The organism is Staphylococcus kloosii, assembly GCF_032139365.1.
In the GTDB taxonomy this organism is placed as follows: Bacteria; Bacillota; Bacilli; order Staphylococcales; family Staphylococcaceae; genus Staphylococcus; species Staphylococcus kloosii_A.
The window spans coordinates 1-41,592 of sequence record NZ_JAVTDB010000027.1; the positions used below are offsets into that span (position 1 = coordinate 1).

General features: G+C 33.5%; 38 protein-coding genes. 36 read left to right on the forward strand and 2 right to left on the reverse strand.

From position 1 onward, the window contains the following. Positions 1 to 52: 52 nt before the first annotated feature. Both RPL90_RS02920 and RPL90_RS02925 read left to right on the forward strand, forming a co-directional pair. Positions 53 to 307, forward strand: a complete 255-nt coding sequence (locus RPL90_RS02920; protein ID WP_313544215.1) for a DUF805 domain-containing protein — start codon at positions 53 to 55, stop codon at positions 305 to 307. A gap of 28 nt (positions 308 to 335) precedes the next feature. Then, positions 336 to 1,019: a YjjG family noncanonical pyrimidine nucleotidase gene (locus tag RPL90_RS02925; RefSeq protein WP_313544232.1), complete on the forward strand. Its 684-nt coding sequence runs from the start codon at positions 336 to 338 to the stop codon at positions 1,017 to 1,019. A 36-nt stretch (positions 1,020 to 1,055) separates the two neighbouring features. Here the strand turns inward: RPL90_RS02925 and RPL90_RS02930 are convergent, their stop codons facing one another. Next, positions 1,056 to 1,496, reverse strand: a complete 441-nt coding sequence (locus tag RPL90_RS02930) for an N-acetyltransferase (protein ID WP_313544247.1) — start codon at positions 1,494 to 1,496, stop codon at positions 1,056 to 1,058. Between the two features lie 251 nt (positions 1,497 to 1,747). On the opposite strand from RPL90_RS02930, the gene bshC reads away from it, so the two are divergent. The 30 genes from bshC to RPL90_RS03080 all read left to right on the forward strand — a co-directional run bounded on the left by bshC (position 1,748) and on the right by RPL90_RS03080 (position 34,427). After that, positions 1,748 to 3,361, forward strand: coding sequence for a bacillithiol biosynthesis cysteine-adding enzyme BshC (gene bshC, locus RPL90_RS02935; RefSeq protein ID WP_313544265.1), 1,614 nt, complete (start codon positions 1,748 to 1,750; stop codon positions 3,359 to 3,361). 148 nt (positions 3,362 to 3,509) lie between these two features. Further along, positions 3,510 to 3,941: a division/cell wall cluster transcriptional repressor MraZ gene (gene mraZ / locus RPL90_RS02940; protein WP_048794145.1), complete on the forward strand. Its 432-nt coding sequence runs from the start codon at positions 3,510 to 3,512 to the stop codon at positions 3,939 to 3,941. Between the two features lie 14 nt (positions 3,942 to 3,955). Further along, complete coding sequence (gene rsmH, locus RPL90_RS02945) at positions 3,956 to 4,891, forward strand: 16S rRNA (cytosine(1402)-N(4))-methyltransferase RsmH (RefSeq protein ID WP_313544331.1); 936 nt, start codon at positions 3,956 to 3,958, stop codon at positions 4,889 to 4,891. A 14-nt stretch (positions 4,892 to 4,905) separates the two neighbouring features. Beyond that, positions 4,906 to 5,304, forward strand: a complete 399-nt coding sequence (ftsL, locus tag RPL90_RS02950; protein ID WP_313544372.1) for a cell division protein FtsL — start codon at positions 4,906 to 4,908, stop codon at positions 5,302 to 5,304. After that, positions 5,285 to 7,495 carry a penicillin-binding protein gene (locus RPL90_RS02955; RefSeq protein ID WP_313544384.1) on the forward strand — a complete coding sequence of 737 codons (2,211 nt, stop codon included), beginning with the start codon at positions 5,285 to 5,287 and terminating at the stop codon, positions 7,493 to 7,495. Before ftsL ends, RPL90_RS02955 begins: the two co-directional genes overlap by 20 nt. A 150-nt stretch (positions 7,496 to 7,645) precedes the next feature. After that, a complete protein-coding gene (gene mraY, locus RPL90_RS02960; RefSeq protein WP_313544398.1) occupies positions 7,646 to 8,611 on the forward strand; it encodes a phospho-N-acetylmuramoyl-pentapeptide-transferase in 966 nt (321 codons plus the stop codon). Position 8,612: 1 nt separating this feature from the next. Continuing rightward, positions 8,613 to 9,962, forward strand: coding sequence for a UDP-N-acetylmuramoyl-L-alanine--D-glutamate ligase (murD, locus tag RPL90_RS02965; RefSeq protein WP_313544412.1), 1,350 nt, complete (start codon positions 8,613 to 8,615; stop codon positions 9,960 to 9,962). Between the two features lie 14 nt (positions 9,963 to 9,976). Beyond that, positions 9,977 to 10,864, forward strand: coding sequence for a cell division protein FtsQ/DivIB (locus RPL90_RS02970; protein WP_313544427.1), 888 nt, complete (start codon positions 9,977 to 9,979; stop codon positions 10,862 to 10,864). A 104-nt stretch (positions 10,865 to 10,968) separates the two neighbouring features. Next, on the forward strand, positions 10,969 to 12,399 hold the full coding sequence (gene ftsA / locus RPL90_RS02975; protein WP_313544443.1) for a cell division protein FtsA: 1,431 nt from the start codon (positions 10,969 to 10,971) through the stop codon (positions 12,397 to 12,399). 29 nt (positions 12,400 to 12,428) lie between these two features. After that, the gene (gene ftsZ / locus RPL90_RS02980; RefSeq protein ID WP_313544460.1) at positions 12,429 to 13,595 is read left to right on the forward strand and encodes a cell division protein FtsZ; all 1,167 of its coding nucleotides are present in this window, start codon (positions 12,429 to 12,431) and stop codon (positions 13,593 to 13,595) included. Between the two features lie 165 nt (positions 13,596 to 13,760). After that, on the forward strand, positions 13,761 to 14,549 hold the full coding sequence (gene pgeF, locus RPL90_RS02985) for a peptidoglycan editing factor PgeF (protein ID WP_313544475.1): 789 nt from the start codon (positions 13,761 to 13,763) through the stop codon (positions 14,547 to 14,549). A 16-nt stretch (positions 14,550 to 14,565) separates the two neighbouring features. After that, on the forward strand, positions 14,566 to 15,240 hold the full coding sequence (locus RPL90_RS02990) for a YggS family pyridoxal phosphate-dependent enzyme (protein WP_313544491.1): 675 nt from the start codon (positions 14,566 to 14,568) through the stop codon (positions 15,238 to 15,240). A 5-nt stretch (positions 15,241 to 15,245) separates the two neighbouring features. Beyond that, positions 15,246 to 15,833, forward strand: coding sequence for a cell division protein SepF (locus RPL90_RS02995; RefSeq protein ID WP_313544504.1), 588 nt, complete (start codon positions 15,246 to 15,248; stop codon positions 15,831 to 15,833). Between the two features lie 13 nt (positions 15,834 to 15,846). Further along, positions 15,847 to 16,137 (forward strand): YggT family protein, encoded by a 291-nt coding sequence (locus tag RPL90_RS03000; RefSeq protein ID WP_313544518.1) that lies wholly within the window; start codon positions 15,847 to 15,849, stop codon positions 16,135 to 16,137. Between the two features lie 84 nt (positions 16,138 to 16,221). Next, the gene (locus RPL90_RS03005; RefSeq protein ID WP_313544943.1) at positions 16,222 to 16,992 is read left to right on the forward strand and encodes a YlmH family RNA-binding protein; all 771 of its coding nucleotides are present in this window, start codon (positions 16,222 to 16,224) and stop codon (positions 16,990 to 16,992) included. A gap of 99 nt (positions 16,993 to 17,091) precedes the next feature. Next, positions 17,092 to 17,715, forward strand: a complete 624-nt coding sequence (locus RPL90_RS03010) for a DivIVA domain-containing protein (RefSeq protein ID WP_313544531.1) — start codon at positions 17,092 to 17,094, stop codon at positions 17,713 to 17,715. A 229-nt stretch (positions 17,716 to 17,944) separates the two neighbouring features. Beyond that, on the forward strand, positions 17,945 to 20,695 hold the full coding sequence (gene ileS / locus RPL90_RS03015; RefSeq protein ID WP_313544551.1) for an isoleucine--tRNA ligase: 2,751 nt from the start codon (positions 17,945 to 17,947) through the stop codon (positions 20,693 to 20,695). Positions 20,696 to 20,898: 203 nt separating this feature from the next. Further along, the gene (lspA, locus tag RPL90_RS03020; RefSeq protein WP_313544586.1) at positions 20,899 to 21,375 is read left to right on the forward strand and encodes a signal peptidase II; all 477 of its coding nucleotides are present in this window, start codon (positions 20,899 to 20,901) and stop codon (positions 21,373 to 21,375) included. A 13-nt stretch (positions 21,376 to 21,388) separates the two neighbouring features. Next, complete coding sequence (locus RPL90_RS03025; RefSeq protein WP_313544603.1) at positions 21,389 to 22,306, forward strand: RluA family pseudouridine synthase; 918 nt, start codon at positions 21,389 to 21,391, stop codon at positions 22,304 to 22,306. A gap of 345 nt (positions 22,307 to 22,651) precedes the next feature. Next, entirely contained in the window at positions 22,652 to 23,179 is a 528-nt protein-coding gene (gene pyrR / locus RPL90_RS03030) for a bifunctional pyr operon transcriptional regulator/uracil phosphoribosyltransferase PyrR (RefSeq protein ID WP_313544621.1), read from the forward strand. Between the two features lie 192 nt (positions 23,180 to 23,371). Further along, entirely contained in the window at positions 23,372 to 24,670 is a 1,299-nt protein-coding gene (locus RPL90_RS03035; RefSeq protein WP_313544662.1) for a uracil-xanthine permease family protein, read from the forward strand. Between the two features lie 29 nt (positions 24,671 to 24,699). After that, the gene (locus RPL90_RS03040) at positions 24,700 to 25,596 is read left to right on the forward strand and encodes an aspartate carbamoyltransferase catalytic subunit (protein ID WP_313544676.1); all 897 of its coding nucleotides are present in this window, start codon (positions 24,700 to 24,702) and stop codon (positions 25,594 to 25,596) included. Between the two features lies 1 nt (position 25,597). Next, complete coding sequence (locus RPL90_RS03045; RefSeq protein WP_313544692.1) at positions 25,598 to 26,872, forward strand: dihydroorotase; 1,275 nt, start codon at positions 25,598 to 25,600, stop codon at positions 26,870 to 26,872. Then, complete coding sequence (locus tag RPL90_RS03050; RefSeq protein WP_313544708.1) at positions 26,872 to 27,972, forward strand: carbamoyl phosphate synthase small subunit; 1,101 nt, start codon at positions 26,872 to 26,874, stop codon at positions 27,970 to 27,972. Before RPL90_RS03045 ends, RPL90_RS03050 begins: the two co-directional genes overlap by 1 nt. Further along, positions 27,965 to 31,138: a carbamoyl-phosphate synthase large subunit gene (carB, locus tag RPL90_RS03055; RefSeq protein ID WP_313544748.1), complete on the forward strand. Its 3,174-nt coding sequence runs from the start codon at positions 27,965 to 27,967 to the stop codon at positions 31,136 to 31,138. The genes RPL90_RS03050 and carB overlap by 8 nt, the downstream gene beginning before the upstream one ends. A gap of 66 nt (positions 31,139 to 31,204) precedes the next feature. Continuing rightward, on the forward strand, positions 31,205 to 31,897 hold the full coding sequence (pyrF, locus tag RPL90_RS03060) for an orotidine-5'-phosphate decarboxylase (protein WP_313544759.1): 693 nt from the start codon (positions 31,205 to 31,207) through the stop codon (positions 31,895 to 31,897). A gap of 1 nt (position 31,898) precedes the next feature. Beyond that, complete coding sequence (pyrE, locus tag RPL90_RS03065) at positions 31,899 to 32,510, forward strand: orotate phosphoribosyltransferase (protein ID WP_313544772.1); 612 nt, start codon at positions 31,899 to 31,901, stop codon at positions 32,508 to 32,510. A gap of 25 nt (positions 32,511 to 32,535) precedes the next feature. Further along, complete coding sequence (locus RPL90_RS03070) at positions 32,536 to 32,718, forward strand: hypothetical protein (RefSeq protein WP_313544788.1); 183 nt, start codon at positions 32,536 to 32,538, stop codon at positions 32,716 to 32,718. 373 nt (positions 32,719 to 33,091) lie between these two features. Next, positions 33,092 to 33,937 carry a YitT family protein gene (locus tag RPL90_RS03075; protein WP_313544801.1) on the forward strand — a complete coding sequence of 282 codons (846 nt, stop codon included), beginning with the start codon at positions 33,092 to 33,094 and terminating at the stop codon, positions 33,935 to 33,937. A gap of 79 nt (positions 33,938 to 34,016) precedes the next feature. Further along, positions 34,017 to 34,427: a VOC family protein gene (locus tag RPL90_RS03080; RefSeq protein ID WP_313544958.1), complete on the forward strand. Its 411-nt coding sequence runs from the start codon at positions 34,017 to 34,019 to the stop codon at positions 34,425 to 34,427. Between the two features lie 65 nt (positions 34,428 to 34,492). On the opposite strand, the gene RPL90_RS03085 is transcribed toward RPL90_RS03080, so the two are convergent. Beyond that, positions 34,493 to 36,193 carry an Rqc2 family fibronectin-binding protein gene (locus RPL90_RS03085; protein ID WP_313544816.1) on the reverse strand — a complete coding sequence of 567 codons (1,701 nt, stop codon included), beginning with the start codon at positions 36,191 to 36,193 and terminating at the stop codon, positions 34,493 to 34,495. A 157-nt stretch (positions 36,194 to 36,350) separates the two neighbouring features. Between RPL90_RS03085 and gmk the strand changes: the two genes are divergently transcribed. The 4 genes from gmk (at position 36,351) to priA (ending at position 40,990) form a co-directional block, all read left to right on the forward strand. Then, positions 36,351 to 36,974 (forward strand): guanylate kinase, encoded by a 624-nt coding sequence (gmk, locus tag RPL90_RS03090; RefSeq protein WP_195716003.1) that lies wholly within the window; start codon positions 36,351 to 36,353, stop codon positions 36,972 to 36,974. Then, complete coding sequence (gene rpoZ, locus RPL90_RS03095; protein WP_048794115.1) at positions 36,974 to 37,177, forward strand: DNA-directed RNA polymerase subunit omega; 204 nt, start codon at positions 36,974 to 36,976, stop codon at positions 37,175 to 37,177. The genes gmk and rpoZ overlap by 1 nt, the downstream gene beginning before the upstream one ends. A 188-nt stretch (positions 37,178 to 37,365) precedes the next feature. Then, positions 37,366 to 38,580, forward strand: coding sequence for a bifunctional phosphopantothenoylcysteine decarboxylase/phosphopantothenate--cysteine ligase CoaBC (gene coaBC / locus RPL90_RS03100; protein ID WP_313544908.1), 1,215 nt, complete (start codon positions 37,366 to 37,368; stop codon positions 38,578 to 38,580). A 1-nt stretch (position 38,581) separates the two neighbouring features. Beyond that, positions 38,582 to 40,990 (forward strand): primosomal protein N', encoded by a 2,409-nt coding sequence (gene priA, locus RPL90_RS03105; protein ID WP_313544928.1) that lies wholly within the window; start codon positions 38,582 to 38,584, stop codon positions 40,988 to 40,990. Positions 40,991 to 41,592: the final 602 nt, after the last annotated feature.

Consider the following 41,592-nt stretch of genomic DNA (forward strand, 5'->3'; position numbering starts at 1 on the left):
ATAATATTAAAATTTATTTAGAAAGACAACAAAGTCATTGGAGGACAATTGAATGTTTTATATTAATTTTTGGAAACGAGCATTTGATTTTAAAGGAACGTCTAAAGTTTTAGAATTTTTAGCTTGCATATTTTTTAATTTTATAATTGGTTTATGTATAATAATAAGTGGATTGTTAGTTCCGATTTCATGGGAAAACGCAATTGTTAATTTGTATAATATCGTATTATTATTAATGGTAATACCTACAATTTCCATGCTTGTACGTGTAATTAGAGCTTTTAATAAAAAAAATAAGAGACAGTAATATAGTTCATTTTTGTGGGGGTTATATAATGAAAGAAGGAACAATTCTGTTTGATTTTGATGATACTTTAGTTGATTTTAAAGCTGCTGAAACCTATGCTTTTTATAAATTGATAGATTGTTACAATTTTAATGCATCACCACAAGACTTCAATTTTTTTACTAAAGTTAATCAGCAACATTGGCAAGATTTTCAAAAAGGGGAATTATCTAAAGATGAAGTCTTATCACAACGTTTTGAACGCTTTTTTGAAAGTTATAATATTAATGTAGATGGACAACAAGCTGATTCCATTTTTAGAGATGCATTAGCTAATGCACCGCTAACTTATTTTGATAATATGTTAAATACATTGAAAGAGTTAAGTAGAAAATTTGATTTGTATATTGTTACTAATGGTGTATTAGAGACGCAAGAACGAAGAATAGCCAAATTTGCGTTAAAAGATTTGTTTGATGGTGTATTTGTATCAGAACAAACAGGTTATCAAAAACCTATGCCTGAATTTTTTGATTACGTATTTGATAAAATAGGCGAATGTCGACGAAGCAATACGATGATAGTTGGCGATTCATTAAGTTCAGATATACTAGGAGGTATCAATGCCAACATAAAAACGTGTTGGTTTAACCCTAGACACCAAATTAACGACACTAATATCGAAGCAAACGTCACTATTAATCATTTCGAAGAATTGTTAGTAACAATATAAAAAGGATTGTGTTAGCTTAAACTAACACAATCCTTTTTATGGTTCCCATACTAATACATCGTAGTCTTCATTGTTTTTTTGGTGTAAATCTTTAAACCCATGTTTAACGAAAAAGTCTTTTGATTGATTACGTGCGATTACTTTAATAGGAAACCCTTGTGATTTTGCAAAGTCTAATAACTCAGTCCCATAACCACGATCTTGGAAATCTTTTAAAACTTCTAATTTCCAAATAATTAAATAATCATCAAATTCTGGGAAATGTTCTTCTTCGACTTCGCCTTTTCTATAAAGCGCCATCCTTGCACCTAATCTTTCCCCTACATAGATACCATAAAATGGAGATTCAGAGCTTGCATCGATCATTTCGCCACGTAGTTCATCTACCATATATAAGTCTTTATTACCGAAGTTTCTAAAATCTTCGAATAATTCATCAGTTTTATAGTTTATATCAAGACGCTTTACGCTTGTCATAGCATCTTCCCCCTTTATATTTATATATTATTATTATACCCTAAAAACAATGATTTTTCACAGTTTTAGATGTACATACAAATACTAATATTACGTAAAAATGATTTTGAAATTTAAATAAAAAAACAATAGGTATCTTTAGCAAAGTATATTTTATGGATAGAAATTTTTTATATGTAAGCCGTAAAATTGTCAAAGTGCCGTATAAACTTTATACTAATTAGGAATATAGGACATAAGGAGAATTATAAATGGATTGTATGACGACAAAATTAAACGAAAAAGATCAATTTATAACGAGCCTTGCTAATAGTGATGAAACGTTAAATAAATTTTATCAATTTGATGCCATGGCCAATGATAATTATAAGTACAAAGTGGAACAATCCACGAATGGTAGAGAACAACAACTTGCAAATGTTATTCATCAATATATGAGTGATTTAACTTTGTCTCAGCAACAACTTACAAATATTGAACAATTAAGAGAAGGTGCGAAAGTAGTTATTGGAGGCCAACAGGCTGGTTTATTTGGAGGACCTCTATATACTTTTCATAAAATATTCTCAATTATAACTTTAAGTCAGTCTTTAGCTACAGATTACGGGACGACAGTAGTACCTGTGTTTTGGATAGCCGGTGAAGATCATGACTTTGATGAAGTTAATCATACATTTGTATATAGTAATCATGAAGCTCAATTACATAAAGTGAAATACCATACTTTAGAGCCACCCGAAGATAGCGTGTCTAATTACTATCCTAATAAGTTACAATTAAAAGATGCGTTAAATCAGTTTTTCAAACATCAACCTGAGACACAGCATACAAAAGAATTGTTAACATTAAGTCACAGTATTATTGATCGTTATGACAGTTGGACAGCAATGTTTAAGGCGTTATTACATGAAGTTTTTAAAGAATATGGCGTGTTATTTATTGATGCACAAGATAAATATTTAAGAACAATGGAGCGACCTTTCTTAAAAGAGTTAATCAATCGATTTAATGAGGTAGATGAAGCATTTAGATCGGCACAAGATAAATTAAAATCTCATGGTTTCGAACAAATGATTCACACAGATACAAATGTGCATTTATTTATCGAAGAAGATAATATGCGACAATTATTAACTTATGAAGAGGGTAAATTTAAAACAAGTAAATCCAATTCCTTCTATACTAAAGCAGAATTATTAAATATTGTAGAACAATCGCCAGAAAGGTTTTCTAATAATGTTGTCACACGTCCATTAATGGAAGAATGGTTATTTAATACTGTAGCTTTTGTAGGTGGACCAAGTGAGATAAAATATTGGGCAGAATTAAACGAAGTCTTTGAAACTTTAAATATAGAAATGCCTATTGTTATTCCTAGGTTGAGAATAAGTTATATTAATGAAAGAATTGAAAAGTTATTATCAAAATACGCGCTTCCAATCGAAGAAATAATTGCGAAAGGTACGGAAGGTGCTAAAGATAAATTTATACGAGCGCATGCATCAGACACTTTTATTAATAACATCGAAGAACTTAAGCAGCAACAAACACAAGTATTTAAGTCTTTAAAAGAAGAAGTACAAGATAATAATGACAATAAAATGCTGTTAGAAAAAAATAATAATATTCATATGCAGCAATATGATTATTTAATTAAACGGTATTTATTAAATATTGAACGAGAAAACGACATTAGCATGAAACACTTTAGGGAATTAAATCATTCACTCCACCCAATGGATGGATTACAAGAAAGAATATGGAATCCATTACAAATTATGAATGAATTTGGGATAGATGTGTTCAGTCCCTCCACCTATCCACCACTTTCCTACACTTTTGAACATGTAGTTATAAAACATTGATATATCAGTATTTAAGCCCGATTCATCATTTGATGGATCGGGTCTTTTTTTGCCTTTTTTAATAAATTTTGGTGAAAATTGTATAATTAGTGGAGGATAGTGGTAAGATGTGGTAAATTATATGTATGAGAAGGTGAGGTGAGAAAAAATGTTCATGGGAGAATACGAACATCAATTAGATACAAAAGGACGTATGATCGTTCCATCTAAATTTCGTTATGACTTAAATGAACGTTTTATTATCACTCGAGGCCTTGATAAATGTTTATTTGGCTATACTTTGGAAGAATGGCAAGTTATTGAGGAAAAGATGAAAACTTTACCAATGACAAAGAAAGATGCACGTAAATTTATGCGTATGTTCTTTTCTGGTGCTGTTGAAGTAGAACTTGATAAACAAGGGCGTATTAACATACCTCAAAATTTGAGACAATACGCAAACTTAGATAAAGAATGTACAGTAATCGGTGTATCAAATCGTATAGAGATTTGGGATAGAGAAACTTGGAACGGCTTCTACGAAGAATCTGAAGATAGTTTCGAAGAGATTGCTGAAGATTTAATAGATTTTGATTTTTAAATGGAGGAATTAACTTGTTTCATCATATAAGCGTAATGCTAAAAGAAACCATTGATTATTTAAATGTTAAAGAAGATGGTGTGTATGTAGACTGTACGCTAGGTGGAGCAGGGCATGCGCTCTATTTGTTAAATCAATTGAATGACGAAGGCCGTTTAATTGCTATCGATCAAGATACTACAGCTATAGAAAATGCAAAGATAGTTTTAAAGGATCATTTACATAAAGTAACCTTCGTGCACAACAACTTTAGAGCATTACCACAAATTTTAAATGACTTAGATATTGAAAAAGTAGATGGTATCTATTACGACTTGGGCGTTTCTAGCCCACAGTTGGACGTTCCCGAGCGTGGATTCAGTTATCATCATGATGCGAAATTAGATATGCGTATGGATCAGACGCAAGAACTTACTGCTCATGAAGTAGTAAATGAATGGTCTTTTGAAGATTTAGTCAGAATTTTCCATCGTTATGGTGAAGAAAAATTTGCTAAACAAATTGCAAGACGTATAGAACAAAATCGCAATCAAAAAGAAATCGAAACAACATTAGAATTAGTAGACAGTATCAAAGAGGGGATACCAGCGAAAGCTCGTCGAAAAGGCGGTCATCCAGCTAAAAGAGTTTTCCAAGCAATAAGAATAGCAGTAAATGATGAGTTGGCTGCATTCGAAGATTCATTAGAACAAGCTGTTGAGCTTGTCAAAGTTGGTGGTAGGATTTCTGTAATCACTTTCCATTCTTTAGAAGATCGTTTGTGTAAACAAATGTTCCAAGAATATGAAAAAGGACCAGAAGTACCAAGGGGACTACCAGTTATACCAGAAGCATACACCCCGAAATTAAAACGTGTTAACCGCAAACCAATTATTGCTTCCGATGAAGATACCGAAAACAATAATCGTGCTCGTAGTGCAAAATTGCGTGTCGCTGAAATTTTAAAATAAGGAGTGCATTGTAAGTGGCTGTAGAGAAGATATATGAACCATATAATGGTTCAGCACAACAAATACCGGAATCACAACCTTCGACCCAACCAAGTTCGAGGTCAGTTAAAAGAAAAGTAGTAGTACAATTAACTAAGTTTGAAAAAATGTTATACATAGGACTTATAACAATAATTGCTTTGATTAGTATATATATGCTATCTTTGAAAATGGATGCGTATGATACTCGAGGAAAAATTGCAGATTTAGATACAAAAATTGAAAAACAAGCAAGTGAAAATAGCTCGATAGAATCTGAAATTAAAAAGAACTCATCTTACGAACGCATTTACGACAAGGCTAAAGATCAAGGTATGAGCCTTAAGAACGATAATGTAAAGGTAGTGCGTAATAATGGCGAAGCGAAAAATTAAACTTAAAAAACCAAAAATACCTAAAATTCCAATAAAACAAAATAAAATAGGGGCAGTCCTACTCATCCTTGGATTCGGACTGCTCTTTTTTACGTTGATATTAAGATATTCATACATCATGCTCACCGGACACTCTTCCGGCGAAGATTTAATTTTAAAAGCAAATGAAAAATATTTAGTCAACACTCAAAAGCAACCTGAACGAGGTAAAATTTACGATCGTAACGGTAAAGTTTTGGCTGAAGACGTTGAAAGGTATAAAGTCGTAGCTGTCGTTGATAAGAAAGCGAGTAAGGATAGCGATAAACCAAAGCACGTTGTCGATAAAAAGAAAACTGCTAAAAAATTATCTGAAGTACTTGATTTGTCTCAATCAGATATTGAAAAACGATTGAAACAGAAAAAAGTTTTCCAAGTTGAATTTGGGCAAAAAGGTACAGATTTAACTTATAAGGATAAGCAAAAAATAGATAAAATGGATTTACCGGGTATAAAACTATACCCAGAAACTGAACGTTTTTATCCTAATGGTAACTTTGCGTCACATTTATTAGGTATAGCACAAAAAGATCCTGATACAGGAGAACTTAAAGGTGCTATGGGTGTGGAAAAGATTTTTGATAGCTATCTATCGGGTCAAAAAGGGTCGTTATCATATATTCATGATATTTGGGGCTATTTAGCACCAAATACAAAACGTGAAAAAATGCCTAAACGTGGCGATGATGTACACTTAACAATTGACTCAAATATTCAAGTTTTCGTTGAAGAAGCATTAGACAAAATGGTCGACCATTACAAACCAAAAGATGTGTTTGCTGTTGTTATGGATGCACACACAGGTGAAATCTTAGCTTCAAGTCAAAGACCTACATTTAACCCAGAGACAGGTAAAGACTTTGGTGAAAAATGGGCGAATGACTTATACCAAAACACATATGAACCAGGTTCAACTTTTAAATCATTTGGCCTGGCAGCAGCAATTCAAGAAGGGAAATTCGTCCCTAACAAGAAATATATGTCTGGACACAGAGACATTATGGGTTCTAGAATTTCAGACTGGAACAAAGTCGGTTGGGGTAAAATCCCAATGACACTTGGATTTACGTATTCATCAAATACATTAATGATGCACTTACAAGATTTAGTAGGTGTCGATAAAATGAAATCATGGTATGAAAAATTTGGTTTTGGTAAATCTACCAATGGCATGTTTGACGGTGAAGCAAGTGGTGGTATTGCTTGGGATAATGCAGCACAACAAAAAACATCTGCATTCGGCCAATCTACGACTGTAACACCTGTTCAGATGTTACAAGCTCAAACAGCATTCTTTAATAAAGGTAATATGGTTAAACCATGGTTTGTAAATAGCGTTAAAAACCCAGTAAGTAATAATAGTTTCTATAAAGGTAAAAAAGAATACGCAGGCAAACCCATTACTGAAAATACAGCGAAAAAAGTGCGTGTTGAATTGGATAAAGTTGTAAACAGTGAAGATAGCCATGCGAAAAATTATAGAATTCATGGTTATGATATCGCAGGTAAAACGGGGACGGCCCAAGTTGCCGATTCTAAAGGTGGCGGCTATGTAAAAGGTGAAAATCCATATTTCGTTAGTTTCATCGGGGATGCACCGAAAAAAGATCCGAAAGTCATTGTTTATGCTGGAATGAGTTTAGCACAAAAAAATGACCAAGAAGCTTACGAAATGGGTGTCAGTAAGGCATTTATTCCAATTATGAAAAACACACTTAAATATTTAAACGTTGACGGTAAAAATACAAAAGATTCCTCAGATGTTAAATTTAGTAAAGTGCCAGATGTTTCAGGTGAATCCGTGCAAGAAGCTGAAAATAAATTGAACGCCAAATCATTAAACCCTCAAGTTATTGGTTCTGGTGAAAAGATTTCAAAACAATCAGTGAGTGCCAACAAGAAGATTTTACCGAATAGAAAAGTTTTATTACTTTCTGATGGAGATCTAACGATGCCAAACATGAAAGGTTGGTCTAAAGAAGATGTATTAGCATTTGAAAGACTAACTGATGTTAAAATCACGACTAAAGGTAGTGGTTTCGTTTCCAAACAATCAACTTCAGAAGGACAAAAAATTAAAAAGAACGATAAGATTGAAGTTGAATTTTCAGCAGATAAAATAAGTGGAGATTCAAAATCAAGTAGTTCTTAAAAAGCAAATTAGATGAGACAAAATTGAGGGGAATATGTGTTGTTATTATAAACGAACAACAGTATTTCACCTCAAAGTCTCACTAATTATACATATGAATTTGTAGTCAGCAAAAACGTAAAAACCCATAATATAAAAAAGGAGATCAATATGGTTTATTTACTCGCAATAATTGCATTTTTAATATCTATCATTTTAGTACCTTTGCTCATACCGACATTAAAAAGAATGAAATTTGGTCAAAGCATTAGAGAAGAAGGGCCAAGAAGTCACATGAAAAAAACAGGTACACCAACTATGGGTGGTCTAACATTTTTAATTAGTGTTATAGTGACTGCTGTGTTAGCTATTATATTCATGGATAATTCTAATCCAATTATTTTATTATTATTTGTAACTATTGGTTTCGGATTGATTGGATTTATCGATGATTATATTATCGTAGTTAAAAAGGATAATGAAGGTCTAACAAGTAAACAGAAATTTTTAGCTCAAATTGTTATTGCAGTAATCTTTTTCATATTGAGCCAGGTTTTTCAATTAGCAAACTTCTCTACAGGAATACATATTCCATTCACTAATATTGAGGTACAATTATCAATTGTTTATGTCATTTTTATAATTTTCTGGCAAGTTGGTTTCTCAAACGCCGTAAACTTAACAGATGGATTAGACGGCTTAGCAACAGGATTATCTATTATTGGATTTGTAATGTACGCAATTATGGCTTTTGTTCATGGTGCAAATTCAATTGGCATCTTTTGTGTCATAATGATTTTCGCTTTATTAGGCTTTTTACCATTTAACATTAATCCTGCTAAAGTGTTTATGGGTGATACTGGTAGTTTAGCTTTAGGTGGCATCTTTGCTACGATTTCAATCATGCTAAATGAAGAATTATCACTTATCTTTATTGGATTTGTCTTTGTTGCTGAAACATTGTCAGTCATGATTCAAGTTACAAGCTATAAATTAACAGGCAAAAGAATTTTCAAAATGTCGCCTTTACATCATCACTTCGAATTGGTAGGTTGGGATGAACGTAAAGTAACAACTGTATTCTGGACAGTAGGACTTATTACAGGGTTAATCGGTTTATGGATTGGAGTGCACTAATATGCTAAATTATACAGGCTTAGAAGGAAAAAATGTCTTAGTATTAGGCTTAGCAAAGAGTGGTTATGAAGCAGCCAAATTATTGACTCGTCTTGGCGCCAATGTTGTAGTCAATGACGGTAAAGATTTATCGCATGATTCACATGCTAAAGATTTAGAAAATATTGGTGTGCAAGTTATCGGCGGAGAACACCCTTTATCATTGCTAGATAATGCACCAATCATTTTTAAAAATCCAGGTATCCCTTATACAGTGCCTATTTTACAAGAGGCACAAGCACGAGGATTGAAAATATTAACAGAAGTAGAATTAAGCTATCTCGTATCAGAAGCACCTATCATTGGTGTTACTGGGACAAATGGTAAAACAACAGTTACTTCATTAATTGGCGATATTTTTCAAAAAAGTAGACTGGTAGGAAGGATGTCAGGGAATATTGGTTACGTTGCTTCTAAAGTAGCTCAAGAAGTTACTAAAGATGATTACCTAGTTACTGAATTATCATCTTTCCAATTATTAGGAATAGAACAATATAAGCCACATATTGCTATTATTACAAACATATATTCAGCACATCTCGATTACCATGAGACGCTAGATAATTATCAAAATGCGAAGAAACAAATTTATAAAAATCAAGATGAGCATGATTATTTAATTTGTAATTATCACCAACGTCATTTAATTGAATCTGAATCTTTAAAAGCTAAAACTTTATACTTTTCTACACAACAAGAAGTCGATGGTATATATATCAAAGATGGTTACATTGTGTTTAAAGGTTTCCGTATAATCCACACCGATGATTTAGTTCTACCTGGTAAGCACAACTTAGAAAATATATTAGCGGCAGTTTTAGCAGCTTTACTTGCTGGTGTTCCTGTTAATGCAATTATTGCTAGTTTAACGACGTTCTCTGGCATAGAGCACAGATTACAGTATATTGGCACAAATAAAACAAACAAATATTACAATGACTCTAAGGCAACGAACACTTTAGCGACTCAGTTTGCACTTAATTCATTTAAGCAACCGATTATTTGGTTATGTGGAGGTTTAGACCGAGGCAATGGATTTGATGAATTGATTCCTTATATGGAAAATGTTCGTGTAATGATTACTTTTGGCGAAACGCAAGAAAAGTTTGTAAAATTGGGTGAGAGTCAAGGTAAATATGTAATTAAGGCTATAGATATAAAAGATGCAGTAAATAAAATACAAGATATAATAGAGCCGAATGACGTAGTATTGTTATCTCCCGCGTGTGCAAGTTGGGATCAATACAATACTTTTGAAGAGCGTGGTCAACAATTTATTGATAGCTTTAAAGCTCAATTACCTTCTTTTTAAGGATGTGACAAACTTTGGCCGATAAAGTAAGAACTTTTGACTCTGAGTATTTACAAGAAAAGCGAGAACGAAGACGTAAAAGGCAGAAACAAATTCAATATACAATTTTTGGTGTTTTACTATTCGTGATTATAATATTTTTACTGTATATGTTTACATCTATTAGTAAAATTAGTAATGTCAAAATAGTAGGAAATGATAACGTATCCAAAAGTAAGATTGAAAAATATATCAATGTTAAATCGGATTCGAGAATGTACACATATAGTACTAGAAAAGCTGAAAACAACTTGAAAAAACATGAGCTGATTAAAGATGCTGAAGTGAGAAAACATTTCCCTAACAAAATGACTGTTAAAGTTACTGAATATAAAATAGTAGGATTAGTAAAAAAGAAAGATGACTATGTCCCTATTTTAGAAAATGGTAAACAACTCAATAGTTACAGTGGAACATCTACTGATGATGGACCAATATTAGATGGTTTCAAAAAAGGGAAACAAGAAAAAATAATTCAAGCGCTAGCTAAAATGCCAGCGAATGTACGTAATATGATTTCTGAAATTAAATATGATCCAAGCGATAATTCACAAAATCAAATTAAACTTTATACTTCAGATAACTTGCAAATTTTAGGGAATATCAAAACGATTGCGAGTAAAATGAAGTATTACCCACAAATGTCTCAATCATTAAAACGTAATGATTCTGGTGAATTAGAAAAATCAGGTTATTTAGATTTAACAGTAGGTGCTTCATTTATTCCTTACTCTGAATCATCTAATACAAAATCAGATAGTGATAAAGACGTAGAAGAAGGTACAGCACAAGCAGATAAGGCAAAAGATGAGTTACAAAGTGCCTTAAATAAAATCAATAAGAACACAAAAGAAAGTAATTAAAAAATTTTGACAAATACATGTGTTTATAGTTCACAAGCATGGCAACGTATTGTAAACTAAACATAGCGTAAAATAGAATAGTTAATGTCAGGAGGTGCCTATCTATGGAAGAACATTATTATGTAAGTATAGATATAGGTTCATCAAGTGTTAAAACAATTGTAGGCGAGAAATTTCACAATGGTATAAATGTGATAGGTACAGGACAAACCTACACAAGTGGTATAAAAAATGGTTTAATAGACGATTTTGATATAGCTAAACAAGCAATTAAAGATACAATCAAAAAAGCTTCGATTGCTTCAGGTGTAGATATAAAAGAAGTATTTTTAAAATTACCAATTATTGGTACTGAAGTTTATGATGAAACGAATGAAATAGAATTTTATGAAGATACTGAGTTAGATGGTACACATATTGAAAGTGCATTAGAAGGCATTCGTGAAAAAAATGAGGTGCCTGAAACTGAAGTAATTAATGCATTTCCCATTAAATTTATAGTTGATGGCGACAATGAAGTATCTGACCCTAAAGAGCTGATCGCTAGACATTCATTGAAAGTTGAAGCAGGCGTTATTGCAATACAGCAATCTATTTTAATTAATATGATTAAATGTGTAGAGTCATGTGGTGTAGATGTTTTAGACGTTTACTCAGATGCATATAATTATAATTCAATATTGTCTGCAACTGAAAAAGAATTAGGTGCATGTGTTATTGATATAGGTGAAGATGTAACTCAATTAGCATTCTATGAACGTGGAGAACTAGTTGATGCTGATGCAGTAGAAATGGCTGGACGTGACATTACAGAAGATGTTGCTGAAGCATTTAATACTACTTATGAAACAGCTGAAAAAGTTAAACATCAATATGGTCATGCATTTTATGATTCAGCTTCAAGTCAAGATATTTTCAATGTGAACCAAATCGATAGTGATGAAGAAGTTCAATATACGCAAAAAGATTTAGCTGATGTTATTGAAGCACGCGTAGAAGAAATCTTCTTAAGTGTATTTGACGTGTTAGAAGAACTAGGATTAACTAAAGTAAATGGTGGTTTCGTTGTTACAGGTGGTTCTGCTAACTTATTAGGTGTTAAAGAATTATTAGAAGATATGGTTAGTGAAAAAGTAAGAATTCATACGCCATCTCAAATGGGAATTAGGAAACCAGAATTTTCTTCAGCAATTTCTACTATTTCTAGTAGCATTACTTTCGACGAATTATTAGATTATGTTACAATTAGTAATCATGGCAGTGAAGAATTTGAAGAAGAAGTAATTGAATCAGAAGAAAAAGAAAATACTTCTAAATCTAGCGGATTTGATTGGTTTAAGAAAAAGTCAAATAAGCAGGAGGGCGCTATTTCAGATGATTCTGAAGCAGCACACGTACATAAATCACCGGCATCTTCTCAATCAATAGACGAACATGAAGAACAATATGAAGATGAGTATGTAGAACACGATCATGAGCCTAAAGAACAAGAAGAAAGTAAATTTAAAAAACTGATGAAATCATTATTCGATTGATTGGCCATTTAAACTAGGAGGAAATATAAATGTTAGAATTTGAACAAGGATTTAATCATTTAGCGACACTAAAAGTCATCGGTGTAGGCGGTGGTGGTAATAACGCTGTTAACCGCATGATTGATCACGGAATGAACAATGTAGAATTCATTTCAATTAATACTGATGGACAAGCTTTAAACTTATCTAAAGCCGAATCAAAAATCCAAATTGGTGAAAAGTTAACACGTGGTTTGGGTGCAGGTGCTAACCCTGAAATAGGGAAAAAAGCAGCTGAAGAGTCTAGAGAACAAATTGAAGATGCTATCCAAGGTGCAGATATGGTATTCGTAACTGCTGGTATGGGTGGCGGTACTGGTACTGGTGCTGCGCCTGTTGTTGCTAAAATAGCAAAAGAAATGGGTGCATTAACAGTTGGTGTTGTAACTCGTCCATTTGGTTTTGAAGGACGTAAGCGTCAAACACAAGCAGCTGCTGGTGTAGAAGCTATGAAAGCTGCAGTTGATACGTTAATTGTTATCCCTAATGACCGTTTATTAGATATCGTTGATAAATCAACACCTATGATGGAAGCATTCAAAGAAGCAGACAACGTATTACGCCAAGGTGTTCAAGGTATTTCTGACTTAATCGCAGTATCTGGTGAAGTTAACCTTGACTTTGCAGACGTTAAAACAATCATGTCTAACCAAGGTTCTGCGTTAATGGGTATCGGCGTTTCTTCTGGCGAAAATCGTGCAGTAGAAGCTGCTAAAAAAGCAATTTCTTCACCATTATTAGAAACATCAATCGTTGGTGCGCAAGGCGTATTAATGAATATTACAGGTGGAGAATCACTATCACTATTTGAAGCACAAGAAGCAGCAGATATCGTTCAGGATGCAGCTGACGAAGATGTAAACATGATTTTCGGTACAGTAATTAATCCTGAATTACAAGATGAAATTGTTGTTACAGTGATTGCAACTGGATTTGAAGACAAACCTTCAGTACAAGGACGTAAATCTTCAAATACTGGATTTGGTTCTAGTGCAACAAGTTCTGCTAATGATGATTCATTTGCCTCATCTAATTCAAATTCAACACAAGCTTCTGAATCTAATAGTGAAGCGAGAAGTCATACTACTAAAGAAGATGACATTCCAAGCTTTATTAGAAATAGAGAAGAAAGACGTTCTAGAAGAACTAGACGTTAATTGAGAGTATTATACTTTATTAATAAGTATAAATATGGTCGCTAGAAGACAATGCTGACCATATTAATGTCATCAGATTTAACGATCTGATGACTTTTTTAATACTAAAAAAGACAAACTGTAATTTGGTTCTAAATACCGAAAAATTTGTTGGGGGCTTTAAACGTGGCTGAAAAATTTAAAAAATACAATCATGTATTACTTTTTGAAGATGATCAAAGCGAAGATGTAACGATTGGCATGACAACAAGAGAACAGGGTAAGAGCGCCTATCCAAACGATGCTTTTAATATGGCGAGATATATTGACGATGAACCTAGCAATATAACTTATCACCAAGAGCAACTCGCTGAAATTATTAACTATCCTAGACAGAATTGGGTTTTTCCGATTCAAACACACGAAAATAATGTAGTGGCCATTACACAACACGATAGAGGTACGAATATTGAAACATTAACTAATGAATTACATGGTGTTGATGGTATGTTTACTTATGATTCTGATGTATTATTAACGATGTGTTATGCTGATTGTGTACCAATATATTTTTATAGTAAACAAAATCATTTCATAGGATTAGCACATGCAGGATGGAGAGGCACAGTAGGCCAAATCGTTACGGAAATGTTAACAAAAGTAGATTTTAATCTCGAAGAATTAAATGTAGTCATAGGTCCTGCAACTTCAAATTCGTATGAAATAAATGACGATATTAAACAAAAATTTGAGCAATTACCCATTAACTCATCAAAATATATTGAAACACGTGACAATGATCGACATGGGATAGATTTAAAACTAGCTAATAAATTATTATTAGTAAATGCAGGTGTGCCAAGTGATAATATTTATATTACTCAATACGCCACTTCTGAAGAACTGACAGTATTTTTCTCTTATAGAGTAGAAAAAGGGAACACTGGAAGAATGTTAGCTTTTATTGGACAATAATGTAAGAGGTGATTAGGTGACGGTTCAGGAAAACTATACAGCAATCCAAAGTGAAATTTCAGCAGCAAGTAAGAAAGGCGGTTTTTCATTACAGCCTCACGTGATTGCAGTAACAAAATATGTTACAATAGGACGTGCTAATGAAGCATATGATGCAGGTATAAAACATTTCGGTGAAAACCGGTTAGAAGGCTTTTTAGCTAAAAAGAAAGCTTTACCTGACGATTGTATTTTCCATTTTATTGGTTCACTTCAAACTAGAAAAGTTAAAGAAGTGATAAATGAAGTTGATTACTTTCATGCATTAGATCGCTTAAAATTAGCAAATGAAATTAACAAGCGTGCACAACATAAAATCAAATGTTTCATTCAAGTCAATGTTTCTGGTGAAGAATCGAAACATGGTATAAAGCTTGATGAAGTCAATGCCTTTATTAATACTTTACAAGATTATGAAAATATTGAAGTCGTAGGTCTTATGACAATGGCGCCTTATACAGATGATGAGGATTATATAAAAGACTTGTTTCAAGCCTTAAAAGAAAAACAGATAGAAATACATGAACTCAATTTAAAACATGCGCCATGTTCAGAACTATCAATGGGTATGAGTAATGATTTTCAACTCGCCACAGAAGTTGGTGCAACGTTTGTGAGAATTGGGACTAAACTTGTAGGAAAAGAGGAGTGAGCCCCATGGCTTTAAAAGATTTATTTAACGGATTTTTCGTAGTAGAAGAGGAAGAAGAAGAAACAGAACCTTCCCAACAAAATACGATGGATAGACAACAAAACAGACAACAAGCGCAGTCTCAAACTAATTATAATGATCAAGCAAATTATGACAACACAGATAATCAACGTTCAATTCAATCAGTGCCTAAAAAACAATCTACACGTGGTAACCAATCTAACGAACGTAGATATCAATTAAATAGTGCACCTAAAAACAATACAAGGAATGTTGTTAATATGAATCAAGAACAAGATGCTTTTAATACGATGCAAGAAAGCTCTAAAATGTGCTTATTTGAACCACGCGTATTTTCTGATACACAAGATATTGCTGATGAACTTAAAAATCGTCGTGCGACATTAGTCAATTTACAACGTATTGATAAAGTTTCAGCAAAACGTATTATAGATTTCTTAAGTGGTACTGTATATGCAATTGGTGGAGATATCCAACGCGTAGGTTCAGATATCTTCTTATGTACACCAGATAACGTTGAAGTTGCTGGTAGTATTACGGATCAAATCGAAAATATGGAACAAGGCGAATAGAGGTTATTAATTAATGAGTCCAGAAATATTAGCAACTATATTTCACTTTATTTTACTGTTAGTACAAATTTATTACTTTGGAATGATTATATATTTCTTTATGTCATGGTTACCTAACGCGCGAGAAAACGCGTTTGGGCGATTTTTGGCTAAACTATATGAACCATTCTTAGAGCCTTTCCGTAAAATCATACCACCAATCGGAATGATTGATATTTCATCAATTGCAGCGATTATTGCATTAGTGTTATTCCAAAAAGGTTTGAATAACATTTTTGAAATTATACTTAATAGTTTATATTAAAATGTGTTGTTTTAAATTTGAATGAATAAAGCACCTAACGTATAGTAGCGCGAGGTGCTTTATGTTGTTGTAGGAGTGATTTAAATAGATATATATCAACATTTTAGAAAAGAAGAACATGAAATCATTGATATACTGTTGGATAAATGTAATCAAGCAAATGATCAGTATTCACCAGTATTAACAAATTTTCTTGATCCACGTGGACAATATATATTAAAAGTAATTATTGGTAGTTTTGATGGGTTAGAAGTTACACTTTTTGGCGGTCAATACAGTGAACGAAAACGTGCGATCATTGCCCCTAGTTATTTCGAACCACAAGAAGAAGATTTTGAAATAAGTTTAATTGAAATAAATTACCCACAAAAGTTTGTAACGATACAACATCAAAACGTGCTAGGGACAATTATGTCACTTGGCATAGAACGTGACCAACTAGGCGATATCATTGTGAATGAGCGTATTCAATTTACTTTGACAAAACAATTAGAATCTTATATTATATTACAATTAACGCGTATCAAAGGTGCGACGGTTGAACTTAATTCTATTCCATTTAATTCTATGATACAATCTAATGAGAATTGGAAGCATTTTGAAGCAAATGTAAGTGGACTAAGACTTGATGTCGTATTAAAAGACATCATTAGAAAGTCGCGATCAATAGCTAAACAATTGATTGAAAAGAAAAAAGTAAAAGTTAATCACACGATTATAGACGCTGTTGATTTCCAACTAGATAGTGACGATTTAATATCCGTTCAAGGATACGGCAGGGCAATGATCACGCACATAGGTGGCAGAACGAAAAAAGATAAAGTGCATATATCTTACAAAACACGCTTTAAATAATGTATAATACATTTATATGTAATCAAAGATGAAGTAAGATTGTTAAAATGCATATTTTCTGACTAAATAAAATAGTGTATTATAGAGGGAGGATATCCAATGCCTTTTACACCAAATGAAATTAAAAGTAAAACATTCACAACTGTAAAAAATGGATTTGAACCTACTGAAGTTGAAAGTTATTTAGATCAACTTAGTACTGAAATTGAACGTTTGAAAGAAGATAAAAAACAATTAGAACAAGTAATTGAAGATAAAGAAACGAACATCCAATCCTATAAAGATGTTCATCAATCTGTAAGTGATGCCCTTGTTCAAGCGCAACAAGCTGGTGAAGAAACTAAAGCTGCTGCAACAAAAGATGCAGAAGCTACTGTTGCCAAAGCACAAGCACAAGCTAATCAAATCGTTAACGATGCTATCGAAAAATCACGTAGATTATCATTCCAAACGGAAGATATGAAACGTCAATCTAAAATCTTTAGATCTCGTTTCCGTATGTTAGTCGAAGCACAATTAGACTTGTTAAAAAGCGAAGACTGGGATTACTTATTGAACTATGATTTAGATTCAGCACAAGTAACAGAAGAGAATATTAATCATTTACACGACAATGACTTAACTGAAGAAGAAAAAGCGATGAAAGCACAAGCAGAAGCCGAGCAACAAAATACGGCGGAAGATGCTGCTTCTTCAGAATCAGATGATGATACATCTAAATAATTTAGCAGACGCGTAAGTAACTGGAAGTATAATTCAGCGAATTAGGGGTGGTGTGAGCCTAATATATACAAGTTACTTATATCACTGTTATGTAACAATTAAAGACTTTTATGAGAGAACTCTAAGTTGAGTTAATCAGGGTGGTAACGCGGTTTAATCGTCCCTGTTAATTGAACTTAGAGTTCTTTTTTAGTTTTAAATTTTTAGCAAAGTACAAGGAGTGAAATCAATGGATTATAAAGAAACGTTATTAATGCCAAAAACAGATTTTCCAATGCGTGGAGGTCTACCAAATAAAGAACCAAAAATTCAAGAAGAATGGAATAATAACGATATTTATTCCAAAGCATTAGCACAAAATGAAGGTAATCCTTCATATATTTTACATGACGGCCCACCATATGCGAACGGCTCATTACACATGGGGCATGCATTGAATAAAATCTTAAAAGATATGATTGTACGTTACAAAACAATGCAAGGGTTTTATGCGCCGTACGTACCAGGTTGGGATACGCATGGTTTACCAATTGAACAAGCATTGACTAAAAAAGGCGTAAAACGTAAAGAAATGTCAGTTGCTGAGTTTAGAAAAAAATGTGAAGCATTCGCATTAGAACAAATTGAACTGCAAAAGAAAGACTTTAAACGTCTTGGTGTACAAGGTGACTTTAACAATCCATATATCACTTTAAAACCAGAATATGAAGCTGCTCAAATTCGTTTGTTCGGTGAGATGGCGGATAAAGGTTTAATTTACAAAGGTAAAAAACCAGTTTATTGGTCTCCTTCAAGTGAATCATCTTTAGCTGAAGCTGAAATCGAATATCATGATAAACGTTCAGCATCAATCTATGTTGCATTTGATGTTAAAGACGGTAAAGGCGTTGTCGATAATGACGCTAAATTTATTATTTGGACAACTACACCATGGACATTACCTTCTAACGTGGCTATCACTGTACATCCAGAGTTAACTTATGGCCAATATAATGTTAATGGTGAAAAATATATTATCGGTAAAGATTTAGTAAGTGATGTTGCAGAACAAATTGGTTGGAATGAAGAAGATATTACGCTTGAAAAAGAATTTAAAGGTTCAGAGTTAGAATATGTAGAAACACAACATCCATTTGTAGATAGAACATCTCTAGTTATTAACGGTACCCATGTTACTACTGACGCTGGTACTGGTTGTGTGCATACGGCTCCGGGTCATGGTGAAGACGACTATATCGTATCTCAAAAATATGATTTACCAGTAATTAGCCCTGTAGATGATAAAGGTGTGTTCACTGAAGAAGCTGGACAATTTGCCGGTCAATTTTATGATAAAGCGAATAAACCTATCACTGACTTATTAACTGAAAAAGGGGCTTTATTAAAACTAGACTTTATTACACATAGTTATCCTCACGATTGGCGTACGAAAAAACCAGTTATCTTTAGAGCTACGCCACAATGGTTTGCTTCTATTGATAAAGTAAGAACTGAGATCTTAGATGCGATTGATCAAACAAACTTTAAAGTAGACTGGGGTAAAACACGTATTTACAATATGATTCGTGACCGTGGTGAATGGGTGATTTCACGTCAACGTGTATGGGGTGTACCTTTACCAGTATTTTATGCTGAAAACGGTGATATTATCATGACTTCTGAAACTGTCAATCATGTAGCTGATTTATTTGAACAACACGGTTCAAATGTGTGGTTTGAAAGAGAAGCTAAAGCGTTATTACCAGAAGGATTCACTCACGAGGGAAGCCCAAATGGCAAGTTCACAAAAGAAACCGACATCATGGACGTATGGTTTGACTCAGGTTCATCTCATAGAGGTGTGTTAGAAGCTAGACCAGAATTATCATTCCCAGCAGATTTATATCTTGAGGGTAGTGACCAATATCGTGGTTGGTTTAATTCTTCTATTACTACAGCGGTAGCAACTAGAGCGCAATCTCCATATAAAATGTTACTTTCTCATGGATTCGTTATGGATGGCGAAGGTAAAAAAATGAGTAAATCATTAGGTAACGTAATCGTACCTGACCAGATCGTTAAACAAAAAGGTGCAGATATTGCGCGTTTATGGGTAAGTAGTGTTGACTATTTAGCCGATGTTCGTATCTCTGATGAAATCTTAAAACAAACTTCAGATGTTTATAGAAAAATTAGAAATACACTAAGATTCATGTTAGGTAACGTGAACGACTTTGATCCAGCAGTAAACGCGATACCTGAAAGTGAGTTATTAGAAGTAGATAAATATTTATTAAATAGATTAAGAGAATTTACGGCGAATACTTTAGAGCATTATGATGATTTCGATTATCTTGATATTTATCAAGAAGTTCAAAACTTCATCAATGTTGAGTTAAGTAATTTCTATTTAGATTATGGTAAAGATATTCTTTATATCGAAGCTCGTGATGCGCATAAACGCCGTAGTATGCAAACAGTTCTTTATCGTATCATTGTTGATATGACTAAATTGCTTGCACCAATCTTAGTTCACACTGCAGACGAAGTTTGGTCTCATATTCCGCACGTAACTGAGGAAAGTGTGCATTTAACGCATATGCCTAAAGTAGAAGCAGTAGATTCAGCGTTATTAGAAAAATGGAATAAACTAATGAAATTACGTGATGATGTTAACCGTGCATTAGAAGTAGCGCGTAACGAGAAAGTAATTGGTAAATCATTAGAAGCTAAAGTTATAATTGGCGACAATGATAGCTTTAAACCTTCTGAATTCTTACAACAATTTTCAGATTTAGAACAATTATTTATTACTTCTCAAGTTGAAGTTACTTCTAACGTTGAAAATGGTACTGCTTATCAATACGGTGATATTCGTATTGAACATGCAGAAGGTGAAAAATGTGAACGTTGCTGGAATTACAGCACAGAATTAGGTTCTGTAGGTGAACTCGATCATTTATGCCCTAGATGCCAAGAAGTAGTCAAAACATTAGTTTAATTATAAATAATGACCTAGACAAATTACTTTTTACAGTTTGTCTAGGTTTTTTATTGAACAATAATTTAAATAAATGGCTTCTTTTTATGTAATAAATAATTTAAAATTAAGCAAGTTCAACTTTATAACATAACTAAACTTTTTTTATAGTTATGAGTAAGCTATAATATATTATGTTGTAAAGTGATTTAGGAGGCACAATCATGAAGCGTCAGTATTATATCGGAACTACTTTATTTATCGCCATTATTATTTTAATTTTAGATCAAATAACAAAATTTGTTATTGCATCTTCTATGCGCATAGGCGATTCTTTTGAAGTCATACCAGGTTTTTTAAATATTACATCACATCGTAACAATGGTGCAGCATGGGGCATTTTAAGTGGTAAAATGAGTTTCTTTGTTATCATCACCGTAATTATTTTAATCGTGTTAATTGTTTTTTATATTAAAGAAGCTAAGCATAATTTATTTATGCAAATAGCTTTGAGTTTACTATTTGCCGGTGCACTAGGCAATTTTATAGATCGTTTGTTTCATGGGGAAGTAGTAGATTTTATTGACACATATATTGTTGGATATAATTTTCCAATTTTTAACGTTGCCGATTCAAGTTTAACGATAGGTGTCATATTGATTATAATTACACTGTTAATAGATGTTAAAAAAGGAAAATAGATAGGAGTATTTAATGACTACACATAATTTTAAAATAGATAATTCTGCTGATGTAGGTCAACGCATAGATAAAGTGTTGGCTGAACTAAATTCAGAATGGTCACGTACACAAATGCAAGATTGGATTAAAGAAAAATTAGTTAAAGTTAACGGCAAGGATGTTAAATCAAACTATAAAGTAAAAATGAATGACGCAATCGAAGTTACTGAAAAAGACATCGTCGAAGCGGATATTGTTCCAGAAAATTTAAACTTAGATATTTATTATGAAGATGATGACGTTGCGATAGTGTATAAACCTAAAGGTATGGTTGTGCATCCATCAGCGGGTCACTATACAGGTACATTGGTAAATGGATTAATGTATCAAATGAAAAATCTTTCAGGTATTAACGGTGAAGTAAGACCTGGGATTGTGCACAGAATTGATAAAGATACTTCTGGTCTATTAATGGTTGCTAAAAATGATGTGGCACATAGAAGTTTAGTCGAACAACTTATAGATAAAACAGTCACTCGTAAATATACAGCACTGGTGCATGGTAATATTCCTCATGATTACGGTACAGTTGATGCACCTATTGGTCGTAATAAAAATGATCGTCAGTCTATGGATGTTGTTGATGATGGTAAAGAAGCAGTTACACACTTTAATGTGAAAGAACATTTTAAAAACTTTACTTTAATAGAGTGTCAACTTGAAACAGGACGTACGCACCAAATTCGTGTACATATGAAATATATTGGTTTCCCATTAGCAGGAGATCCTAAATATGGTCCTAGAAAAACTTTAGATCTTGATGGACAAGCATTGCACGCTGGTATTATTGGTTTTGATCATCCAGTGACAAATGAATATATTGAAAAAGAAGCACCATTACCTGAATCATTTACGCAATTGTTAGAAGAGCTACGTCGTACAGATGCATAATGACTATTAATTGGTTTCGGCATAATATGTTTATTGACTTGCTGTAAAATGTAAGGTAAAATGGTGACAGTTTAATAAGGAATCGGTCATCTTTAATTGAAAGTCCAGAGAGACTTCAAAGATATGAACCAAGAGAGAATTTATTATATAATGTAGTATATACATTGATTAATATAGTAGTGTATTTTAATGCACAAAGTATATTTTGAGATACCAATTGAGTCAAGCTCATTCATACTCTTTTATACTTTAAATTTTTTCTGGGAATACCTCATATCTTCAATTGAAGATATGAGGTTTTTTTATATCATGATAACTAACATTTAAAGAAAGCAGGTGTGCCTTATGTCAGAACGTATTATTATGGATGAAGCAGCTATTCAAAGGACAGTTACACGTATTGCACATGAAATTTTAGAATATAATAAAGGTACAGATAATTTAGTTTTACTAGGTATAAAAACGCGTGGCGCTTTTTTAGCCAATAGAATTCAACAAAAAATTGCAATGATTGAAGCTTGTGAAGTGCCTACGGGTACGATTGATATTACACAATTTCGTGATGATTTAGAACAAGTTAACGATACGAATGGTGACAAATCTTATGAAATTGGTGTCGATATCACCAATAAAATTGTAGTTATCATCGATGACGTATTATATACCGGTAGAACAGTAAGAGCTTCATTAGATGCTATCTTACAACATGCTAGACCGAATAAAATAGGCTTAGCGACGTTAGTAGATAGAGGTCATAGAGAATTGCCAATTCGCGCTGACTTTGTTGGGAAAAACATTCCTACATCTCGTGATGAAGATGTTTCTGTCTATTTAGAAGAAATTGATCATAAAAATGCAGTAGTAATTGAATAAACCTTTTAACTCAGTACGAGAGACTGAAAAAGGAGCAATCGTAGAAAAATTTCTATGATTGTATTTATACTTATAACACGACGTTTAAGTTAGTTTAATGTGACTTTCTTTAACAGTCGAGGTATAAACTTTTTTAGTCTCTTTACATGAATATATGTAAAGAGATTTTTTTATGAGAGGAAGCGACAGACTATGAGAAACGAAGAAATGTTTGAAAGGACAGCCAAACCCGTATTAGATGTACGCGATAGACCAAAGTTAGGGCAGTGGGCGTTTTTAAGTACCCAACATTTATTTGCGATGTTTGGATCTACGGTTCTAGTACCATTTCTTACAGGATTACCAATATCGGCAGCATTGCTTGCTTCGGGTATTGGCACATTATTATACATATTAATTACGCAAGCTAAAATACCTGCTTATCTAGGTTCTAGCTTTGCTTTTATAACGCCAATTATTAGTGGATTACATTCTCATAGTTTAGGCGATATGTTGATGGCTTTATTCATGAGTGGATTAATGTATGTCATCATCGGCATCGCGATTAGATTGAGTGGTACAAATTGGTTAATGGGTTTATTACCGCCCGTAGTAGTTGGCCCAGTCATTATGGTAATAGGATTAAGTTTAGCACCAACGGCTGTAAACATGGCCATGTACGAAAATGCTAGTGACATGAAAGGCTACAATCTAAGTTATTTGATTGTAGCGTTAGTAACTTTACTAGTTACAGTCATTGTACAAGGATTTTTCAAAGGCTTTCTTTCTTTAATACCAGTACTAATCGGTATCGTCACTGGATATATTGTTGCTGCGTTCATGGGAATTGTCAACTTCAGTACAATTGCAAATGCAAAATGGTTACAATTGCCAGATATTTATTTACCGTTTAAAGATTACCATCCATCGTTTCATCTAGGTTTAATTCTAGTCATGGTACCAATCGTATTTGTGACAGTCAGTGAACATATAGGCCATCAGATGGTTATTAACAAAATCGTAGGGAAAAACTTCTTTAAAGATCCCGGCCTAGATAAATCAATTATAGGCGACGGTGTCTCAACAATGGTTGCGAGTGTTATTGGCGGGCCACCAAGTACTACTTACGGTGAAAACATTGGTGTGTTAGCGATAACTAAAATATACAGTATTTATGTTATTGGTGGTGCTGCAGTCATAGCAATTGTGCTAGGATTTGTAGGAAAATTCACGGCATTAATCTCATCCATACCAACACCAGTTATGGGCGGTGTTTCAATTTTGTTATTTGGGATTATCGCTTCAAGTGGATTACGTATGTTAGTAGAAAGTGAAATTGACTTTGCTCAAAATCGTAATTTAGTTATCGCTTCAGTAATTCTTGTTGTCGGTATTGGAAACCTAATGCTGAATCTCAAACCGATTGGCGTAAATTTACAAATAGAAGGTATGGCGTTAGCTGCATTGGCGGGTATCATATTGAACTTAATTTTGCCCAAGCAATCAAGGTAAGGTAATTAAAGTAAATTAGGAGGCCGAAGATGCAACAATTATTATCTATGGAACATCTCACAACGGATGAAATTTATCATCTTATTCAACAAGCTTGTAAATATAAAGCGCATAATATTACAACACCACAATATAGTAACCAATTCGTAGCTAATTTATTTTTTGAAAATTCGACACGTACTAAAAGTAGCTTTATTGTTGCCGAACAAAAATTAGGTTTAAATTTAGTCGATTTTGAAACGACGACATCTTCAGTACAAAAAGGCGAGTCGCTGTATGACACGTGTAAAACATTAGAAAGTATTGGCGTAGATTTATTAGTCATAAGACATTTTCAAAATGCGTATTACGACGGGCTAAGTAATATTAATATCCCTATCATTAACGCTGGAGATGGTAGCGGCCAACACCCGACACAAAGTTTACTTGATCTAATGACTATCTATGAATCTTTCGAATCATTTAACGGTTTAAACATTGTCATTTGTGGCGACATTAAAAATTCTCGTGTGGCTAGAAGTAATTACTTTAGTCTACGTGCATTAGGTGCAAATGTAATGTTTTCTAGTCCTGATTCTTGGAAGGACGACACATTGGAAGCACCATATGTCAATATAGATGATGTTATTGAAGAAGTAGATATTGTCATGTTGTTGAGAGTACAGCATGAACGGCATCATAGTGATGAAGTTTTATCATTTGAGTCAAATGATTATCATCAACTTTATGGTTTAACTGTTGAACGTTACAATCGATTAAAGCGACAAGCGATTGTGATGCATCCAGCTCCAGTTAATAGAGGCGTAGAAATAGATAGTTCATTAGTTGAAGCACCGAAGTCACGCATTTTCCAACAAATGCAAAACGGCATGTATATACGTATGGCAGTTATTGATGCAGTTTTACAAACGAAAGGGGAACAATAATATGAAATTAATTACAAATGCTAAAGTTTTAAATAACGGAGAATTACAAGAAAATTCGATTTTAATTGATGGCAAGCAAGTTAAACAAATCGCACAAAGTATAGCAGTGGATCAAGACGTAGAAATTATTGATGCACAAGGTCAATTCGTTGCACCTGGATTAGTTGATGTTCACGTGCATTTAAGAGAACCAGGGGGAGAACATAAAGAAACAATCGCAACAGGTACAAAAGCTGCAGCTAGAGGTGGTTTTACAACTGTATGTCCAATGCCTAACACACGTCCTGTACCAGATGATGTAGAAAATTTAAGCGTATTAAATAATATTATTGCTAATGATGCAAGCGTTAGAGTATTACCTTATGCATCAATTACAAAAAGACAAGCAGGCAAAGAACATGTAGACTTCAAAGCTCTAGCAGAAAATGGGGCGTTTGCTTTTACAGATGATGGTGTAGGCGTACAAACGGCGAGCATGATGTATGAAGCAATGCAAGAAGCAGCGAAAGTAAACAAAGCAATTGTAGCTCATTGTGAAGACAATAGCTTAATTTATGGCGGCGCTATGCACGAGGGGAAAAGAAGTGCTGAATTAGACATTCCAGGTATTCCGAATATTTGTGAAGCGGTACAAATCGCACGAGATGTATTATTAGCCGAAGCAGCAAATGCACATTACCATGTATGCCACGTTTCAACGAAAGAAAGTGTACGTGTAATTAGAGATGCTAAAAAAGCAGGCATTCACGTTACTGCAGAAGTAACGCCACATCATTTATTATTAACGGAAGATGATGTACCGGGTGATGATGCAATTTATAAAATGAATCCACCATTAAGAAGTAAAGAAGATAGACAAGCCTTATTAGACGCATTAGAAGATGGCACTATTGATTGTATTGCTACAGACCATGCACCGCATGCCAAAGAAGAGAAAGATCAACCAATGACCAAAGCACCGTTTGGTATTGTAGGAAGTGAAACAGCATTTCCATTGTTATATACTCATTTTGTTAAAAATGGCTCGTGGTCATTACAACAACTTGTGGATTATTTAACAATAAAACCTGCACAAACATTTGATTTACCTTATGGTAAGCTCGAAGAAGGTAGTTTAGCAGATTTAACTATTATTAACTTAGATAAAGAAACAGAAATTAAGGCTGAAGACTTTCATTCAAAAGCTTCTAATACGCCATTTATTGGTTATCAAGTATATGGTACACCAGTGTTAACGATGGTTGAGGGTGAAGTTAAATTTAAGGAGGAGCTGTAATGTTACAAAAACGCTATCTTGTACTTGAAGACGGTTCATTTTATGAAGGATTTAAATTAGGTTCAGATGATTTAACAATCGGAGAAATTGTTTTTAATACTGCAATGACAGGTTATCAAGAAACAATCTCAGACCCATCATACACAGGACAAATCATTACGTTTACTTACCCATTAATCGGTAACTATGGTATTAATCGTGATGATTTTGAATCATTAGCATTGAGTTTAAATGGCGTAGTGGTAAAGGAAGCGAGCCAAAAGCCAAGTAATTTTAGACAACAAAAAACGTTACACGAAGTTTTAGTAGAATATAATGTACCTGGCATTTCGGGTGTGGATACAAGAAGTATTACTCGTAAAATAAGAAAGCATGGCGTGTTAAAAGCCGCTTTTACCGATAATAAAGATGAAATTGAAAACTTGGTTGAACAATTAAAAACGATAGAATTACCACGTAACGAAGTGACTACTGTATCTACTAAGACGCCTTATATTTCAACAGGCTATCACTATAGCATTGTGTTAGTTGATTTTGGTAAAAAAGAAAATATCGTTAGAGAATTAAATGCACGTGGTTGTAATGTCACAGTGGTGCCGTATGATACTTCTGCTGAAGCCATCATTAGAATGTCACCAGATGGCGTAATGTTATCTAATGGCCCTGGAGATCCAGAAGAAGTTCAAATAGCTGTACAAATGATACAAAATATTTTAGGTAAAATACCATTCTTTGGTATTTGTCTTGGCCATCAACTATTTGCACTATCTCAAGGCGCAACGTCGTTCAAAATGAAGTTTGGGCATCGTGGTGCCAACCACCCAGTTAAAGATTTAAAAACTGGCAGAGTAGCCTTAACAAGTCAAAACCATGGTTATGCAATCGATAAAGATTCATTAGCTCAAACTGATTTAGAAATAACACATATTGCTATAAACGATGATACAGTTGAAGGATTGAGACATAAAAAGTTACCTGCATTTTCAGTACAATATCATCCTGAAGCATGTCCAGGTCCATCAGATTCAAACTATTTATTTGATGAATTTATAGAAATGATTAATGAATTTAAAGTGAAGGAGAGTATGACAAATGCCTAAACGTAATGATATTAAATCTATATTAGTAATAGGTTCTGGTCCGATAATTATTGGACAAGCTGCAGAATTTGATTATGCAGGGACGCAAGCTTGTTTAGCATTAAAAGAAGAAGGTTACAAAGTTATACTCGTTAACTCAAATCCGGCGACAATAATGACTGATAAAGAAGTAGCAGACAAAGTTTATATTGAGCCTTTAACGCATGATTTTATTGCTCGTATTATTCGTAAAGAACAACCAGATGCTTTACTGCCAACATTAGGTGGCCAAACAGGTCTTAACATGGCAATTCAATTGCACGATAGTGGCGTACTTGAAACGAATAATGTGCAATTATTAGGTACAGAATTAAATTCAATTCAACAAGCTGAAGACAGAGAATTATTTAGAACATTAATGAATGATTTAAACGTGCCAGTGCCTGAAAGTGACATTGTTAATACTGTAGAACAAGCTTTCCACTTTAAAGAGCAAGTAGGTTATCCATTGATCGTTAGACCTGCATTTACTATGGGAGGTACTGGCGGCGGTATTTGTTACAATGACGACGAATTACATGAAATCGTCTCGAATGGTTTACATTATAGCCCAGCTACACAATGTTTAATTGAAAAATCAATCGCTGGATTTAAAGAGATAGAATATGAAGTAATGCGTGATAAAAATGACAATGCCATTGTAGTTTGTAACATGGAAAACATCGACCCTGTCGGCATTCATACAGGTGACTCAGTCGTCGTTGCGCCAAGTCAAACTTTGTCTGATATCGAATATCAAATGTTAAGAGACGTGTCATTAAAAGTCATTCGCGCTTTAGGTATAGAAGGTGGCTGTAACGTTCAGTTAGCGTTAGATCCTCACTCTATGGATTATTATATTATCGAAGTAAATCCACGTGTTTCTCGTTCATCTGCATTAGCTTCTAAAGCTACTGGTTATCCAATCGCAAAATTAGCGGCAAAAATTGCTGTAGGATTAACATTAGATGAAATGTTGAACCCAGTAACAGGTACTTCTTACGCAGCATTTGAACCAGCTTTAGACTATGTAATTTCTAAAATTCCACGTTTCCCCTTCGATAAATTCGAAAAAGGTGAACGTGTTCTAGGTACTCAAATGAAAGCGACAGGCGAAGTGATGGCTATTGGTAGAACTTATGAAGAATCTCTGTTAAAAGCTATCCGTTCACTAGAATATGGCGTTCACCATTTAGGATTACCTAATGGCGAGACTTTTGATTTGTCTTATATTAAAGAAAGAATACAAGATCAAGACGATGAGCGTTTATTCTTCATTGGCGAAGCAATACGTCGCGGGACAACATTAGAAGAAATTCATGAATTAACAAAAATAGACTATTTCTTCTTAAACAAATTTCAACATATTATCGATATAGAACATAACTTGAAAGCGAATAAAGGTGATATTGATTATTTAAAATTTGCTAAAAATTATGGTTTCAGTGACCGTGTCATTGCACACAGATTTGATATGACGGAAGAAGAAGTGTATGCACTAAGACAAGAAAATGGTATTCAACCTGTATATAAAATGGTCGATACATGTGCAGCTGAATTTGAATCGACAACACCTTATTATTACGGTACTTATGAACATGAAAATGAGTCAATCGTGACTGATAAAGAAAAAATATTAGTATTAGGTTCTGGTCCAATTCGTATTGGTCAAGGTGTAGAATTTGATTATGCAACAGTTCACGCTGTATGGGCGATTCAAGATGCAGGCTATGAAGCAATTATCGTTAACAACAACCCTGAAACAGTGTCTACAGACTTTTCAATTTCAGACAAACTTTATTTCGAACCTTTAACTGAAGAAGATGTCATGAATATCATTGATTTAGAACAACCAAGTGGCGTAGTCGTACAATTTGGTGGTCAAACAGCAATCAATTTAGCGGACAAGCTTAGCAAAAAAGGCGTCAAAATCTTAGGCACGTCATTAGACGATTTAAATCGTGCAGAAGATAGAAAAGAATTCGAGGCGTTATTGCATACAATCGACGTGCCACAACCTAACGGTAAAACTGCAACTTCACCATCAGAAGCATTAATTAATGCGCGTGAAATAGGCTATCCAGTCGTAGTAAGACCTTCATACGTATTAGGTGGACGTGCGATGGAAATCGTCAACAGTGATGAAGAACTTGAAAATTACATGAATCAAGCAGTTAAAGCAAGTCCAGACCACCCAGTGTTGGTAGATAGATATTTAACTGGTAAAGAAATCGAAGTAGATGCTATTTCAGATGGCGAAACGGTAATAATTCCGGGTATTATGGAACATATTGAACGTGCGGGTGTACATTCTGGTGATTCAATCGCGGTATATCCGCCTCAAACATTAACACAAAATGAAATCTATACACTTGAAGATTTTACTATTCGTTTAGCTAAAGGCTTAAACATTGTTGGTTTAATTAATATTCAATTTGTTATTGCACACGATGGTGTTTATGTACTTGAAGTAAATCCAAGATCTAGCCGTACAGTACCATTCTTAAGTAAAATTACTGATATTCAAATGGCACAATTAGCAATGCGTGCGATTATCGGCGATAAATTGAAAGATTTAGGTTTCAAAGAAGGCATTCAACCTTATTCACAAGGCGTATTTGTAAAGGCACCTGTATTCAGCTTTAATAAATTGAAAAACGTCGACATTACGCTTGGACCTGAAATGAAATCTACTGGTGAAGTGATGGGTAAAGACTTAACAATGGAAAAAGCATTGTATAAAGGTCTGACAGCAAGTGGTGTTGAAGTAAAAGATCATGGCACTGTATTAATTACGGTAAGTGATAAAGATAAAGATGAGATTATTGATATTGCCAATAGATTACATGAAGTTGGTTATAGAATATTAGCTACGCAAGGTACTGCTGCAAAATTAGCAGAACGCGCTATTCCTGCAGAAGTTGTTGGTAAAATTGGCAATGAAGATGACTTGTTAACACGTGTTCAAAATGGCGAAGTTCAAATAGTTATTAATACTATGACTAAAGGTAAAGAAGTAGAACGAGACGGCTTCCAAATTAGAAGAACAACAGTTGAAAATGGCATTCCATGTCTTACTTCATTAGATACTGCTAATGCATTAACAAATGTTATCGAAAGCATGACATTTAACATGGCAAATATGTAATGTATCTTAGAATGATTGTTAATAAAGCTTGAATTTTATACACGTTCAGTAAGGAGACCAATTTAAATGAACCAATTACCAATTATCGCACTCGATTTTAATACTGAAGATGCTGTAAATAATTTTTTAGATAACTTTGATGAGCCATTATTTGTGAAAGTAGGTATGGAGTTATTTTATCAAACAGGTCCACAACTTATTGAATCAATAAAAGAGCGTGGGCATGATATCTTCCTTGACTTGAAATTGCATGATATTCCAAATACAGTCGGCAAAGCGATGGAAGGTTTAAGTAAACTTGATGTAGATTTAGTGAATGTGCATGCAGCGGGCGGTACGACAATGATGGAACGTGCCGTCGCTGGCATTCGTAAAAATAATTCTGATATTAAAATTATTGCCGTAACACAATTAACTTCAACGAGCCAAGCAATGCTGAATGAACAACAAAATATTAAAACGTCAATGGATGAAGCGGTGTTAAATTATGCCACGCTTGCTCAAAAAGCAGGGTTAGATGGGGTAGTATGTTCACCACTTGAAACGACAATGCTAAAAAATCATTTAGGTGGATCATTTTTAAAAGTTACACCAGGTATACGTCCTGCAGATAATCAAACAGACGATCAAAAGCGGATAACAACACCAGAAGATGCTAAAAAATTAGGTTCTACGCATATCGTTGTAGGTAGACCGATAACACAAAGTGACGATCCTGTCGCTAGTTATCACAAAATTAAAGAAAGTTGGTTAGGTTAATATGACAAAAAGTATAGCGCAATCATTATTAGATATTGGTGCAGTTTCACTATCACCCAATGATTTATTTACTTGGAGTTCAGGAATTAAATCACCAATATATTGCGACAACAGAGTGACGTTAGGCTATCCAAAAGTGAGAACTGAAATTAGAGATGGCTTAAGTGCGTTAATTAAAGAAAAATTTTCAAATGTAGAAATCGTATCAGGTACTGCAACGGCTGGTATTCCTCATGCAGCATATGTATCTGAAGTATTGAATTTACCAATGAACTATGTACGCTCTAAAAGTAAAAGTCATGGTAAACAAAATCAAATTGAAGGCGCATTAAGTAAAGGTAAAAAAGTTGTTGTTATTGAAGATTTAATTTCAACTGGTGGGTCTTCAATTACTGCCGTAGATGCTTTGAAAGAAGCAGGTGCTGAAGTATTAGGCGTCGTGGCTATTTTTACTTATGGTTTGAACAAAGCAGATGAATTATTTAATGACGTAGGTGTTCCATTTTACACTTTAAGCGACTATAATGAATTAATAGAAGTAGCTAAAGATAATGGGGATATTTCAGAAGAAGATATTAAGACATTAGTTGAATGGAGAGACAACTTAGCATAAAATGTTAAGCAGAGGGGGTAATATCATGTCAAATAACCCACACGATGTTTACCGACAGTTTTCTCATGTAAACAAATTTTTATCTAAAACTGATGATTATCGCAATGAACATAATACAAATGATCAAAATGAATGGTTATCCTCGGCTTCAGATAAAAACATTTTTAAAAAAGCAAAATCTGACATTAAAGCCAAAGGACATATTTAATAGTAAAAAAGAGATCGAGACTAAGTTTTCAATTGGGTCTCGCTCTCTTTTTAATATTTAACGTATAAAAATTTTCGTTAGAATATAACCTAGCAATATAAAAGCTGCGGCTACTAGTAATGAAATAATATAGATCATGTTATCGAACCTCCAAAGATTGATTGAGTGAAAATAAAAGCCATAAAAATTATTTTTATAGGTAATATTAATTTAAGAAGATGTAGATAAATACTTATATATATATGCTAAACTATTTGCTATTTATAGTAAGACGTTTTTCTCTTTTTATCAATCATTTACTTATTACAATACCCGTATTTTAACATAGACAAATTAAAAACCACGGATAATTAATTATCGTTAGGAGCTGCGTATGAAAAAACTATTCAAAGACCACTATAAAAATGTACTCTTTTGTATTATTGGCTCATTTATTAACGCACTTGGCGTTAGCTTTTTTATTTTAGGAGCAAATATGGGCGATGGCGGTACGATTGGAATATCTTTAGCGCTTAAATATACGTTAGGATTTTCACCTGCTATATCCTCATTAATCATTAACACATTAGTTATTATTATAGGGTGGAAGTTTTTAAGTAAAGCTACTGCGGTATACACATTTATTACAAATACTGCGCTGTCATTCTTTTTAAGGTTGACTGAAGATTTCAATTTAGGCATTCATGATTTTATTATAAGTTCAGTATTTGGTGGTGTATTCATTGGTATTGGATGTGGATTTATCATAGCAGCAGGTAGTACTGCAGGTGGTACTTCGGTCATCGCTAAGATGTTAAATAAATATTTTGACGTTAAAACCTCTCAAGGTATTTTTATTTTAGATGGGTTAGTCGTGTTGTCATTTTTACTCGTTTTACCTTTGAAAAATGTATTATTCACAATTATTATGTTATTTATTACAGAACGTGCCACTTCATTTATTATTGAAGGATTCAATCCTAAAAAAGCTGTTACTGTTATTTCTAGTAAAAGTGAAGATATTAGTAATGCGATAAATTCCTTTACTGGTAGAGGTTCTACTTTATTAAAAGGTATGGGTGGTTATGGCAAAACAGAAACGAGTATGTTATATGTTGTCGTTCCGCAATCACAAGTAACACGTGTTAAACGAATGGTCAGTGAAATTGATGAAAATGCCTTTTTAGTTATACATGATGTACGAGATGTGCTAGGTAATGGCTTTATGAATATGAATTAGCTATAAATAGCACAACTCGATTTATAATAATAATATCGTTATGATATAAGTAGATAGAAAAGTAGAGAGGGGTAAAATGATGCTTATACCTAAAGTTACAACCTTTTTGATGTTTAATGGAAATGCTGAAGAAGCAATAAATTTATACGTTAATACTTTTGACGATGCTGAAATTTTAACTTTAGTTAAATATGGCGAAGATAGTGGTGAAATGGCTGGCGCTGTACAACATGCAATATTTCGAATTAAAGATCAAGTATTGATGGCCATAGATAATGTGAATGGTGTTGATATTGATATGACACCTGCAATGTCTTTATATGTAACAGTAGAAAGTACCATGGAAATGGAACATTTATTTAGTAAATTAAAAAGCGGTGGCGCTATATTGATGCCAAAAACAGAAATGCCACCAACATTCAGAGAATTTACTTGGATTGTCGATAAATTTGGCGTTAACTTCCAATTAGCTTTACCAGAAAAGCAATAACAAAAGAAGCTGAAAACTTGAATGATCATTCAAGTTTTCAGCTTTTATTTATTATTCTTTTGTTGTTAGTTATCGTTTTTCATCTTTTGGATATGATCGTAGTCAGGCGTAACGAATAATGTTTTTTGATTGTCATAAGTGACAAAGCCAGGTTTAGCACCAGAAGGTTTGTGCACATGTTTGATTTCGGTATAATCTACAGGGATTTGACTTGAATTACCAGCTTTAGAAAAGTAAGCAGACAACATCGCCGCTTCTTTAATCGTTTCATCGCTAGGATTATCATCAAGGATGACGACGTGTGAACCTGGAATATCTTTAGTATGGAACCAAATATGGCTTTTATTCGCTTTTTTGTTCGTTAAATAATCATTTTGTTTATTATTTTTACCAACTAAGATGTGTGTACCATCTGTTGCTAGATAACTTTGTAATTTAAGTTCTGGTTTTTTCTTTTTCTTACTTTGTTTACGTTGTTTCATAAAGCCTTGTTCAGCTAACTCATCTCTAATATCATCGATTTCATTAACTGTGATATGTGCGAGTTGCTGTTCGATATTTTCAAAGTAATTAATATTTTCTTTTGTTAAAGCAATTTGTTTATCTAACTCGTGGTCACGCGTCTTCAATCTATTATATTGTTTGTAATAGTATTGTGCATTGACCGATGGCGATTTGGTAGGATTAAGCGGAATGGTTACTTCTTCATTCGTATAATAATTTAGTGCAGTTACATTTTCATCGCCTTGTTTAATACGATATATATTTGCGGTAATTAATTCACCATAAAGTTGTTGTTTATCTTTTTCTTTCGTTGCTTCTTGTTCATCAATAAGCTTACTTAATTTATTTTGATATTTATGCAATTGTTGTTGTACAAATTTTACTAAATCATTTGCACGTTGTTTCACACGTTCTCTTTCGCCACGTGCTTCATAATAACGATCTAGCAATTCGTGTAATGAATCGTAAACCGTCATGTCGTCATGAAATTGTTGCAATTTCATAAAATAAAAGTCTTCTTTTCCAGTTTCATGATTTTTATGAAAGACAGGTGTAGGCTCAGTTTTTACTTCAGATAACACTTCGTCAAATGCTTCTGGCAAAGTTTCACTTGTCATAAATTGTCTACGACTCACAATTTCATTAGTTATTAAAGGACTGAAACCTTCAAAATGATTGAGTAATTGTTTAGCGATTTTACCACTATTAAAGTCAATATACTGTGTCACTTCAGCGCCAGTAATTTCAAATGGATTCATTTTATTTTGAGTTGGCGGTGTTTCGTATTGGAAACCGGGCATAACAGTACGATATTGGTTAGTATTTGGTGTTAAATGTTTGAAACCTTCAATAATTTTACGCTTGTCATCGACGAGAATTAAATTACTGTGTTTACCCATGATTTCCAAAATAATAGTACGATAAATCGTATCGCCAATTTCATCTTTACTTTCTACGTCTATTTCAATTCTACGGTCATTGCCAATTTGTTTAATTGCCTTAATAAAGCCACCCTCTAAATGTTTACGAAAAACACGTGCAAACATAGGTGGATCAAAAGGGTTATCATATTTTTTATTAGTCAGTTGTAACCTAGAAAAACTAGGATGTATGGATAATAATAGTTGATGGTTTTTACGGTTTTGGCGGACCACCATAATTATTGTATCGTTTTCAGGTTGATTGATTTTGTGAATTCTTCCACTTGTTAAAAATTGTAGAGATTCAACCATTTTTTTCGTGAATAAGCCATCATATGCCATTTAAGTCAGCCACCTTATTTTAAGTCATTCATTTAATTGTAACATGTAGCAATCATTTGGTCATAGGTAAAGATTGTTATAAGTATGCTATACAATTAAAGCTTTGTTATGGTATCATATGTAAATAATATAGTATAGCTTAGAGAGGTTATAAGGAATGGATAATGAGAAAGGTTTGTTGATAGTACTATCTGGGCCATCTGGTGTTGGTAAAGGTACAGTTAGAAAGAAAATATTCGATGATCCATCTACATCTTACAAATATTCTATTTCTATGACGACACGTGAAATGCGCGTTGGAGAAGTCGATGGTGTTGATTACTTTTTCAAATCAAAGGCTGAATTTGAAGAATTAATTAAGCAAGATCAATTTATAGAATATGCTGAGTATGTAGGGAACTATTATGGAACTCCTGTTCAATATGTTAAAGATACAATGGACCAAGGTTATGATGTATTTTTAGAAATTGAGGTTGAAGGAGCCAAGCAAGTACGTAAAAAATTTCCTGACGCTTTATTTATATTTCTCGCTCCACCAAGCTTAGACCATTTACGTGAACGTTTAGTCGGTCGAGGCACTGAATCGGATGAGAAAATTCAAAGTCGTGTTAAAGAAGCTAGAAATGAAGTTGAAATGATGAACTTATACGATTATGTTGTTGTCAATGACGAGGTTGAATTAGCTAAGCAACGCATTCAATCAATCGTGGAAGCAGAACATTTAAAAAGAGAACGTATAGAAGCAAGATATAGAAAAATGATATTGGAGGCCAAAAAATAATGTTATACCCACCATTAAACCAATTAACTGCTAAAATAAACTCTAAATATTTAATCGCCACTACTGCTGCGAAGCGCGCGCGTGAATTAGAAGATGTAGAAGATACAGAATTACTTGAACGCTATAGATCAAAAAAAGCTGTTGGTAGAGCTTTAGAAGAAATAGCTGAAGGTAAAGTTTACCCAGATGGCGTACAAAACTAAATTTTAAGCTCATACTAAAAGCATTGTGAGACATACCTTTAACTTCGAGGTGTGTCTTTTTTATAATTTTAATCTTTTGTGTATAATTAGCGATGAAAGCGTAAAGAGAACGTTAAAATCAAACACTTGCAACATCGAATTAACGTGTTGGTGTGAGTTGAATTGAGTTTTATGGAGGTAACTTTATAATGAAAAATATATTATTAGCAGTTACTGGTGGAATTGCAGCTTATAAAGCTATAGATTTAACTAGTAAATTGTCACAAGCTGGTTATGATGTGCGCGTCATGTTAACAGATAATGCACAAGAATTTGTTACTCCGTTATCATTCCAAGCTATTAGCAGAAACACTGTCTATACAAACACTTTTCTTGAACAAAATCCTCAAGAAATACAACACGTTGCGCTTGGAGACTGGGCAGATGTTATTATCGTAGCACCTGCTACTGCAAACACTATAGCAAAGTTAAGTAATGGTATCGCTGACGATATGGTAACTTCAACTTTATTAGCTACGGAAACACCTAAATTTATTGCACCTGCAATGAATGTGCATATGTACGAAAATAAAAGAACGCAACAGAATATGTCTACTTTAAGTGAAGATGGGTACCATTTTATCGAACCGGGTGAAGGTTATTTAGCATGTGGTTATGTTGCAAAGGGTCGTATGGAAGAACCGTTACAAATTTTAGCTAAAATAGAACATTTTATAAACAATAAGCAAATAGATAAAGAAATTGATTATAGTACATTTAATGGTAAAAATGCGTTAGTTACCGCGGGACCAACAATAGAAGTGCTTGATCCGGTACGTTACTTATCCAATCGTTCATCAGGAAAAATGGGCTATGCCTTAGCAGAGGCTTTAGCGAAACGAGGCGCAAACGTAACAATTGTAAGCGGGCCTACACATTTGCCGCAACCACAATCTAAAAACATAACTTTAGTAAAAGTACAAAGCGCAGAAGAAATGTTTGAAGCTGTTGCATCAAGATACGAACAGTTAGATATCGTATTTAAGGCAGCAGCAGTATCAGATTATGCTCCGAGTGAAACACTTAATCATAAATTGAAAAAGCAAGATGGAGAACTGTCGGTAACGTTTAAACGCACACCGGATATTTTAAAATATCTAGGCGAACATAAAACACATCAATATTTAGTAGGGTTTGCAGCAGAAACACAAAATATTGATGACTATGCACAACAAAAGTTAGTCAAAAAAAATGCTGATGTAATCATAGCTAATAATGTAGGTGATACATCTATTGGTTTTAGTTCAGATGATAATGATTATACGATGCATTTTGCAACTAAAGATGCCGTAAAACTCGGTAAAGATACTAAAAAAGCGCTTGCCGATAAAATATTAAATGAACTTGAAGCAAGGTGGCAATAATATGATAGCGAAAGTAATCGTTGATATACCGTCCAAAAGTGTTGATTTCACATTTGATTATATTATCCCAACACGATTACAATCTATTCTACAAATTGGTATGAGAGTTATTGTGCCATTTGGTCCAAGAACAATTCAAGGTTATGTAATGTCAATTACTGAAACACCAGATGAACAACTTGATACTTCAAAATTAAAAGAGGTTAAAGAAGTACAGGATATTAGACCAGAATTGACGCCTGAATTAATTGAATTAAGTGAGTGGTATAGTCAATATTTCGTGACGAAACGCATTTCAATGTTAGAAGTCATGTTACCTAGCGCAATTAAAGCTAAATATACTAAAGTTTTTAAACTCAATGATGAGCAATTGATGCCATCTTCGTTATTAAGTAAATTTAACAGCGACGGTCATTATCTGTATAAAGAAGCGCAACGTAATGACGATATTACCGAACTCGTGCAATATCTAAATAACGGAGCCATTACAGAAGAAACAATCTTGTCGCAAAACACAACAAAGAAAAAGCAACGTGCCGTTAAAGTTACCGAGGGTTGTAACTATGATGAAGTTTTACAAACGCTTGAAAAATCAGCTAAACAATATGATTTATATGCATATTTGATAGATGAAAGACATCATACCGTTTTGTTGAGAGATATAGAAGAGATGGGTTTGTCTAAATCTAGTATAGATACACTAGTTAAAAAAGGTTACGTTGAAAAATATGACACCGTAGTAGAACGTGATCCGTTTGAAACACGTGTATTTGAACAAGAAGCCAAACAAGCCTTGACAGATTCTCAACAAATGGCCTTTGATGCAATCTCAGCAAAAGTAAATGCACATGAACAACAAACGTTTTTACTTCACGGTGTCACTGGTTCGGGCAAGACAGAAGTTTACTTGCATACTATTGAAGAAGTGTTGGAACTCGGCAGAGAGGCTATGATGTTAGTGCCAGAAATTGCCCTAACACCTCAAATGGTATTACGTTTCAAACGCCGGTTTGGTGATGATGTTGCAGTACTACACTCTGGTTTATCGAAAGGTGAACGTTATGATGAGTGGCAAAAGATTCGTGATGGACGAGCTCGAGTGAGTGTCGGTGCTAGATCTAGCGTCTTTGCGCCATTTAAAAACCTAGGTATGATTATTATAGATGAAGAACATGAATCATCTTATAAGCAAGAAGATTATCCTCGTTATCATGCCAGAGATATTGCACAATGGAGAAGTCAATTCCATAACTGTCCTTTAATTTTAGGGAGTGCAACGCCAAGTCTAGAATCTTATGCACGTGCAGATAAAAAGGTATATGATTTATTGCCATTACCTACAAGAGTTAATAATCAAGCTATGCCAGAAATCGAGATTGTAGATATGCGCGTGGAATTAAGCGAAGGCAATCGTTCAATGTTCTCTAATAAATTACGTGACGCAATTCAAACTCGTTTAGAAAAGAAGGAACAAATCGTCTTATTCTTAAACCGTCGAGGTTATGCTTCATTTATGCTTTGTAGAGACTGTGGACATGTGCCACAATGCCCTAATTGTGATATTTCGCTAACATATCATAAGTCGGCAGACCAGTTAAAATGTCATTACTGTGGCTATCAAGAAACACCCTCAAATTCATGTGCAAACTGTGACAGTGAACATATTCGTCAAGTTGGAACAGGTACACAACGTGTGGAAGAGTTGTTACAGCGAGAATTTCCTGAAGCTAATATCATTCGTATGGATGTGGATACAACTTCTAGAAAAGGCGCACATGAAAAATTATTAAATGATTTTGGTGCAGGTAAAGGTGATATATTATTAGGGACGCAAATGATTGCTAAAGGTTTAGACTTTCCTAATATTACACTCGTTGGCGTGTTAAATGCGGATACGATGTTAAATTTACCAGATTTCCGGTCAAGTGAACGTACGTTTCAGTTATTAACACAAGTTGCTGGTAGAGCAGGGCGACATGATAAAGAGGGAGAAGTATTAATACAAACCTATAATCCCGATCATTATGCTATTAAAGATGTGCAATTGAATGACTATTTGTCATTTTACGATAAAGAAATGAATTATAGAAAATTAGGTAAATATCCACCATATTTCTTTTTAATCAACTTTACTATTGCACACCAAGATATGAAAAAAGTTATGGAAGCATCTAAACATATCCACAAAATTTTAGTGCAACACATTTCAGATAAAGCATTTGTACTAGGCCCATCACCAGCGGCCTTATCTAGAATAAATAACGAATATCGCTTCCAAATTCTAATTAAATATAAAAATGAACCAGCGTTACATGAAGCATTACAATATTTAGACGATTATTATCATGGTGAATATTTAAAACATAAATTATCATTGAAAATCGATATTAATCCACACATGATGATGTAATATAGTTTTCTAAATGGCTTGAAACAAGTATTTAAAAATCTTTAAAAGTGTAGCTGAAATATAAAAGAAGCAAAAAAAGGGCAGATTGTTTAACTAAGAATATTTTTTAATTTCTCTGTTAGCGGTTTGTCCATTTTTTTTGTTACTTGCGTGTATATCTGAATAGCCATCAAACTTACTAGAATATTTAATAACCTACTTTAAAACACTTAATTTTCTTCTAACCTGATTTGCAGAAAATGATGCTTTTGAATCGGTATCTAATGATTTATCATCAGTTTTTAATTTAAACATATGACTATAATTAATTAGTACCTATTTCCCTTTATTTGTAACTTCTATATCAGTAATTAAACCAGTATCTTTGACTATTGTTGGTAATACAGAAGGACCAACTTATATAGAGTTAGTTACTGAATATACTGTTACTTCCTAAATTATCATTTATTGTAGTGTGGTTTATTTTGTATGTTCTAATATTTTCGAAGATTTTGAATTACTAGTTTTGTAATATTAGAATTAGTAAATAAAACTAAAAATGCAGAAATACCAATAATTGTTATGATCAAAAGTACAAAACAATTACTACAACCCATCAGCCA

Coding starts and splice junctions, on each gene's coding strand:
- RPL90_RS02920 (WP_313544215.1), top strand. CDS start 53: ATGTTTTATATTAATTTTTGGAAACGAGCATTTGATTTTAAAGGAACG.
- RPL90_RS02925 (WP_313544232.1), top strand. CDS start 336: ATGAAAGAAGGAACAATTCTGTTTGATTTTGATGATACTTTAGTTGAT.
- RPL90_RS02930 (WP_313544247.1), bottom strand. CDS start 1,496: ATGACAAGCGTAAAGCGTCTTGATATAAACTATAAAACTGATGAATTA.
- bshC (WP_313544265.1), top strand. CDS start 1,748: ATGGATTGTATGACGACAAAATTAAACGAAAAAGATCAATTTATAACG.
- mraZ (WP_048794145.1), top strand. CDS start 3,510: ATGTTCATGGGAGAATACGAACATCAATTAGATACAAAAGGACGTATG.
- RPL90_RS02955 (WP_313544384.1), top strand. CDS start 5,285: ATGGCGAAGCGAAAAATTAAACTTAAAAAACCAAAAATACCTAAAATT.
- mraY (WP_313544398.1), top strand. CDS start 7,646: ATGGTTTATTTACTCGCAATAATTGCATTTTTAATATCTATCATTTTA.
- murD (WP_313544412.1), top strand. CDS start 8,613: ATGCTAAATTATACAGGCTTAGAAGGAAAAAATGTCTTAGTATTAGGC.
- ftsA (WP_313544443.1), top strand. CDS start 10,969: ATGGAAGAACATTATTATGTAAGTATAGATATAGGTTCATCAAGTGTT.
- ftsZ (WP_313544460.1), top strand. CDS start 12,429: ATGTTAGAATTTGAACAAGGATTTAATCATTTAGCGACACTAAAAGTC.
- RPL90_RS02995 (WP_313544504.1), top strand. CDS start 15,246: ATGGCTTTAAAAGATTTATTTAACGGATTTTTCGTAGTAGAAGAGGAA.
- RPL90_RS03000 (WP_313544518.1), top strand. CDS start 15,847: ATGAGTCCAGAAATATTAGCAACTATATTTCACTTTATTTTACTGTTA.
- RPL90_RS03010 (WP_313544531.1), top strand. CDS start 17,092: ATGCCTTTTACACCAAATGAAATTAAAAGTAAAACATTCACAACTGTA.
- ileS (WP_313544551.1), top strand. CDS start 17,945: ATGGATTATAAAGAAACGTTATTAATGCCAAAAACAGATTTTCCAATG.
- lspA (WP_313544586.1), top strand. CDS start 20,899: ATGAAGCGTCAGTATTATATCGGAACTACTTTATTTATCGCCATTATT.
- RPL90_RS03025 (WP_313544603.1), top strand. CDS start 21,389: ATGACTACACATAATTTTAAAATAGATAATTCTGCTGATGTAGGTCAA.
- pyrR (WP_313544621.1), top strand. CDS start 22,652: ATGTCAGAACGTATTATTATGGATGAAGCAGCTATTCAAAGGACAGTT.
- RPL90_RS03035 (WP_313544662.1), top strand. CDS start 23,372: ATGAGAAACGAAGAAATGTTTGAAAGGACAGCCAAACCCGTATTAGAT.
- RPL90_RS03040 (WP_313544676.1), top strand. CDS start 24,700: ATGCAACAATTATTATCTATGGAACATCTCACAACGGATGAAATTTAT.
- RPL90_RS03045 (WP_313544692.1), top strand. CDS start 25,598: ATGAAATTAATTACAAATGCTAAAGTTTTAAATAACGGAGAATTACAA.
- RPL90_RS03050 (WP_313544708.1), top strand. CDS start 26,872: ATGTTACAAAAACGCTATCTTGTACTTGAAGACGGTTCATTTTATGAA.
- carB (WP_313544748.1), top strand. CDS start 27,965: ATGCCTAAACGTAATGATATTAAATCTATATTAGTAATAGGTTCTGGT.
- pyrF (WP_313544759.1), top strand. CDS start 31,205: ATGAACCAATTACCAATTATCGCACTCGATTTTAATACTGAAGATGCT.
- pyrE (WP_313544772.1), top strand. CDS start 31,899: ATGACAAAAAGTATAGCGCAATCATTATTAGATATTGGTGCAGTTTCA.
- RPL90_RS03070 (WP_313544788.1), top strand. CDS start 32,536: ATGTCAAATAACCCACACGATGTTTACCGACAGTTTTCTCATGTAAAC.
- RPL90_RS03075 (WP_313544801.1), top strand. CDS start 33,092: ATGAAAAAACTATTCAAAGACCACTATAAAAATGTACTCTTTTGTATT.
- RPL90_RS03080 (WP_313544958.1), top strand. CDS start 34,017: ATGCTTATACCTAAAGTTACAACCTTTTTGATGTTTAATGGAAATGCT.
- RPL90_RS03085 (WP_313544816.1), bottom strand. CDS start 36,193: ATGGCATATGATGGCTTATTCACGAAAAAAATGGTTGAATCTCTACAA.
- gmk (WP_195716003.1), top strand. CDS start 36,351: ATGGATAATGAGAAAGGTTTGTTGATAGTACTATCTGGGCCATCTGGT.
- rpoZ (WP_048794115.1), top strand. CDS start 36,974: ATGTTATACCCACCATTAAACCAATTAACTGCTAAAATAAACTCTAAA.
- coaBC (WP_313544908.1), top strand. CDS start 37,366: ATGAAAAATATATTATTAGCAGTTACTGGTGGAATTGCAGCTTATAAA.
- priA (WP_313544928.1), top strand. CDS start 38,582: ATGATAGCGAAAGTAATCGTTGATATACCGTCCAAAAGTGTTGATTTC.